The sequence below is a fragment of the Thiorhodococcus mannitoliphagus genome, assembly GCF_010915725.1.
Classification (GTDB): Bacteria; Pseudomonadota; Gammaproteobacteria; order Chromatiales; family Chromatiaceae; genus Thiorhodococcus; species Thiorhodococcus mannitoliphagus.
In genome coordinates, this window is sequence record NZ_JAAIJR010000023.1 from 1 (window position 1) to 57,671 (window position 57,671).

The window sequence follows — 57,671 nt, forward strand, 5'->3', positions numbered from 1 at the left end:
TTCCACCGTCAGTCGAGCCGTGCGCCGGTTTGAAAACGAGCTTGAAAACGGGATTGAATCGCCAGTGGACCTACCCACCAAGCCAAAGGGTGCTTGATTGCAAGACCTGACCCCAATGCCCCGGTTCAACACCCCTTCTTGTAGATGAACGAAATCCAAGACGCCCCCCTGCCCTTGCGCCCCCGCTGGCAACCTCTGCGTCTGGGCCTCGTGGACCTCTTCCACTACGACGACGAGGAGATTTGGCTCAGGGACGGCAACCTGCTGCTGCGCGGCAACAACGGCACCGGCAAGTCCAAGGTGCTGGCCATGACCCTGCCCTTCCTGCTGGACGGGCAGCTCATCCCCTCGCGCGTCGAGCCGGATGGCGATCCCGGCAAGCGCATGGAATGGAATCTCCTGCTCGGCGGCCAGTATCAGGAGCGCCTGGGCTATGTCTGGATGGAATTCGGCCGGGACAATGAGGGCACACCGGAGTTCTGCACCCTGGGCTGCGGCATGCGCGCCGTGGCCGGACGCGGCGCGCCCGAGCGCTGGTTCTTCATCACCCCTCAGCGCGTGCGCCGCGACCTGATGCTGGTGGACGGCAACGGCCGCGCCCTGTCCAGGGATCGGCTCCTCGATGCACTGGGCGACCGGGGCGAACTGCACACCAGCTCCGCCCAGTACCGCGCCCGGGTCGACGCGCTGCTCTTCCGGCTCGGCCCCCATCGCTACGAGGCACTGCTCAATCTGCTGATCCAATTGCGCCAGCCGCAATTGTCCAAACGCCCGGACGAAAAGGCACTGTCCTCGGCCCTGACCGAGGCGTTGCCGCCCTTGGATCAGGCCGTGCTCAACGACGTGGCGGACGCCTTCCGCAACCTTGAGGAAGAGCGCAAGACCCTGGACGGGCTCAATGAGGCCCGCGCCTCCGTCGGCGACTTCCTTCAGCATTACCGTGGTTACTGCGCCGTGGCGGCCCGGCGCCGGGCGCAAGCCGTGCGTCAGGCACAGAGTGCCTGGGAACGGGTTGGGACGGAGCTGCGCGAGACCGCCCAGGCCCTGACCGAGGCCGAAGCGGCCCAGGCCCATGAGGAACGGCGCCAGGGATTCCTCGACCTCAAGCTCCGGCAGAGCCGCACCCAGTTGCAGACCTTGCGTGACAGCCCCGAGATGCGCGACGCCAACCGGCTCAAGGAGGCCGAGACCCGCGCGGCGGAACGGCGCGGGCACTGCCAGACCCTCCAGGTCAAGCTCGAACGCCTGGTCGGTGACACCAATCGCCAGGAAGCCCGCTTGGCTGCGGAACAGCAGGCGTGCGCCCAAGAGAGCGAGGCTCGGGGTCGAGAACTGAGCGCCTGGATCGAGCCAGCACGCATAGCCGGCATCGCCAATGCCCATGAAGGCGCGCTCGCCCCCTTGGAGCTGCCCGATGGCGGTCCGGGTCCGCGATCCGGCTCGGACCCGGCCATCGGCAAGGCCGCCGAGACCGTCCGGTCTCAGGTCGAGCGTCGCACTGGGGCCATTGCGCAAGTCCGTGGTCTCATCCAGACATTGGAAAAGGCCAGACAAGAGGAGCGACGGGACCGGGAGCAACGTGAGCGGGCCATCGAACAGATGGAGCGCTTGGACCAAGACCGCGTCCAAGCCGCCGAGGCCGTCGACCAGCAAGGCACGGCGCTGGTCTCGGCCCTGCGTCATGCACTGGAGGCCAATCGTGAATTGCGCCTGGAAGACCCGGAGGCCGTGCTCGCCGAGCTTGAGGACTGGTGCCAAACGCTGTCCGGCGACAACCCCGCGCAGCATGCCCTGCGGCAGAGCTACAACGGCGCGAGGGACCGTCTGCGCAGCATGAAGGAGGCGGCTGCCCGTGCCCGCGCGGAGGCCCAAGCCGCCGTCACCGCGCTCGCAGCGGAACAAGGCCGCATTGAGCAGGGCGAGCTTGCCGAGCCGCCGATCCCATACAGCCGCGATCCGGAGGCGCGCAAAGACCTGGAAGGCGCGCCCTTCTGGCAACTCGTAGACTTCGCAGACAGCCTGGCCGCTGACGAGCGGGCAGGGCTTGAGGCGGCCCTGGAGTCCAGCGGCCTCTTGGACGCCTGGGTCATGCCCGACGGGACGCTGCACGATGGCAAGACCTGGGACCGGATGCTCGGGCCGATCGCACCCGCGGACCGCAACCTACGGCAGGCCCTCAAAATCGCCATCGACCCCAAGGACGCCGCCGCGGCCAGGATCGAACCCGAGACGCTGGCCGGCATCCTCGCCGGCATCGGCTGGGGCGAGCAGGCGCACCCCGCCTGGGTCAACGGCGAGGGCCGCTGGTGTCTCGGTCCCGCATCCGGTGCCTGGGGCAAGGCCGAGCCCGCCTACATTGGTCATGCGGCGCGGGAAGCAGCCCGGCGGCGACGCTTGCGGGAGATCGCCGAGGCCCTGGAAGCGCTGCAAGCGCAGATCCTGGCCCTGAGCGTGGACATCGAGCGGCTGGAAAACCAGCTGGCAACCCTGGACCGAGAATGGCACGCCCTGCCGGATGACCAGGCCCTGCGCGCGGCCCACCAGCGCCATGACGACCTGCGCCAGCGCCTGGCAGAGAGCAGGGACGCGGTCGAGCACCTGACCGCCATCCTGGAGCAGAGCAAGGCCGCCACCGAACGCTGCCGGGATGCGCGCGACAAGGCCGCCCTGGATCTTGACCTGCCCGCAGACACCCAAGGTCTCGACCGGGTCGCCGAGGCCCTGACCCAGTACAACACGCTGGCGGCGGGCTTCTGGCCCAGTCTGCGCCATCATTGGGACCGACTACAGCGGACCAGCGAATTGGCCGAGCAGGCCGCCGAGCTGGCGGAACGCCGCGCCGAGCAGGCCGACGAGTTGGATCGCGCCAAGACCGGCCAGCGCGAGGCCGAGGAGATCTGGCACACCCTGCGCGAGACCCTCGGCGAAGGCGTCGAGAAGTTGCAGCGGCGTATCCGCGAAACCGAGGCGCACATTCAGGGACTCGAAGACGATCACAAAGACAATCGCATCAAGCACGCCGCAGCCATCTCCGAGGCCACCCGCTACTCCGAGCGCCATGCCAGCCTCGCCGCCAGTCTCCAAGAGAAGGACCAGGAGCGCCGCAGCGCCATCGAGATCCTGACCTGCTTCACCCGAGTCGGCCTCTTGCGCATCGCCGCCCCAGAGCTTGAAGCCCCGGAGCGCGACACCCCCTGGCCGGTGGACCCGGCGGTGCGCCTGGCCCGGCAGATGGAACAGGCCCTGGAGGCGGTGGACCACGACGACAACGCCTGGCGCCGTCAGCAGCAGGGACTCTACGACCGCTTCCAGCCCTTGCAGCAGACCCTGTCCCGCTACAACCATTCCGCCCATATCGAGCAGGACGGTGAGCTGTTGCTGGTGCGCGTCATCTTCCAATCCCGTCCCTGCGGTCCGGACGAGCTGGCCGAAAACCTGGACGCCGAGGTCGCCGAGCGTAAGGCCCTGCTCGACGCCAAGGAACGCGAGCTGCTTGAGGCCCACCTGATGAGCGATGTGGCTACCCACCTGCAACAGCTCATCGGCGACGGCGAGCGCATGGTGGAGCGCATCAACCAGGAATTGGAGCACCGCCCCACCAGCACCGGCATGAAGCTGCGTCTGGCCTGGGTGCCACTGGACGAGGAGTCCGGCGCGGCACCGGCCGGTCTCGCCGAGGCCCGCAAGCGGCTGTTGCGCCAGACCGTCGCCGCCTGGTCCAACGAGGATCGCAGCGCGGTGGGCGAGTTCCTGCAACGGCGCATCGACGAGGTCCGCCAGTCCGACGACGGCGGCACCCTGATCCAACATCTCGCCCATGCCCTGGACTACCGCCGCTGGCACCGATTCACCGTCGAGCGCTGGCAAGGCGGTCGCTGGCGGCCCGCTTACGGACCCGCCTCCGGCGGCGAGCGGGCATTGGTGGTCACCCTGCCGCTGTTCGCCGCCGCCTCCAGCCACTACGGCAGCGCCACACCCGAGGCGCCGCGTCTGGTCATGCTCGACGAGGCCTTCGCCGGCATCGACGACGACTCCCGCGCCAAATGCCTGGGGCTCATGGCCCAATTCGACCTCGACTTCATGCTCACCAGCGAGCGCGAATGGGGCTGTTATGCCGAGGTGCCAGGGCTTGCCATCGCCCAGCTGGTGCGCCACGAAGGCATCGACGCCGTCTATCTCTCGCGCTGGACCTGGGACGGCAGCCAGCGCCGTATCGACGAGCCGCCGCCGATGAGCCCCCCGGTCGCCGAAGAACCGGCACTCGCGAATCAAGACGCCAATGACTCACAGCCACCTCTGTTCTGACCCTCCCGGGGTCGACCTGCCACGGCTCAAAGCCTTGTTGGATCGCCCGGAGCTCGCGCGCATCATGCAGGCAGTTCGGGTCGGACTGGAGCGTGGTGGCGCGGAGCGGGTTTCCATCGCCAATCCGACGGAGCAAGAGCGCCGAGCGTTGGACGAGCTGCTGGGTCGCCGGCCCAGCAGCGGCAACCGACTCGGCCTGCCTTTGCAGCACTTGGAAGACATCCTGCAACGCGCCGATCTGGCCCCGACTCTGCGCACGGCCATCGAAGCCCTTGGTGGACCGCTCCGCAATCTCGGTGCGGAGCGTGAGGACCGACAGCGGGCCTGGCGGCAGGTCTTCGACCGCCAGGGCGCGGAGGCGAAACGCCTCGATGCGACCACCTGGCTCGCGGCATTGGAGCGCGAGGGCCTCTTGAAGCGGCTCGCGGATCAGGATCCCGCACGGGCCGAAAGGCTCCTGCGCCAAGCCCTGAGCGTCCTTCAGTGTCTCCCGCAACGCGGCAAGACCCTGAGCACGCTGGCGGCCGACTGTCTCGGCGACGCCCACGGTCTGGACGAGGGTCGGCCCGTGGCCACCCTGGTCAAACGTGCCCTGTGCGTCGATGATCAGACGCGCTCCACCGATGAACTCTGGGCGGCTGCCGGCGTCCTGGTCGGCGGCGGCATCAGCAGCACCGTCCTGGCCCTGAATCTGCCCGCCGCTGGAGACGGCGCCAGCGCAGCCATCATCCGTACCGCCGCCGGCAGCGGCGAACCGCTCTACCTCACCTTGAGGCAGCTGCTGCGAGACCCGCCAATCTGGACCCCAGGCGCGACCCCGATCTCGATCTGTGAAAACCCCGCCGTCGTCGCCGAGGCGGCGAATGCCCTGGGTCTAAATTGCACCCCATTGATCTGCACCCGAGGCCAACCCAGCGCGGCGGTCATCACGCTGCTGAACCAGCTCGTCGAGGCCGGCGCCCGGCTCAGATACCACGGTGACTTCGACTGGCCCGGCATCCGCATCGCCAACGGCATCATCGATCGTCACGGCGCCGTCCCTTGGCGCATGGATGCAGCGGATTACCTGGAGGCGGCGGATTCGGGCAAGGCATTGACCGATGAACTGGTCATCGCAGCCTGGGATCCGGAGCTGAGTCGAGCCATGCGGGCGCGCGGACAGGTCATTGAAGAAGAGCGGGTGATCCAAGCCATCCTGAGCGACTTGGATTCCCCGGTGAAGGTCGATAGTGCCCCTGAATGGAAGAGGCAATGCTGATGATTAGGAGGATGCGCGGAGCGCGACGAGCTGGGCTGGACCGATGCGCATCGGTCTGACGGGGAAACTCTTGCTGGTGCTCGGACTGACGAGCACCCTCTCTGTTGTCGGTATGGGACTGGCCGCGCGTTGGAGTTTCCAGCACGGCTTTCTCGACTATTTGGGCCAGCAGGAGCTGAAACGGATCACACCCGTGGCGGATGCCTTACTAGAGGCCTATCGCGAGCAGGGCTCCTGGAACTTCGTCGCCGACAACCCCGGCGCCTGGCCCCGGCTCGTCGATGACGCCATGGCGCCCAAGATCGGCCCGGGCGTGGCCAAATCGCAAGCAGTGTCGGACCGGCCCAGCGAGGACGCAGTGCGATCACAGGTCCCACCGATGCGGCGGGATTGGGGTCCGCCCGGCCCCTTTGGCGAGCCAGGGCTCGGTCCACCGAACGCCCCGCCATTCGACGACGACTTTGCGTTTCCGCCTCCAGATCGGCCAGGGCAACCCGGCCGCACGGATGCGGCGCGGCTCGCCCCGGCAGGCATGCACCCATCGGACAACCCGCGACCGCCCCCCGGCTTTAGGCCGCCTCCCAGGAGAAACAAGCAACTACTCGATCGGCTGCGTCTGCTGGACGCAGCGCGCAACCAGATCGCAGGACACATCGTCGGTGAAATCGAGGGCGAGGTGCTCAGTCCGCTCATTGTCGATGATGCGGTCGTGGGATGGCTGGGTCTGTCGTCTCCGATCTGGCTTGAGGATGAGTTGGCACAGCGCTTCAACCGTCAGCACAATCGCTCGCTGCTCTGGATCAGCCTCACCGCATTGACCCTGGCCCTGATGCTGGGCGCAATCCTCGGCACCCGGCTGCTGCGACGGATCCGAGCCGTCGCCGCCGGAGCCCGTCAACTGACGAAGGGCGACTATGGGGCTCGCGTGTTACTCAAGGGCCGGGATGAATTGACCGAGCTGGCGCAGGACTTCAACCACCTGGCATTGGCGCTGGAGCGCAGCGAGACCTTGCGCCGCGGCGCCATGGCCGATGTCTCCCACGAGCTGCGCACGCCGCTTGCCGTCGCCCGAGCGGAGCTGGACGCCTTGATCGATGGGATCAGACCCTGCACCAAGGCGCGTCTGGAGCAGTTGCACGGACGGCTAATGACCCTAGGGTGTTTGCTGGACGATCTCTATGATCTGGCCCTATCGGATAGCGGCGCACTCAACTACCGCTTCGAGCCCCTCGACCTGAGCGCGATCCTGCGTGCTGCGGTCGCGGACAGGGAGGCATCTTGCGCGGACAAAGAGATCGCGCTGCAGCTGCAGATCGAAGATGGACTGCGGATGGATGGCGACGCGGGGCGACTGCGGCAGGTGCTGGACAATCTGCTCGCCAACAGCCTGCGCTATAGCGATGCCGGCGGGTTCATCCGGATGATCGCCGCGCGCACCAACGACCAGATCCTGATCTCGATCGCGGACACACCGCCAGGCGTCGAGCATGCGGCGCTGGAGCGCCTGTTCGATCGTTTCTATCGCGTGGAAGCGTCGCGCTCGCGCGCGAAAGGGGGCGCTGGATTGGGTCTGGCGATCTGCCGCTCCATCGTTGAGGCCCACAGAGGCAGCATCCTGGCAAGACCCGCGGATTGCGGCGGGCTCGAGATCCAGATCCGTTTCAGTCCGATTCCGAACTCAACGCTGGCGAGGCTTCGCCTCAGACCGACGCGTCATGCCAACGGGATCGCTATTGGAATCGGGATCGCTATCGTCGGTTCGATCCCGATCCCGACGGCCTGGGATGGTCGGACGCTTCATCGAAATTTGACTCATCCGCAAGCATTTTGCGCCCCCAAGGATTCTAGCTCGAAGCGGTACCCGACCCCGTAAACGGACTGAATGAAGTGTTGACCCTCGAACGCGGAGGCGAGCTTCTTGCGCAGATTCTTCACATGCGTATCCACGGTCCGCTCGGTCACGATCCGATTGTCGTCATACAGACGTTCGATCAAACGCGTGCGGGAGTAGATCTGTCCGGGATGGCGATGCAGGGCATCGAGTAAACGGAACTCCACCAGCGTCAGTCGCAAGGCGCGCTCGCCGACACGGGCTTCCATGCGGTCTGCATCCAGGTAGAGACCAGAGGTCTGGGTCTCGACCTGCGCTTGCGCGGACGCCCGCGTCAGCATGTCCACCCGGCGTAACTGCGCCTTGACCCGCGCGACCACTTCTCGCGGTGCGAACGGCTTGCAGACATAGTCATCAGCGCCGAGTTCGAGACCCAGCAGACGGTCGATCTCTTCCACCTTAGCGGTGACCATGATGATCGGCACCATCGTGAAACCGCGCAGATCGCGACAAATCTCCAAGCCGTCGCGCCCCGGCAGCATCACGTCCAGCAGGATCAGATCCGGCGCATGCTCGCGAACATGCGCAACCACCGACGCGCCATCGCTAAGGTGCTCAACCGCGAAGGATGCCGCCCGCAGATACTCGGCCAGCACATCTGCCAACGCAATCTCGTCTTCGACGATCAGCACGGTCTTGGGGACGACATCCTTCATGCCACACAATCTCTACAAAGTCTGCTCACAGCCACTCCTGATTCGCTGAATAGACTATCAGCACTTCAACAAAACCCGGAGCATCTTAATGACGTTCACCCAAACCGCTCAACGGACCACCTTGGCCTTGGCTTTTACGCTGTGCCTGACCGCGCCATTCGCACAGGCCGAGTCCGATTCTCAGGTCGGCCGACGTCACGGCCCCCCGCCCGAGGCCTTCGATGCCTGCGCCGACCAAGCAGAAAACGCCGCCTGCCAATTCACCGGACGCCGGGGAGACACCGTAGAAGGCACCTGTATCACACCGCGCCGCAGTGACGATGGATTGGTGTGCGCCCCCGAAGGTGGTCCTCCGCATCAGCACGCGCAAGGCCGCGACCGCAGCGCCGGCTAAGACGACGCGAAAACCTCAGGGAATGGATAACAGCCTCCCTTCAGGGCAAGGACGCCCTCCATGCTTAGAAAGCGTCCATCAACAACTTCCCCCCTTTCGCAAAGGGGGGCTAGGGGGGATTTCGAACGGCATGGCTCACATCGGGAAAAATTGATGGACACTTTCTTAGTCCGCGCCCCTCCAGCGAACGGCTGCTCGCCACCGCGCATGAGCCAGCGTGCCAGAGGGGTCACTGCGGCACCGCATCCTCCGCCGGCCCCGCGACCGTGGCGATCCGAGATCGCACGGGGATGTTCTCCGAATGCAGGCCCGGGGTCTGGCCGTGCAGGTCGAACTCGAGATTGACGCCAGGCCGAAAGATCAGCGTATGAGTGGAGCCGCCGAAATGGAACATACCAAGCTGGTCGCCCTTGGCGACGTGCTGCCCCTCGTAGACCGTGATCTCATTGGAGGAGACCTCGGCCATGCCGACGAACATGGCCGCCATCAGGCCGATGTCGGGATTGTCGGCTTCGATGAAGACCAGGGCGCGGGTGGCCACTTGCGTAATATATGCCTGTGATTCGTTGGGGCCTGCCGGGTCGAAGCCCTCGGACAGCGCCTCGGCATAGTAGGAACCGTCCAGCAGTCGGGTCTTGAGGATCCGGCCGCTTACCGGGCTGTGCCAGCGGTGGTAGCTCAGGGCACTCAAGAAGGCCTGATAGACGGTCCCGCCGACGAACTGCTCGACCAAGGGGTCGCCGGCCATCATGTGGGCGAGCGAATAGGGCTGAGCCTTGATCCAGAAGGGATGGTGCAACTGGACATTGGTCGCGATGCGGTAGGGCGCCGACTCACAGGCGTTGGCGATAACGGCGTCGTCGTCCGGAGCGGCCACGGGACGGCGGCCAGGACGAAAACGGCGGGTGAAGAAATCGTCCCAGGAGGCGAATCCGTAGTAGGGCACGGCGGGATCACAGATGAAGTCTTCGACGAAGGTCGGCATGGCCGCCATAGCGTCCCGGCCAAACCATCCGCGCTCGGGATCGTCGCTCAGCACGTAGCGAGAATCCGGCGAGCCCAAGAAGACCGCCCATTGGGTCAGAATCTTCTTCAACTGCCGGTTGACCTTCTCGTTGAGAAAAGCGGTCGTTCCGGCCGGCGTACCCATGGACCAGTCGAGGATGGCGTTGATCGGAAAACCCACCAACCCGGTTTGGTTGAACTCCGGCGCCCGATTCATGACGCGGTTCATGAGCGCGAGCATCTGATGGTAGTCCCTCGCCTGCGGGCCGCCGGCTGGATCCTTCTCAAACGCCGGCTCATCCGGGATCTGCTCGAACATCTGGGTGAACAGCATGAAGAGTTCCGGATCCGTTTCGATCAGCGCCTTGAACTCCTGAATCACGGGCGCCAGCGGCGGCTCGTCACCGGACGCATCCCCGTCCTGAGTGAGATCGGCTCGCCACGCAGTCAGGGTCCGCTGATCCGACGGCAGCCATCTGCCCACATTGTAAGGAGCCGGCTCGATGGCCGTTTCCGCCTGAACCGGCGACGCCGCCAAGCAGGACAGCGCTGCAAGCAGGACCGCGGTCAGCCCCCATGGGGTGCGTTTCGACGTTCTCATAAGCTCCTCACCTGTGATGGATTCGAATGCAACGAGCAGGCGTTGCCGGGATAGCGCCCAACTTAATCCAAAGCTTGTCCTCTGGATCGAGTCCTAATTCAGCGGTTGCAATACGCGATGGTCTCGGCAGGCAGGCAAGTCGAGGCAGCCCGCGCAAGGCAAGCGTTCAGAAGGGTATAGTCGGCTCCCATCGGTGTGCAGGCCGTACCAGGATGGCGCACAACCGGGTAACTTAGAAAGCGCTCATCAATTGTTTCCCGATGCGAGCGATCCCGCCCGAAATCCCCCCTGGCCCCCCTTTCCGAAAGGGGGGAAGTTGTTGATGGTCACTTTCTTAGGCAGACTACCGCCACAGTTTCAGGGTATGGGTCATCGGTGTTTGCGACAGAATCCTCCGCGGCATTGCATCGCTTCGGTTTCAAATTTGGCAAAGGCGGTGTGCACTCAGCGCGAACGATGATGTTGGCAGAGCTGCAGCGCTTGCTCGACGCGGCCCCCGCCGGTGCCCAGCGTGCTGATTACCGGGAGGCCGTGATCGATGACAACCTGCTCGACAAGCCGACGGTCAATGCTCGCAAGCTTACCTTCCGGCACCTCAGTGATTTGTACGCCTTGGACCCCGGTACCTGTCTCTTTCGGGTCTTTCGTGGACTCTGGTCCCAGGAGCCGGATGCAAAGCCGTTGCTAGCATTGCAGATGGCCCTCACACGCGATGGCCTGCTGCGCAGCAGTGTACCCCAGGTGCTTGCGACCCCGCAGGGGCAGCGTTTCGAACGGGAGGCGATCGAACGGCTTCTGACACAATCGGACGAGGGCCGTTTCAGTCTCGCCTCGATAGAGGCCATCGCCCAGCGTATCAACGGCACCTGGACCCAAGCCGGCTATCTGACCGGGCACGTCAAGAAGCTTCGCTCGCAGCCGATAGTGACGCCCGTGAATGTCGCCTTTGGCCTGTTCTTGGGATACCTGGAGGGCCGCCTCGCCCAGCGCCTCTTCAGCAGCGATTGGGCGCGCGTGCTCGATCTCCCCGAGGAGCGGCTCATCGAGCTGACCCAGGCCGCAGCGCAGCGTGGGCTGCTGGTATTCCGCCGCACCGGCGCTGTGATGGAGGTCCGCTTCCCGGACTATCTGACCGAGCAGGAACAGGATTGGCTCAATGAGCAGGCTTGATCGACTCATCGAAGGCTACGCAGAGCACATCTCCACGCCTTGGCCCGAGGGGCTGTCCGGCATCGAACGTGTGATCTTCGTCGTCTACCCGCCTGCGGATGAACTGAAATTTCGCGTCTACATCGACGAGAAGGAATATGACTTCCAGATCCGCTACGTCTGGCACAACCCCGACAAAGCCAGCATTCCCGACTGGCCCTGGCGCCACGCCGCAACTGTCACTGGAGCCAGGGCTTCTAGCCCTGGAACCATACTCAACGCTCCTAACCCAGACTCACCAGGCCAAGATGGCCTGGCTACAGATCCAGGCCAGGATGGCCTGGCTACAGTTCTGGCTATAGAGAAAGACTGGATCCCCGCCGCGGGCACCTTCGACGCCTGGCCCGAGCACCTCGGCGAGCTGAAGGTCATGGACCCCTGCTGCGGCTCCGGACACTTCCTGGTCGCGGCCTTCCAGATGCTGGTGCCGATGCGCATGGCGCTGGAGGGACTGAGCGCGCAGGAGGCCGTCGACGCCGTGCTGCGCGACAACCTGCACGGCCTGGAGCTGGACCAGCGCTGCGTCGAGATCGCCGCCTTCGCGCTGGCCCTGACCGCCTGGCGCTGGCCCGATGCCGGCGGCTACCGCCCATTGCCGACGCTGAATCTCGCCTGCTCCGGCCTCGGCATCAATGCCCCGAAGGCCGACTGGCTGCGCCTCGCCGAGGGCGACCCGGACCTGGAGCACGCGCTGGAACGCCTCTACGACCTGTTTGCGGACGCCCCGACCCTGGGCAGCCTGATCGACCCGCACCGCGTCTTCAGCGGTGACCTATTGGATCAGGGCTGGGATCGCGTCGCGCCGCTGCTGGAGCGCGCGCTCGCCTCGGAAGACGATCAACAGCGCGAGCTTGGCGTCGTCGCCGCCGGCCTGGTCCGCGCCGCGCAACTGCTCGCCGAACGCTATCACTGGGTCATCACCAACGTGCCCTACCTGTCCCGCGGCAAGCAGGCACCGCGGCTCAAGACTTTCTGTGAGAACCACTACCCCGATGCCAAGAACGACCTGGCCAATGTCTTCCTGGAGCGTTGTCTGGAACTGGCGCGGGAGCGGGGTGCCGGCGTCGTGCAGATTGTCATGCCGCAGAATTGGCTGTTCCTGACCAGCTATCGGAAGCAGCGGGAGCGGTTGTTGCGGGATCTTTCGTGGAATCTTGTAGCACTGCTTGGGCCGAAGGGCTTTCAAACGCCGATGTGGGATTTCAATGTCCAGTTACTGACTCAGACTCGCGGGCGAGCCAGGGGGGACTCGATGCTGCGGGGGGTGGATGCGAGTAAGCCGAGATCAGCGGGGGAGAAGGCGGACGTGTTGCGGGGTGGGGAGACAGCTTCAGTAAGTCAGGCGGGGCAGCTGGAAAATCCGGATGCGCGCATAGCATTAGAAGATTCTGCGGGCATAGAGTTACTGCAAACGCTCTCTCATGGAGTTCATGGTTTTGGCAGCAAAGATTCTCCACGTTATTTTCGAGAATTCTATGAGCTTATTGCGCCAAATGCCGACTGGCAAGTGATGTCAACAACCGTTGACCAAATCCTCCAATTCGGCGGAAAAGAGCAATTGGTCTACTGGCAACACGGAAACGGCTTGCTTGCTGAATTGGGAAAAAAGGGGCTGGCAATACCTGCTGGGGAACTGGCGTGGGGCAAGTGGGGCGTGGCAGTCAGTCAAATGCGAGACTTGCCGGTTACCCTACACTCCGGTGAGATTTTCGACAAGAATGTTGCCGTCATTTTGCCCCGTAGTCCGTCCGATCTCCCGGCAATTTGGTGCTTCTGCTCCTCCCCACAATTCAACGAAGCAGTTCGCCAAATCGACCAATCCCTGAAGGTCACCAACGCCACCCTCGTCAAAGTCCCCTTCGACCTCCCCCACTGGCAACAAGTCGCCTTGGAGCGCTACCCCAACGGCCTCCCCGAACCCTACTCCGACGACCCCACCCAATGGATCTTCCACGGCCACCCCTGCGGCTCGGTGATCTGGGACGAGACGGCCAAATGGACCGCCATCGGCCCCAAGCGCACCGACGCGACGGTGCTGCAGACCGCCGTCGCCCGCCTGCTCGGCTACCGCTGGCCGGCCGAGACCGACACTGTATCTGTAGCCACCGCTTTCACTGTAGCCAGGGCTTCCAGCCCTGGGGCTCCTGCTGTAGCCAGGGCTTCCAGCCCTGGGTCTCCAGGCCAAGATGGCCTGGCTACAGTCCCAGGCCAGGATGGCCTGGCTACAGTTCCGGCTACGGAGACGGGCACACAGCTGGAGTTGTCGGACGAATCCCGCATCCTGGTCGCCGAGGCCCGCAAGCTCGACGCTTTCAGCGACGACGACGGCATCTGCTGCCTGCCCGCCATCCGCGGCGAGCCGGCCGCCCACGAGCGCCTGCTGCGACTACTGGCAGCGGCCTATGGTGACGACTGGACCGCCGGCACCCTGACCAAGCTGCTGGCCGAGTCCGGCACCAAGGGCAAGGGACTGGATGTCTGGCTGCGGGACGCCTTCTTTGAGCAGCACTGCAAGCTGTTCCATCACCGCCCCTTCATCTGGCACATCTGGGACGGCCTCAAGGACGGCTTCGCGGCCCTGGTCAACTACCATAAGCTCGACCGCGCCAACCTCGAGCGACTGATCTACACCAACCTCGGCGACTGGATTCGGATGCAGGAACGCGCCGCCGCCGATGGCCAACAGGGCGCCGACGAGCGCCTGGCCGCCGCCAAGGCCCTCAAGACCCGGCTTGAGGCCATCCTGGAGGGCGAGGCCCCGCTCGACATCTTCGTGCGCTGGAAGCCCATCGAGCAGCAGCCCACAGGCTGGGAGCCGGACCTCAACGACGGCGTGCGTCTGAACATCCGCCCCTTCCTGCTCGCCGGCGACGTCGGCAAAAAGGGCGCCGGCATCCTGCGCGCCAAGCCGAACATCCACTGGAAGAAGGACCGCGGCAAAGACGTCGAAAGCGCCCCCTGGTTCCACCGGTTCCAGGGCGACCGCATCAACGATTACCACCTGACCCTGGCAGAAAAGCGCGCCGCGCGGGGAGCAGCCGAGGCAGTAGAGACGACATGAAGCCAGTGACAGCCCCGACGCAGCTTACCCGGCTCGTGCTTAAAGGCTACAAATCCATCCAGGCATGTGACCTGGAGCTTGGCGCGCTCAACGTGCTGGTTGGTGCCAATGGGGCGGGAAAGTCGAACCTGATCGGCTTCTTCAAGCTGATCCGCGAGATGACGGATGGGAACCTGCAGCGGCATGTTGCCAAGGCGGGCGGACCGGATGCGCTGCTGCACTTCGGGCGTAAGGTCAGCGAGTCGCTGCGCTGTGAGCTGTACTTCGGTCACAATGGCTACCAGGCAACGCTGGAGCCCACGCTCGACAACCGATTGATGTTCTCCTATGAAGCCTTCTGGTGGGACGTGTCTGGTCCCCGTCAGATCGGCGCGGGCCATTTCGAGAGCAAGTGCAAGGAAGGCACCCGCACCGGAATCGATGAATACGTGCTGCCGGCCATGCGGAGCTGGTCGGTCTATCACTTCCACGACACCAGCGACGAGGCGCGAGTCAAGCAGCCCCACGCGATCAACGACAACGACTACCTGCGCCCGGATGCGCGGAATCTGGCGGCCTACCTCTACCGCCTGTATCAGACCGAGAGAGCCCATTACGACCGCATCGTTCGGACCATTCAACTGGCGGCGCCTTTCTTTGGCGATTTTTACTTACGGCCAAGCCCCGCGAACAAGGAGTTCATCGAGTTGGAATGGGTTGAGCGTGGTCAGGACTTCCCGTTCAAGGCCCATGTCTTATCCGACGGTACCCTACGCTTCATCTGTCTCGCGACCCTGCTCTTGCAACCGGAGCAGAACCGACCTGACAGCATCCTTGTTGATGAGCCCGAGCTTGGGCTGCACCCATACGCGATTACTGTCCTGGCATCGCTGTTCAAGTCGGCAGCTAAGAAGAACCAGATTATCGTCTCTACCCAGTCTGTCGAATTGGTAAACGAGCTCGATGCCGAGGACTTGATCGTCGTAGATCGAGATCGAGGCCGTTCGACATTCCAACGCTTGGATGCATCGGGCTTACAGGATTGGCTGGAGGAGTACAGCCTTGGCGAGCTTTGGAAGAAGAACGTCATCGGCGGGAGACCGACGCGATGACGCGAGTGGACGTGATGGTGGAGGGACAAACGGAGGAGACCTTCGTGCGCGAGCTGTTGTACGACCCGTTGGTGAATCGCGGAGTCTTCCTGTATCCGATCCTGCTGCGCACGAGCGCCCAGGGCAAGGGCGGGGTTGTTTCCTATGGCAAGGTCCGTTCTCAGGTCTTGCGCCAGTGTCTGAGCGATGCGAGCGCCAAGGTCACAACCATGATCGACCTTTTTCGGCTCCCGAAGGACTTTCCCGAGAAACAGGCTTGCGCGGCCGCACAGCTCTATTCGCGGGTCGATTGTCTGGAGCAGGCGTTCGCGAGTGACATCGGTTGCGGAAACTTCGTTCCTTACCTGTCGGTGCATGAATTCGAGGGCCTGCTGTTCTCGGACGCGACACGGTTCGCAAACTGGTTCGACGAACCGGAGCCTCTGCAGCAGCTCAACACAGTCGCGACGGGCTTTCAAAACCCGGAACACATCAACGACGGAGCGCAAACAGCGCCGTCCAAACGTATCGAGTCGAGCCTGGGCAGGCTGGGCTACCAGAAACCGGTTCACGGTCCGCTGATCGCCATGGACATCGGGTTGGACTGCATCCGTGCCCAATGTCCACATTTCGATGCTTGGGTAACGAAACTTGAGGGGCTTGGAGTATAGTAACGCATCGCGTTATGCTTCTACGATGATCAAGACGTTCCGCTGCCGGGACAGGGAGGCGTTGTTCTCGGGACGGCGCGTTGCGCGGTTCGCCAACATCGAACGCGCGGCGTTGCGCAAGCTCGTCCAGCTCAATCTGGCGCGTGTCGTCGACGACATGCGCGCGCCTCCCGGCAACCGGCTGGAGTCCCTGAAAGGCAATCGCGCCGGACAGTGGAGCGTTCGCATCAACGCGCAATGGCGTCTGTGTTTCCGCTTTTCGGACGGCGACGCCCTGGATGTCGAAATCGTCGACGACCACTGAGAGGTGAAACAGATGACCCGGGAGCTGGCGCCGGTTTCTCCCGGCGAGATGCTGATGGAGGAATTCCTCAAACCGCTGTCGCTGTCGCAGTATGCGCTGGCGCGGGCGGTGCATGTGCCGCCGCGGCGGATCAACGAGATTGTGCATGGCAAGCGCGCAGTGACGGCGGATACCGACCTGCGACTATGCCGTTTCTTCGGCTTGTCGGAAGGCTGGTGGCTGCGCCTACAGGTCGACTATGACATTGCCCTGGCCAAGGAAAGCATGGCCGAGGTGCTCAGCGAGATTGAGCCATTGCCGCGTGATCGCGAGGCCGCATGAGCACGGTGGCGGTCTGGCATTGATGTCGTTGGCCGTTTGGCGGACAGCAAGGCGGCAGCCAAGGCAGATGCTTTGGGGAGAGCCGCTCCGTGGTCGCGATTGACTGAGGCCAGATAGCGCAGCATACTTGTACGATATGTCGAACAAGTAGGAAGGCTGCCATGCAAACCATCACCTTCTCCGATGCCCGCAATCAACTGAAGCAAGTGCTTGATCGCGTTGTGGACGACGCGGACTACACGGTCATCACCCGTCGAGATGCTGAAGACGCGGTCGTTATGTCCCTCGACAGCTTCAACAGCCTGATGGAGACGGTCCACCTGCTCCGCTCACCAGCCAACGCCGAGCATCTCGCCCGCTCCATTGCTCAATACCGCCAGGGACAGACAGCCGAGCATCCGTTGCAGCATGACTAGAAGGCTCGCCTGGACCCAAGAGGCTTGGGCAGATTACGTCTACTGGCAAAGCCAAGACCGCAAGACCCTAAAGCGCATCAATGCGCTCATCGCCGACGTGCTGCGGACGCCGTTCGAAGGTATCGGCAAACCCGAGGCCTTGCGGGAAAACCTGAGCGGCTTCTGGTCGCGTCGCATCGACCAAGCGAATCGTCTGGTCTACGCTGTCGATAGCGAGCAGATCACCATTATTTCCTGCCGTTATCACGATTGATTTGAGCTCGGAATGAGCAAACGCAGGTGAGTATCCAGTTGAACGCGGACACAGTTGCCAACGTTAAAGGGCGTGGCGGTACGGCATCAATGACCGAGACAGTCCTAGACCGCCTGCTCCTCTCGCTGCGCAGTGCCGCGAATGTTAGCCGTGCGGATCAGGTACGCCCCGCCGCCGTGCTCTAGACAGATCATAGAGAACCAGTGGCAACCGGTCGCCGATCGGCTGCGGGAGATGATCCCGGAGCTGCTGGTGCTCGGTGACCACGCGCCGGCCGAGCGCCGCGGGCCGGCGATCTGGATCAAGTGCATGCTGGCGCGCACCCTGGAGGAGGCGGACTGGCCCACAACCGCGGTGCCCATCATCTATCTGCCGGGCGTGTCGCGGGCCGATCTGCGCCATCGAGACCTGTCCACGTGAGTTGCAACCGCTGGCCGAGCTGCAATACCGGGGCCTGTTCTGGAGTCAGCTCAATGGCCGCGATTGGACGCTGAATGCCTTTCTGTCCAGCAGTCGCGGCGGACTGAACCTAGACCTGTCGGCGGATCAGGCCACTCAGCAGGCCATGCACCGGGCGCTCGATGTCCTGATCGACACTCCGGTGGACGCTCTCAAGGGCTGGCGACTGGAGGCAGCGGATTTCGATGCCCTGTTGAGCAGCGACCCCATCCGCGACCTGCTGACCTGGATGAACGACCCCGAGGGCAGCGCCCAGGAATGGCAGGGCGCCCGCTGGGATGCCTTTAGCAGCCGCTGCAAGGCGGACTGGAAGCTCGACCCGAAGGCCGACGGTGTGCTGGTGGCGGCGGAGCACATCAGCGAGGGACGCCGGGAGTGGAATGCGGTCTGGGAGCGCTATCAGAGTGGCTGGCGATCCTTCCCGAAGGTGATCGAGCGGCTCCGGTTGGCCTCACTGCCGGTGGTTCAGGACCTGTTCGCCGATCTCAGCCGTTACCCAAGGCGTAATGATGAGGCGGAGGACAGCCTCCGCTCGTCCCTAGCTGGACTGGCTGGCGCCAGCCAAACCGAGGCCGTCACAAAGCTGCAAGGACTGGAGCAGGAGCACGGGCCGCGCAGGCGATGGCTTTGGGCGCAGATGGGGCAGGCGCCCCTGGCTCAGGCGCTGGAGCCCCTGACCCGGTTGGCCGTTCTGACCGGCAAACCCTTCGGTGGACAACACCTGGAGGACATGATCGACGCCTACCGAGCCGAGTTCTGGCGGGCGGACGCAGCGGCCCGACAGGCCCTCGCCGGACTGCGCACCAAGGCCGATACCGACGCGGTGAGTGCCGCGCTGCGGGCCCTCTACGTGCCCTGGCTGGAGGAGGCAAACCAGCGCTTCCAGGAGCTGGTCCGCAAGGAGGGCTACCCCGGCTCCAGGGTGGTCAAGGAGCCGGCCACCAGACCGGCGGGCAATGCTTGCTGTTCGTGGACGGGCTGCGCTACGACGTCGCTCAGGATCTTGCCGGGCTTCTGAAGGCCGAGGGGTTGGAGATCAGCATGGACGCTGAGTATGCAGCGGTGCCGTCGGTGACCGCCTCTGGCAAGGTCGCCTGCTCGCCGGTCGCCCATTTCGCTCAAGGCCGGAGCACCGACCAGGACTTCGTACCCAGCCACGGCACGCTGGACAAGCCGCTCAATACCGCCCTACTGCGCAAGACACTCAAGGATGAGGGCTGGCAGCTGCTCGGCGGCAGCGAGACCGGCGATCCAACAGGGCGCGCCTGGACGGAATTCGGCGATCTGGATCACTACGGCCATGAGCACGGCCTGCGGCTGGCCAGGGAGGTGCCGATCATCTTGGATGCCATTGTCGAGCAGATCCGTTTCTTGATGGATGCGGGTTGGAAGCAGATCCGCATCGTCACCGACCACGGCTGGCTACTGGTGCCAGGCGGTATGCCGAAGACGGAGCTGGCGAAGTTTCTCACCGCCACCCGCTGGGGCCGCTGCGCGGCCCTGACGGATACGGCCAAGCCCAGGGAGCTGACCCTGACCTGGAGCTGGTGCCCGGACCTGCGCATCGCCATGGCACCGAGCATTTCCAGCTTCATCGCCGGCCAGGCGTATGGGCACGGCGGGCTGAGCCTGCAGGAGAGCATGATCCCGGTGCTGACGGTGGTGCGGCGGAAGGGTGTTGCCGATGAGCCGATGGTCGAGATTGTCGAGGTCAAGTGGCGGGGCCTGCGCTGCCTTATTGTAGCCAGGGCTTCTAGCCCTGGTGTTCCAGGCCAAGATGGCCTGGCTACAGAGGGGGGCGCCCGGGATGGCATGAGAATTTACCGGGTGGACCTGCGGCGCAAGCTGAATGACCCGGCGAGCAGCATCGCCAATGGCGGCAAGCCGCTGAAGGACGGCAAGGCATCACTGGTGGTCGAGGACGAGGAGCTGGAAGGCGAAGCCATCTCACTGGTTGTGCTCGATGATCAGGGGCGTGCCGTCGCCAAGGCCGCAACCGTGATCGGCGGAGACTAACCCGATGCAGCTAGACCAACTGGACCGCAAGGCCGCCGAGCACTTCGAGGGCTATGTCGTGCGCAAGGATCTGGTGCGCCAATTCAGCCGCCAGTTCCCGGTGCCCACTTACGTGGTGGAGTTCCTGCTCGGGCGCTATTGCGCGACGACCGACGAAGACGAGATCAACGAGGGGTTGGATATCGTCCAGCGCCAGCTCGCCTCGCGCACGGTGAAGGCCGGCGAGGAGGAGTTGATCAAGGCCCGCGCCCGCGAAGATGGCACCGTCAAGCTGATCGATCTGATCAGCGCCCGACTGGACGCCAAGACCGACGCCTATCTCGCCAAGCTGCCGAGCCTGCAGCTCAAGGACGTGCGCATTGCCCCGGAGATGCTGCGCGAGCACGAGCGGCTGTTGACCGGCGGCTTCTATGCCGAGGTGACCCTGAGCTATGACTCTTCCATCGCCCAGGAGGCCCATGGCCGCCCCTTCGGCGTCGAGGCCCTGCGGGCCATCCAGCTCTCCAAGCGCGATGTGCTGGACGTGCTGGCCAAGGCACGGGAGGGGTTGACCACCGCAGAATGGAAAGACTTTCTGCTGCGCAGCGTCGGGCTGGAGCCTGACCAGTTCAGCGCGCGGGCCAAGGATGCCCTGCTGCTGCGCATGGTCCCCTTCGTCGAGCGCAACTACAACCTGGTGGAGTTGGGGCCGCGGGGCACCAGCAAGAGCCATCTGTTCCAACAAGTCTCGCCCTATGCGCACCTGATCTCGGGCGGCAAGGCGACGGTGGCGAAGATGTTCGTCAACAATGCCAACGGCCAGCGCGGGCTGGTCTGTCAGTACGACGTGGTCTGCTTCGACGAGGTCTCGGGCGTCTCCTTCGATCAGAAGGACGGCGTCAACATCATGAAGGGCTACATGGAGTCGGGCGAGTTCAGCCGCGGCAAGGAGAGCATCCGCGCCGACGGCTCCATCGTCCTGGTCGGCAACTTCGAGGTGGACGTGGAGCACCAGCAGCGCATCGGTCATCTGTTCGGCCCACTGCCGCCGGAGATGCGCGACGACACCGCCTTTATGGACCCTATCCACGCCTACCTGCCGGGCTGGGACGTGCCCAAGATGCAGCCGACCCTCTTCACCGACCACTCAGGTCGGTGTCGCCTCCTTGATCGCACTTTGCAGTAGCCTGCTCAAGAAGCCCGTGCGCGGCGGCCTGGTGATTATTGGCGAGATCAACCTGGGCGGGTCCATCGAGCCCATCTACAACGCCGTTACACTGGTCGAGATTGCGATTGAGAAAGGCGCCCAAGCGGTCCTGATGCCGGTCACCAGTCGGCGCCAGTTGTTCGAGCTGTCCGACGACATGGCGACGAAGGTCGACACTCAGTTCTACCAAGATGCCCGGGATGCACTGCTAAAGGCGCTGGTTGAGTAAAGCGACCCTCCGCACTTCCCCGACTTCTGGCGAATCCACAGATCGCGAGTGGAGCATAGAAGTCGCAGGCCGTCGCGGCGGGGCGCCGCTCCCACAGCTGCTCATATCACGCTACTCCAGGGGCGCGTCAATGACGCGCGGGCAGCTTCTTTAGCAGGACGTGCTTTCGGCCCTCGCTCGCGACATAGCCGCCGTCCTTGAGGTCGCCCAGTATCCGACTGATCATCTCCCTGCTTGCGCCCACCCGCGCCGCGATCTCTTGGTGGGTATAGGGCGGGGTCACCCGCCGTCCGTCTTCGTCCGCGGCCACCTCATTGAGAAACTTGGCCAGACGCCGATAGACGTCGGAGAGGGCGAAATCACTCACGGACTCGGTGAGCGCGTGCAGGCGTCTGGAGAGATGCTGAATCAGGTTGAAGGCGATCTTGGGATGGTCACCCAAGCACTGGACGAAGGAGCGTTTGGTCAGCACCAGGCAGCGTGAGTCCTCGGCAGTGATGACCGAGGCGGTGCGCGGCTGGTCGCCGAGGAGCGCAAGCTCGCCGAAATGGGAGCCGGGACCAAGCTCGCGCAGCACCACCTCCTTGCCGTCGCTGTCCGCGACATAGACCTTCACCCTCCCCGCAAGCAGGACGTAGAGCGTATTGGCCTCGTCACCCCGCTCGATGATGAGGGTGCTCTTGCGGTACTGCCGCTCGCTCGCATGCTCTTCGAGTTCGCGCAGATCCTCTGGGGCCAGGCCCTCGAACAAGTCCACTTGATCTAACACGGCTGAGTCTCCGGAAGGTTCCGTCTTGGTCAGATGCTCACGCACTCGGGCGGCTGTCGGAAACGAAGAGCCCCAGAACGGACAAGGTCCTCGCCGCCAGCGCGAGCAAAGCCTCGACATCGAAGCACAGGCTTTGGGCATCCTACGGAATCCCAGCGGTCGGCCGCAACAGATGCCTGCGCGAACCGCTCAGGTGAATATGTCACAGCCTCGCCCCGCAGCATTCCCGGCTACCGCACGCCGCGCCTCCCTAATCTAGAAGCGTCCCGCAAGGCGTTGGATGCGACGCCCGAGACCAAGCACAGACTCAGCCAATCAAATCGATGAGGGAGGACCTCCATGATGCGTAACACCACCAAGCTCTCAATTCTAGGACTGGTCGGCGTGACCGGCCTCCTGCCGCTTCAAGCCACACTGGCCGACTGCAGCGGACGCTGCGCCGCCTGGGAGGCCGTCGGCGAGTACAACGGCACTAACCCGGACCTGCCCAAGACTGTCCCCGAGGGCGAGAAGTTCGAGAGCGCCCTCTACAAGCACAGCTCGACCTGGATCAACGACTTCGCCTGGCGCGACAACTCGGCTTGGGAGCGTGATTTCCGCGACCAGACCCTCGGCGGCAGCGACGACGCCTATGGCGATGACGTCGACCTACTGCTCTTTGCGGGCCATGGCAACAGCAGCGGCTTCTACTTCGGCGTCAATCAAGATGACCTGCAGGTCCACTACAACGACGCCATCCTCGGCGACAAGGATCTCGAATGGCTCATCGTCGATGCCTGCCAGGTCCTTAAGAATGATTCCGGCAAATGGAATCGCTGGGGCTGGCCGGTGTTCGAGGGTCTGCACTACATCCTCAGCTACAGCACCAATACCTTCGACAAGGACAGCCGTGGCGAGGACTTCCTCAAGTACGCCATGAAGTACGGCTGGCGGGTCAAGAGCGCCTGGGTCAAGGCCACCATCCTGTCCGAGAACGGTACCACCGCCGCCTACATGCGCGCCGACAACGGGACCACGGATACCTACAACGACCACCTCTGGGGCTTTGGCTTCACCAGTGCCGACCCGGATAACCCGACCACCCTCTACTACTCGAGCTGGAGCACCAACTAGGCCGTGCCGAGACGCTCACTTCAGTCAACGCTTTGGAATATCGAGGTCATCGTTATGAACACCACATCCGCACGTCTCTCGCTCATCCTCTCCGGTCTGCTGCTCGCGACCGCCGCGCAGGCGGAGGATCCGGATCCGGTCTCCGGCCACGGGGATTGGGTCAAGAAGGACCCAAGCACCATCCCCGGCTCCATCCCAAAGGTGGACATCCAGGCCGAGTACCAGGTCCTGGCCAAGTTGCCCAAGGTGCCCGCCTCGCTGCTGCAGTTCGAGATCCAGCGGGTGGACCCGACCCGCATCGACCCGAGCCGCGAGCCCATCGCCAGAGCCATTGGCTTCGAGGGGAAGCGCTCCGGCGTCGACAAGGCCGAGGACGGCGCCCTAAGCATGCTGCTCACCGACCCCGAGGGGCGCAGCATCGAATACTTCAGCTCGGGCGCGGTCTTCTTCATGGCGGAGGAGTTGTTCTCCGAGCAGGGTGAGGACCTCTTCAGCCGGCGCAAGTGGGACCGCGATCAAGCGGCCAAATGGTATTCCGATCAGGCAAGCGCCTTCCTGGAGTCCGCTGGACTGGCGCGCCAGGGCATGAGGCTGAAAGACGTCTCCTTCACCGAGGTCGAGTGGAAGGACATCAAAGCAGCGACCGAGCAGGTCGCGACCGTGGGCGCCGCGGCACACTTTGGCTACAGCATCGACGGCATTCCTGCCTGGGGACCTGGGGCCAAGACCAGCGTCTATTTCGACGCCGAGGGCATCAGCGGGGTCTATGACGCCTTGCCGGATCTCAAGCCGGCCAAGGAGGTCGCCATCCTCCCACCCGAGGCCGCCGTTGAGGCCTATATGAAGTCCGCAACGCCGCGCTCACTCTACCGGCTCAACACGGGCGCGGTGGAGCAGGTCCTAATCGAGTCGGTCGAGCTGGTCTACTACGTCGACGCGGGCAATCGCAATCAGCGTGTCGTCAGCCCGCATTACCTCATCCGCGGCTCCTTCCTGGGCAAGGACCTCTCCACACCGGAGCACGCCAAGGACCAAGCCACCGAGCTGAGGTCGGACTTCGTCTGGATGGAGCCGGCGGCGATCTGAGCAGCGGCGATTGGGAGGGGGGCCAAGGACGGCCCACTGACAGGCACCTCGCCTGCCTGACGGACACGCCTTCGGTCAGCCGAAGGCGTCGTCGTTTCTGCCATACACCAGGTCTGTCGTTCCCGGTCCTGGACGGGAAATACCCCGCGCCATCACAACTCGACCACAAGCCTCTATAACGAACGCGGCTCAAAGCGGCGGCAGATCGAGCCAGCCCTGCACGGCGGTTAGCACCATCTTGACCGCGATCGCGCTCAGCAGCATGCCCATGACGCGACGGAGCACGCTCGCACCGCCGCTGCCGATGACGCGCATGATGGGGCTGGCGGCGAACAGGATCAGCAGGAAGACCGCTAGCACGACGACAAGCACGGCCGTCGTGATGAGTTGGTCGGTGATGCTGAATAGCCGGTTGTCGGTCAGCAACACCACCGTCAGCATCGCCCCTGGCCCCGCGATTGCCGGGATGGCGAGTGGATAAACGGCAAGGGCGTGGAGACCGCTGCCCGCTCCGTCGTCTAAGCCGGTACCCGGCGTATGCGCCCCGAGGCTCATCTCGATCCCGTAGAGCAGCAGCAGGATGCCGCCCGCGATCTGAAATGCCCGCAGCGGAATCCCCATCTGGATGAGCAGCAGCTCACCGGCCGCGATGAAGAACGCCAGCACCGCAAAGGCGTAGAGCACGGCGAGTATCGCCGCCTTGCGCCGCTCAAGCGGCTCGAGCCTGGTCGTCACGGCGATGAACACGGCCAGCATTCCGACCGGGTCCAGGACGACGAACAGGGTGATGAAATCATAGGTGATCTGTTGCAACATCGAGCCTTGCCTCTCGCGAGCCCTGGACCCTATTCTGCCACGTCGAAGGAGAGTCGGGCTCGGCGCATGGCAGCACGTTCATCACAATGCCCAACGAGCTAGGCGCCGAGGCCATCAACGCATCCTGGTACATGGACATCAATGTCCAGCATGCCTGGACCGACCGCATCACCCTCTCCGCCGTCATCCCCTGGGTCGACTCAACCCGCTCGACACTCGATGAACACGACAACATCAACCGGCATACCACCGCAGCCGGGGGCCTGGGCGATATCCGGATCGCGGCGCATGACTGGGTTGTGGATCCGGCCCAGCAGCCCCACTGACGCCTGACCCTTAGAAAGTGTACATCAACAACTTCCCCCCTTTCGCAAAGGGGGGCGAGGGGGGATTTCGGGCGGCATCGCTCGCATCGGGAAACAATTGATGGGCACTTTCTTAGCATGTCGGAGGTCGTCGGCAGAGACATCATGATCGCCTTGTACGCCCTGAGCATCCTCGGCATTGGGATCTCGATCCTACTGAGTCTGAGAAGCTGTCTGGAAACTCCTAGGGAGGCTTCGCCTCAGACCGACGCGTCATGCCATCGGGATCGCTCTCGGGATCGGAATCGCTATCGTCGGTTCGATCCCGATCCCGATCCCGACGGCCTTGGATGGTCGGACGCTTCATCGAAATTTGACTCATCTGCGAGCATTTTGCGCCCTCAAGGATCCTAGGGGCCTCTCCGATGATTTCCAGACAGCCTCTGAGGTTGCAGCACTATGCCATCCTTCCAGAGCAGGGAGGCTCGGGCAAGGGCAAGCAGGACGGCTCAGACTGAGATCGGGCAAGCGTGACGGAACCTTCAGGCAACCCCTGGGAAATAACGTACCAGCGCTTTCCAGAAACGCGTTTCCCTGTCGGATGAACCCTTGTCGTTGTCGTAATCGTTCGATGCAACCAACGGCGAGTCAGCTCGATGACGACAACGACAACGACAACGATGATCTCGCGGATGCCCGGTTCCGAACTCGGAAGGCATTGACCAGTTATTTGCGGGGAGCTGCCTTACTCGCCCAACCTTGCATCACCCAATCAAATCGCCGCGGCCGATCGCGAGTGCACATCTTTTTGGCAGTTCAGGCCAAGAACCCCAGTAGCGGCAGCCCACCCCCTCCGTCTATCCAGCGGCACGACGTCACGAGTTGACGCTCGGTGCATTGCATCCCCCCTTGGGACGGATCACACTCAAGGGCTCCGTTGCGGGATCCTTGGCGAGCGGCGCCTGATTGCATTCGAGTTCGATCGGATGCAGGACAGGCGGCGGGCCGAGCCATCACTGTCAGCCGACCAATCGACGCCAATGGTCGCCGAGGCAACCCGAAACGGTCTCTCTGTCCGTCCGCGACATCAGACAATGGAGGCTAAGGCAATGCGCCAGATGCAGGTTCACAAAGGCTCCCGGCTCTTGGCGGCGAGCCTGTCGTTTGCGTTCGTCGTCGCGGGCACGCCGGCCAATGCGCAGCCCGACATCCAGACGCGAGGCCAACCGGGCATGCCCAATCTGGGTCAGCAGGATCTGCCCAATCTTGGCCAACAGATTACGCCGCTCGCCCCACCCGGCGCCCGGTTCCTGCCGCTGAATCCCGATTTGCCAGACAACCCCGGTTGGCTGGCCGGGCAGGCGGTCACCACGGTGGTGAGTCCGGACCAGAAGACCCTGCTGGTCCTGACGAGCGGATACAACCGCGTCTATGACGCGGACAGCCCAATCCCCAACGCCGCGGACTCGAATGAGTACGTCTTCATCTACGACATTTCGACACCAGTGCCGATCAAGCAGCAGGTCGTGCAGATCGCCAATACCTACAACGGGATTGTCTTCGATCCATCCGGCTGGGCCTTTTACGTGGCAGGCGGGGTGGACGATAAGGTCCACATCATCACGCGCAGCGCCAGCGGCACCTGGGGCGAGCAGGACGGCAACTTCCTGGCCTTGGGCCATACCTTAGGGCTTGGGCTGAACATCGACCCGAACGGCGCGACCCAGGTCAACCAGATGGTTGGCGTCAAACCCTGCGCCGCCGGTGTGGCGATTTCGAGCGATGGGCAGACGCTGGTAGTAGCGAACTACTACAACGACTCGATCACGGTGTTCACCGGCGGCTACGGCAACTGGTCGAGCGGGACCGAACTCGATCTGCGCCCCGGCAAGAGCGACCCGGCGCAGACGGGCGTCCCGGGCGGCGAGTATCCCTTCTGGGTCGCGGTGAAGGGGACTGGGGCGAGCACCACCGCCTATGTCTCGAGCCTGCGCGACCGTGAGATCGTCGTGGTGGATCTGGGCGGGGAGCCGCTGGTCAGCGCCCGGATTCCGGTGAAGGGTCAGCCGAACAAGATGACGCTGAACAAGGCCCAATCGCGCCTCTATGTGGTCGAAGATCAGTCCGACACCATCGACGTCATCGACACCGCCAGCAACCAGATCATCGAAACCATCCCGCTGATCCCGGAGTCACTTCGACCGCCAGCGCCAGCGGACGAAACGCAGACGGATCCCAACAGCCTGACGCTCTTTACCGGAGCGAACCCCAACAGCGCCGCACTCTCGCCGGACGAGACTCAGCTCTACGTGACCAATGGCAATCTGAACTTCGTCGCGGTAGTGGAGCTGGAAGAAGCTGATGGCGCGAGCGAGGTCGTGGGGCTGATTCCGACCGGCTGGTATCCAAACTCCGTGAGCTTCGCCGCCAATGGCACCGCACCGGATGGTCAGTCGCCAATGGTCTACGTGGTCAATGGCAAGTCGCCAACGGGGCCGAATCCGGGTTGGTGCTATGGCTCCGGCTCGCCGACTTATGCCGGTTGCTGGGAGTCGAATGAGTACAATCCACAGTTGATCAAGGCCGGTCTCCAGAGCTTCCCGCTTCCCGACCTGGAACAGCTCGGGACGCTGACGGCGCAGGTCGCGACCAACAACCGCTTCTCCAGCACCCTGAGCGAAGAGGACGCCGCGGTCATGGCCGCCGTGCGCCAGGGCGTCAAGCATGTGATCTACGTCGTCAAGGAAAACCGCACCTACGACCAGGTTCTAGGCGACCTGGAAGTCGGCAATGGCGATCCTTACCTGACCGAGTTCGGCGAGGCGCTCACGCCCAATCAGCATGAACTGGCGCGCACCTTCGTCACCCTCGATAACTTCTACGCCAGCTCCGAAACCAGTTACGACGGCTGGCCCTGGACGACCTCGGCGCGCGCCCCGGATGTGGTCGAGCGCCAATTCCCGGTGGTCTACGCGGGGCGCGGCCTCAGCTTGGAGAGCGAGGGTTTGAATCGCAATGTGAACGTCGCGCTTCCGACTGTCGCCCCAGGCCAACCCGCCCAGTTCCTCACACGTCAGAAGGCCAATCCACTGACGCCCGATGACCCGGATCTGCTCGCGGGCCAGACCAATGTTTCAGCGCCTGACGGACCGGACAATGAAGTCAATACCGGCTATCTGTGGGACGCCGCCTTGCGGGCGGGGCTCAGCGTTCGCAACTACGGCTTCTTCGTGGACGTGACCCGCTATGCCTTCCCCCAAGACTCCCCCAACAGCATCCCGCTGCTGAGAAACCCGGCCGCGACCCGCACCACCGTGGCTTACCCCACGAATGTCTCGCTCATCCCGCACACGGACCCCTATTTCCGCGGTTTCGACAACGCCTACCCCGACTTTTACCGCTTCAAGGACTGGGAACGCGAGTTCGATCTGATGGCGGCCAGGGGCGAGCTGCCGGCCTTGAGCCTGGTTCGCTTCATGCACGACCACACCGGAAATTTCGACACCGCGATCGACGGCGTCAATACACCGGAGCTGCAACAAGCCGATAACGACTACGCCGTCGGCCTGCTGGTGGAAAAGATCGCCAACAGCCGCTACGCAAACGACACGCTCATCTTCATCATCGAAGACGACGCACAGGATGGCGGCGATCACGTCGACTCCCACCGCACCACGGCCTTCGTCGCGGGCGCCTACGTCAAGCAGGGCGCGGTGATCTCCTCGCAATACAACACCGTCGATTTTCTGCGCACCATCGAAGCCGTACTCGGCCTCCAGCCGATGAACCTGAACGATGCGCTCGCCATCCCCATGGCCGACGTCTTCAATCCTTGGCCGAGCCCCTGGAGCTTCAAGGCAACGCCCTCGGCCTACCTCTACGACACGGGCCTACCGCTGCCGCGCCGGCACGCCGGGCTGCGCGTCCCCAAGTCGACGCACGACGCCGCCTACTGGGCGAGGGTCACGCAGGGAATGGATTTCTCGGTCGAGGATCGCTTCGATTTCGCCGCCTACAACCGGCTCCTCTGGAAAGGACTCATGGGCGATCGGCCTTATCCCGCCGCGCCGACCGGCGTGGATCTGCGGGAGAACCGCGAGGAACTCCTCGGGCGTTACCGCCAATCGCTGAATCAAGCAGCGATGCCGGCACCAGGAGCAGGCACGAACTGAGTTGCGGCGCCGACGCGGCGGTCGCGCGGCTCAGTCCGCGGATGACTCCGAGACCTTGATGATGGCCCTGACCCGGTTACCGGAACCCTGATATTCGAGTGAGCTGAAGGCGAGGTGACGGGCCATGGCAATACCTCGGCCATGGCTGTCGAAGGCACGCGCCGGATCCAAGTCGAGATACTTCTGCCACTCAAAGCCCGTGCCTTGGTCGGAGATGGTAAAGCTGAGCTGCTGGGCTCCACGCTCCAGTTCGACCGTGGCGTAGCGATCCGCCTGGCCGGGGTCGGCGAGTCGGCGCTCGACCTCCTCCTGCCACACGCCGTCCTCGATCAGACGGCCTTTATCGGCGTAGCTGATGCCGAGATTGCCATGCTCGATCGCGTTCAACATCAGCTCAGAGAGCCCCATGGACACCGACTCCGGATTCGGACAGAGCTGCGCAAGCACAGAGACAAGCGCCGAGACCTCATCCAGCAGGCGAAACCTGAAGGTCGCCTGGCAGGTCATGCTGATGATGGCTTTGAGCTCGGTTCCGACCCGAGCGAGATCGATGCGCGTGCGCCGACCGTCTAGCGCGGCGGCAACAATGCTGCGCAGTGCCTTCGGCGAGTAAGGCTTGGCGAGATAGTACCAGGCACCGGCCGCCAACCCCTCAGCGACCTGCGCGGAGCTGTCCGCCGCGCTCTGCATGATCACGGGAACGTCGGCAAAGCGACTGTCCGCCTTGAGGCGGCGCAGCACATCCATGCCGTCCATGCGCGGCATCATGCGGTCCAAGATGACGCCGTCATAGCTGGCGGGGGCATCCTTGAGCATCTGCCACGCCTCGAGACCGTCCTGGGCGAAACTCATCTGGTGCTCGTCACCGAGACAGTGCGCGATGATGTCCAGGTTGATCGGCTCGTCGTCCACTACGAGCAGCTTAGCCACGGCACGCCCTCCTCTGAGGCCTGACCCGAGGCCGGTATCGAGTGTAAAGCATTATCACCGATGTCATGTTGCCCCCTTTCCGCGTCATCCCTAGCCTCTGTCAATGTCGCACACATCCACTTTTTGAGTGCGAAGTACACCAAGCCGGAATGCTAGATGGCCGAGCGGCGCGGCGCCTTGAACTGCGTTACAGTTTTGCCACTTGCAGTAAGGTAATCGCCGCAGGGATCACGCCCAAACCAAGATTTCACGCAAGACGGCGGTTGCATAGGCGCCTGCGGGCAAGGTCAGCTCCAATCGAAGACCAGCATCCGATTGAGCACCGACTAGATCACGCGCTTGTAAGCGCAGGGAACGACGCTCTTGGCGCATACCGAGACGCGAGAGTCCGGTAGGCCAGGGAGAGAATCGCGCCGCAAGTGCCGATTCGAGATGCCGGATCTCGCCGCGGGTCGCCAGTTCACCCTCGCCCCAGAGTGGACCGCTCGGATGGAGATCCATGGCTGCGGCGCGTGCGGTCAGGGCGTCATCGATATCCTCGGCGAGGAAATAGGAATGGCTGCCGTCGAGCTGAAGGCAGTCGCCCGGGATCGGCTGATCCCAGTTCCCCAACCGCACCCGCTCGGCCAAGAGTTCGTTGAAAATCTGGGAGCGCGCGGCCGACAGCCAGAGGCCGCGCTCATGACGCGAGACACGCCCTGCCTGACCGGTCAGCAAGTCATGGGCGCGGCGCAGATTGCCATCGTCATGCCCAAAACGTTGCTCACCGAAATAGTCCGGAACACCGCAGTCGCGAATCAGCCCTAGCCGGCGCTCGAGCAGTGGGGCGGACGGCGAGAAGTCGCGAATCAGCAGGCGAAAGCGATTTCCCGCGAGCGCGCCCCGCTTGAGCTTACGACGGTGCGGATGCTCGGCCAGGACCTGGATGCCGAGGGACTCGAGACGCGTCCAATCACTTTCGCCCTGCCTTGGTCGCGGTACGGAAAACCATTGCAAGGTGATGGCGTGGCGGTCCTTGAGGCCGGCATAGCCGATGGTCGAACTCGGAACCTGGAGCAAGCCGGCGAGCTTGCGGGCCACCCACTCTGTGTTGGCGCTCGTCTTGCGGACCCAGAGCAGCAGATGGTCGCCTTCGCCGTCTGGCTCGAAGCCCAGAATCTCCTCGACCTGGAAGTCCTCCGGCGCAACGCGGATGCGTCCTTGACCGAGCGGTTCACCATGAGCACGCGGCAGGTCGCGGACGCTGGTCCAGGCGGGGATCTGGCAATCCAGCATCCGCGCTGGCGCGTCGCCCCTCAAGTTTCCTGCTCGTCCAAGAGGACGGAGGCAGAGGCTGCGATGCCCTCACCGCGCCCGGTGAAGCCCATCTGCTCCGTGGTCGTCGCCTTGACGTTGACGCGGGCGGGGTCACAGCCCATGTCGCCGCTGAGGACCTCCCGCATCCCTGGAATATGAGCGGCGAGTTTTGGACGCTGGGCGATGATGGTCATGTCGGCATTGTGCACCGCCAGGCCGCGCTCGCGCAGGCTCTCCATGACGCGCCGCAGCAGGATGCGACTGTCGATTCCCGCATAGGCATCGTCCGTGTCGGGAAAGTGCCGACCGATATCGCCAAGGCCGGCCGCGCCGAGCAAGGCATCGCAAAGGGCATGGATGAGGACGTCGCCGTCCGAGTGGGCGAGCAGGCCCTGGTCGTGCGGAATCTCGACACCGCCGATCACCAAGGGGCGATCTGGTGCGAAACGATGGGCGTCGAAGCCCTGACCGATCAACATAGTTTGAGTCTCCGGTCGCAAGCCCGAGACCGACCGCTGCGCGGGGACCTGCGCCGCGGCCGGCATCGAGCCGTGACCCAGTCAGTCGATACGACCCTGCTGGTGCAGGTAGAAACGGGCGAGCGGAAGATCTTCCGCCCGCGTGATCTTGATGTTGTCCGCGTGGCCCTCGATCAGGCGCGGTGCCTGACCAAGGCGCTCGATGGCCGAAGCATCGTCGGTCACCAGGTCGTTGGCAGACAAGGCGTCCTGCAGCGCCGTGCGGAGCAGGCCGAGCCGAAACATCTGCGGCGTGAAGGCATGCCAGAGGGCAGAGCGATCCAGGGTCGCGTCGATGCGTTGGTCCTCTTTGGCGCGCTTCATGGTGTCCCGCACCGGAATGCCGAGCAGCCCGCCCACGCTGTCCTCGAGCAGACGCTCGATCAAGCGCTCCAAGTCCTCGATCCGCAAGCAAGGCCGTGCGGCATCGTGCACCAAGACCCAGTCCCTGTCGTCGGCGCACCCTTCGAGTGCCAGCAGCGCATTGAGCACCGAGTGGCAGCGCTCCGCGCCACCGGCAGCTCGCCGCACCTTAGGGTGGACGGCGTAGGCGGTGGAATCCCAGTAGCCGTCCTCGGATCCGAGGGCGACGACGACGCCGCTGATGCGATCGTGGTCGACGAAGAGCTTGAGGCTGTGCTCGATCACGGTCCGCCCAGCAAGCTCGAGATACTGCTTGGGGATGGTGCTTCCCATGCGTTTGCCGACCCCAGCCGCCGGCAGCACTGCCCAGAGTCTCGCCTCGAGCGTCATTGCGCCGCCTCAGGCTTGGGAGGCTCGATCACCTGTATGAAAATCTCACCCGGCTTGATCATTCCAAGCTCACTCCGCGCACGCTCCTCCACCGCTTCAAGACCGCTATCGAGATCCTCGACCTCGGCTTGAAGCTTCAGATTTCTGGCCTTGAGCTGCTCGATCTCCACCGCTTGGAGGGCAATCTCCTGCTTGAGGCTGTGAAGATCGGCAAGACTTCCCTCCCCAACCCAGAGACGGTATTGCAGTGCGGCCAAGAGCAGGATCAGTGCGGCGAACAGCCAGCGCATCTTGGGGGCCTATTGGCTCAACGCCCTGGACCACGCGGGTCCAGGGCCTGCTGCGACAAGATCAAAGCCACTTGAAGGCGTCGCGACCGGCATAGACGGCCTCGTCCGCCAACTGGTCTTCGATGCGCATCAGTTGGTTGTATTTAGCAACACGGTCAGAGCGGGAAAGAGATCCCGTCTTGATCTGCCCAGTGCTCGCACCGACCACCAGGTCCGCAATGGTCGTGTCCTCGGTCTCACCAGAGCGATGCGAGACGACGGCCGTGTAGCCGGCGCCGTGCGCCATCTCGATGGCATTCATGGTCTCGGTCAGTGTGCCGATCTGGTTGACCTTTATGAGGATGGAGTTCGCGACGCCCTTGTCGATGCCTTCCTGGAGAATCCGGGTGTTGGTCACGAAGAGGTCGTCGCCGACGATCTGGACCTTGCCGCCAAGACGGTCCGTGAGGCGCTTCCAGCCGTCCCAGTCGCCCTCGGCGAGCCCGTCCTCGACGGAGAGAATCGGATACTTGGACACCCATTGATCGAGCAGGTCGATCAGGCCGTCGGAGTCGAGGGTGCGGCCTTCACCCTTGAGGACGTACTTGCCGTCTTCGTAGAACTCTGAGGCGGCCACGTCCATACCCAGATAGATGTCCGCGCCCGCCTTGAAACCCGCCTTATCGATGGCTTCAAGGATGACCTCGATCGCCGCCTCGTTGGAAGGCAGATCGGGCGCGAAGCCGCCTTCATCGCCAACCGCCGTGCCGAGACCACGCCCCTTGAGCACGGCCTTGAGTGCATGGAAGACCTCGGCACCGTAGCGCACCGCCTCGCGGATGCTCGGGGCGCCGACGGGCATGATCATGAACTCCTGAAAGTCCACGCTGTTGTCGGCATGCTCGCCGCCATTGATGATGTTCATCATGGGGACGGGCAGCTTGTAGGGGCCACCCGACAGCGACATGAAGAGCGGCAGCGCCTTCTCCTGCGCGGCGGCGTGGGCGGCGGCCAATGACACGCCGAGCAAGGCATTTGCACCCAGGCGAGCCTTGTTATCGGTGCCATCCAGCTCGATCATGCGCTGGTCGAGCGCCTTCTGATCCGCGACATCCATCCCGAGCACGGATGCGCGCAGCTCCCCCTGGATGTTGTTGACGGCGGTCAGGACCCCCTTGCCGCCGTAGCGGGACTTGTCGCCATCACGCAGTTCGAGCGCCTCGCGCGAGCCCGTGGAGGCGCCCGAAGGGACGATGGCGCGGCCGATGGCGCCGTCTGCGGTAATGACATCGGCCTCGACTGTGGGATTGCCGCGAGAGTCCAGCACCTCACGTGCGCGAACGTCGACGATCTCGGACATGTTCTGATTCTCCTGGAAGGGAAAGACGATAACTCAATATTAGGCGGTTCGAGCGGGATCCACCTCAAGCTCTGCAAGACCGGCCATTTTGACCAAACGATCCAACTCGACCAGGGTCGCGAGCAACTCGCGCATCCGACCAAGCGGCCAAGCGTTGGGGCCATCGCTGAGCGCCTCATGCGGACGCGGATGCGTCTCCATGAAGATGCCCGAGACCCCGGCCGCGACCGCAGCCCGCGCCAGCACGGGAACGAACTCGCGCTGGCCGCCGGATTTGTCCCCTTGTCCGCCTGGCAGTTGCACCGAATGGGTCGCGTCGAAGACCACCGGACAGCCGGTCTCACGCATCACCGCCAGGGCGCGCATGTCCGAGACCAGATTGTTATAACCGAAGGAAACCCCGCGCTCGCACACCATGATCTGATCATTGCCGGTCGCGCGCGCCTTCTCGACGACGTGGCGCATGTCCCAAGGCGCGAGAAACTGACCCTTCTTGAGGTTCACCGGCTTGCCCTGACTGGCCACGGCTTGGATGAAATTGGTCTGACGGCAGAGAAAGGCCGGCGTCTGGAGCACGTCCACGACGTCCGCCACCTCGCCGAGCGGCGTGTCCTCGTGCACGTCCGTCAGGACGGGAACGCCGACCCGCTGCCTGACCGACTCCAGGATCTTGAGCCCGGCCTCCAGGCCTGGGCCGCGGAAACTGCCGCCTGAAGACCGGTTGGCCTTGTCGAAGGAGGACTTGTAGATGAAGGGGATGCCGAGCGCGTCCGTCATCTCCTTGAGCGCCCCGGCCGTCTCATGCGCCAGCCCCTCGCTCTCGATGACGCAGGGCCCGGCGATGAGGAACAGCGGATGTTGGAGCCCAACCTCGAATGAGCCGAGCCGCATCATGCGGCCTTGTCCCCCACCCGTGCATGCTGCTCGATGGCCGCACGGATAAAGCCGGTGAAGAGCGGATGCCCATCACGCGGCGTCGAGGTGAACTCCGGATGGAACTGGCAGGCGATGAACCAGGGGTGATCCGGGATCTCGATGATCTCCACCAGGCGGCTATCGAGCGACCAACCCGCGAAGCGCATCCCGGCATCCTTGAGCTGATTGAGGTAGCGGTTGTTGAACTCGTAGCGATGACGGTGGCGCTCGCGCACCTGCGCCTTGCCATAGACGGCTCGGGCGAGGCTGCCCGGCTCGAGCCGGCAGTTCTGACCGCCGAGGCGCATGGAGCCGCCCAGATCGTCGTCTTCGCCGCGGGTCTCGACCTTGCCGTGCTCATCGCGCCACTCGGTAATGAGCGCAATGACCGGATGGGGCGACTGGCGGTCGAGTTCAGTGCTGTGCGCGCCCTCGAGGCCGGCGACGTGACGCGCGTACTCGATCACCGCGACCTGCATGCCAAGGCAGATACCGAGATAAGGAATGCGCTGCTCGCGCGCATAGCGCACGGCGGCGATCTTACCCTCAATGCCACGCTCGCCGAAGCCGCCCGGGACCAGAATGGCATCGAGGCCATCGAGGCAATCCGGACCCTTCTTCTCGATCTCTTCCGCATCGAGATAGAGGACTTCGACCTTGGTGCCCGTATGGACGCCCGCGTGCGCAAGCGCCTCTGAGAGCGACTTGTAGGCCTCGGTCAGGTCCATGTACTTGCCGACCATGCCCACGCGGACGGTCTGAGATGGCTGATCCCATGCCTCGAGTACCCGATCCCACTCGCTGAGGTCGGCCTCGGGCACGTCCAGACCGAACTGGCGGACGACCAGTGCGTCGAGCTCCTGGGCATGCAGCAAGCGCGGGATGCGGTAGATGTTGTCGGCATCGACCGCCGAGATCACAGCGTCCTCGGAGACATTGGTAAAGAGCGCGATCTTGCGCCGCTCGTCGTCAGGGAGATGGTGCTCCGCCCGGCACAGCAGGATATCGGGCTGGATACCGATGGAGCGCAGCTCCTTGACCGAATGCTGGGTCGGCTTGGTCTTGATCTCGCCCGCGGTGCGAATGTAGGGCACCAAGGTCAGGTGCATGAAGAGGGCGTTCTCGCGACCCTCCTCGACACGCATCTGACGGATCGCCTCGAGGAAGGGCAGCGATTCGATGTCACCCACGGTACCGCCGATCTCGACCATGGCGATGTCCGCGCCTTCCGCACCCAAACGGATGCTTTTCTTGATCTCGTCAGTGATGTGGGGGATGACCTGCACGGTGCGGCCCAGGTAGTCGCCGCGACGCTCCTTGCGGATGACGCTCTCGTAGATCTGTCCCGTCGTGAAGTTGTTGTTGCGTCCCATCCGGGTCCGCAGAAAGCGCTCGTAGTGGCCGAGGTCCAGATCGGTCTCCGCGCCATCGTCGGTGACATAGACCTCGCCATGCTGGAAGGGGCTCATGGTGCCCGGGTCCACGTTGATGTAGGGGTCGAGCTTGATCATGGTCACTCGCAGCCCACGGGCTTCGAGCAGTGCTCCGAGCGAGGCCGAGGCAATACCTTTTCCCAGCGATGAGACGACACCGCCGGTGATAAAAATGAACTTTGTCATAGGAAACAGGGGGAGGGTCGAGGGTAGTGGCCCGAATGCACGCACAAAGTTATCAAAACCGCCTCTTCGGCTCAATCAGAGCCGATCGATGCGCAGTCGCGGAGGGGGCTCGACAAAGGATCACGGACACTTCTATCCGCGGGCTAGGGTATGCACAACAGCTTAAGTCCCGCACACTTGTATTCTGACATGGATCAGGTTACAAAATAAGAAATCTTGACCCAGATCAAGCGGTGAACCCTTCGTGCAAACCGTCATAACGCTAAAGAGGACGGTGTCTTGAGTCAGCGGACAGTGATCTCCCTAGAAAGCATCCGGGTTGCATGCAAGAACTGCACCCTTTCGTCGCTTTGTCTCCCCATGGGCCTCGCCCAAGAGGACGTCGAGCGACTGGACGACATTGTAAAGCGAGCCCGCCCCTTGCACCGAGGGGATTTCCTCTTCCGCGAGGGCGACAAATTCCGATCTCTCTACGTCGTCAAGACCGGGTCTGTGAAGACCTTCGCACCCAGCCAAGAAGGCGGCGAGCAGGTCCTCGGCTTCCATCTCCCAGGGGAAATCATCGGACTCGATGCTATTGATAAGGACGTACATGCGTGCTCGGCACGGATACTCGAAACCTCGGCGATCTGCGAAATTCCCTTCGCGCGACTCGAAGATCTGACGGCGAACATCCCCAGCCTTCAGCACCAAATGTACCGCTTGCTCAGCAAAGAGATCAGCCAAGATACCGACATGCTCCTGCTGCTCGGCAAGAAAAACGCCGAGGAACGGCTCGCGGCCTTTCTCTTGAGCCTATCTCAGCGCCTGCACAAGCGCGGACTCTCACCCTTGGACTTCTATCTCAGCATGTCGCGACACGAGATCGGTAACTACCTCGGCCTCGCCGTCGAGACTGTCAGCCGGCTCTTTACCCGCTTCCAAGAGGACGGCTTAATGCAGGTCGATCGCAAGCACATACAGCTGCTCGACCTTCCCGCTCTGGAGGCGCTCGTAAAGGGCGTCGGACAAGGACGCGACAAGCAACAACAACCGGGCTAAAAGAGCGCTGCCACGGGCGACTCCGGTTTGGACGCGCTGCCCCGTCCCGACCGACGCACAAGCCCTGCTTCCTTAACGCCCCTCCTCCCGCAACCAGAGGCAGCCGCCGGCGCTCGCAGCGTCGATGGCATCAAGGCGCGCCGCATGCGCCTCACAGTCCGCGTCACTCGCCTTCACGACTCGCAGCCGAGGCCGGTTAGGATCGATGCGTCCGCGCCGAGCAGGTTTGGAGCCGGCGCCCGCCTCTTCCAGCGGATCACCACCAAGGTGCAGCGCGATCTGCCCGCCGGTCATCGCCAGATAGACATCCGCGAGAATCTCGGCGTCGAGCAGGGCGCCGTGCAGTTCACGATGCGAATTGTCGACCGCATAGCGCTTGCAGAGCGCATCCAGCCCATTGCGCTGACCAGGATGCATCCGACGCGCCATCTCGAGCGTATCCGTCACCTCGCAGAGGTCGGCGATGCTTGGCGCATCCGCGCGCCACAGGCGCAGCTCGTGATCCAGAAAGCCGACGTCGAAGGGCGCGTTGTGAATAATGAGTTCGGCGCCATCAATGAACCGGATGAAGCGCTCGGCGACGTCGGCGAAGCGCGGCTTGTCGGCGAGGAAGGCACTACTGATGCCATGGACCTCCTCGGCGCCGGCGTCGATCTCGCGGTCAGGCTGGATGTACTGGTGAAAGTTGCTCTTCGTCAGACGACGGTCGACCATCTCCACGCAGCCGATCTCGATGATACGATGACCTTCTTTGGGCTCGAGACCTGTTGTCTCGGTGTCAAGAACGATCTGACGCATTTAGCCTCGCCCCCCTCTTGGGAATACCTTGATTCGCCAGCGCGTCGGCCCGCTCGTTCTCGGGATGCCCGGCATGCCCCTTCACCCAGTGCCAGCGAACCTCATGGCCGCCTAGCGCCGCATCGAGCCGCTCCCAGAGATCCCGGTTCTTCACCGGCTTACGATCTGCGGTGCGCCAACCGTTGCGCTTCCAGCGAGGCATCCACTCACCGACACCGCGCTTGACGTATTGCGAGTCCGTGGTGATCTCGACGCTGCACGACCGCTTCAGCGACTCGAGCGCGGCGATCACCGCCATCAACTCCATACGATTGTTGGTGGTCTCAGACTCGCCGCCGCAGAGTTCCTTTTCAGTCTCACCCCAACGCAGGAGCACCCCCCATCCGCCCGGACCCGGATTGCCCTTGCAGGCCCCATCAGTGTAAGCATGAACAGCGTCAGGCATGTCCGGTCCCTCGTGTCGTCGGCCGCACGGCCCGGCCGGCGAGCAGCCTGCTCGGCGTCGCCCGCACCGGCTTTATCGGGGTCAGGGTTGCAACCCGCTTCACCGCGCGAATGACATAGACCGCGCCAAGCATGGGCCAAAAGCGCTTGCCGAGCCGCTCCATGCGCGCGCAGCGTCGTCCGCGCAGCGAACCAATGGGCGGGCAAAAGACGAGCGCCTCGCGAACCTCGATGTCGAAACCGAGTTCGACCAGCCAACCCTCGACGCGCGGGGCAAGAAAAAAGCGGCCGCACCAGGGCATCCGCCCCGGCGAGCGCCAGAGCACCCGGCGCAGACCCCAGGCACTCAAGGCATTGAAGCCAACCACGACGACACGCCCCTCCGGGATAAGGACACGCTCGACCTCGCCCAGGACGGCCTTAGGGTTCGCCGAGAAATCCAAGGTGTGAGGCAGCAGGACCGCGTCGATACTATCGGAGGACAGGGGGAGCTGATCCGGGAGCCCGACGATGCTCGCGGGCTCAAGCGCATCACTGGGCTCGATCGGCACTTGGATGCGATGACGGATACGGCTCGATGCCAGTGCCTCACCGAAGGAGTTGGTCGCGCCGACCTGAATCAGGTAGTAGCCAAAGGTATTCGCGAGCAGTCGCCTCACGGACTCGGTTTCCAGGCGCACAACCTCCTCGCCCAAGGGGGAGCGAAACCATGCGTCAAGCCGGGTGAAGGGAGGGGCCTGGACAGGCTCAAAATTCATGCGGATGCCTCTTCTGGGCGCACATGGTAACCGTGATCGCGAGCGATGTCCTGACGCGCGCAAGGGCATGTCCCCAACCGCAGCCTGGAATTGGCCTCAACCTTTGCGTATGATGGCGTGAGAAAATTTACAATGTTTCGCTCATACAGAGACTTAAGGAACATTTGATCGGGGTTCTCCATGTCAGAAGTCAGCCTTCTGCGGCATTTAGCCTTTGTGCTGGGCGCGCTCGCATTACCCTTCATCGCCGGTTGCGCCGGCCAGTCACAGGTCACAGCGACTGATGAGGGTGGATATTACGGCGACTACGCGGGCGTAATCTCGGCGCGCGAGTACGGTTATGTTCGCCCCGCTGGAGACGTCGTCTTCGGCAGCAGCTCACGTGCCGCGGGGCGCGCGCAGGGCAGCAACCTTTGGAGCCGGGTGCAGGCCGGCATGCAGCTCAACCTGCAAGCCAACCCGCGCATCGACAGCACCGTCGAACGCTTCCGCCGCGACCCCCGCTTTCTCGAGAAGGTCTCCCAGCGCGCATCACCCTACCTGCCGATCATCGTCGCAGAGATCGAGCGCCGCGGCTTCCCCATGGAGATCGCTTTGCTCCCGCATGTCGAGAGCCGCTATAACCCTGCCGCCACCTCGCCCAAGTCCGCTGGCGGCATGTGGCAGTTCATGCCCTACACGGCTCGCGAAATGGGGCTGAGGCTCGATAGCGGCTACGATGAGCGCCGCGATGTCGTCGCCTCCACGCGCGCGGCACTCAATTACTTGGAAATGCTCAACCGGCGTTTCAACGGCGATTGGGAGCTTGCCATGGCCGCCTATAACTGCGGCCCCGGCCGAGTCGAGGCAGCCCAGGAGGCCAACCGGCGCCGCGGCAAGCCGACCGACTTCTGGTCGCTCGATCTCCCGACGGAGACGGAGAACTACGTTCCCAAGATCTTGGCGACGGCAAAGCTCGTGGCCGACTCTCGCAGGTACGGTCAGCGCCTGCCGGCGATCCCGGATCGCCCACAGATGGAGATGATACGCAGCAGCCAGCCGATGGACCTCGTCCGCGTCGCGACCGCAACTGGCGTCAGCGTTTCAGAGCTGCGCAGGCTCAACCCCAACATCAGCATGAGCGCCAAGGGTGGACCCAACATCTCGAAGCTGATGGTTCCCGCAGGCCGCGGCAGCAAAATCAGCGCCACCTCTCGGAAAATCAGCGTCGCGCCGATCGGTGCCTCCACGGCATCAGGCGTTGCGGTCCGCGTCAATCAACGCCAGAAGCCACTGGCCGACAGTCGGCTGACCGAGGGCCGAACACAGGTCGTCAAGAACGGCGAGACCCTCGCCTCTATTGCACTCAGGCACGGCCTCGATCTAAAGACCCTCGCGGAGTGGAACGGCATTTCCTCACGCGAGCCCCTCCTACCGGGACAGTCGCTCAGCATCCCAACCCGGCGCGGCGGACCGGACCTCGTCACTCATCGCGTGCGCAAGGGCGATTCGCTCTCAAAGGTCGCCCGGCGCTACGGCGTCTCCATGGCCGATATCCGCCGCTGGAACCAGCTCACGGACAAACAGCTGAGGACCGGCGAGACGCTGCGTATTTACCGGCGCGGCTCCTCCTCCTGAGGCGCATGCCGAGACGCCACTCCGGCGAATGAAAGGGGTGCCATTCAGCTCTGGACGCAGAGCCACCACGCCCAACGCAAGGGAGTGGCCGCGGGAATACCTTGTCGCGACCGGACGCTTCGTGGTCTGAGAAGCAGCCCCCAGGGGCAGAGTCCCGCACCAGAGGGCTCACCGCCACGCGAACCGGCTCGCCCAGTCGGATCCTGTTTTACGCGGCTTGGGGATACAGCAGTTGATGAGAGACCAGATTGCCCTCTGCGTGCTGCTGCTTTGCCAGCACCCAGGGCTGAGCGCGATGTCGTGGCTTCCAGTACCGCCCACTTCAGAGCATCAAGTCAGTTCGCGCGACCAAGCGACAGGTCGCGTCGACAGAGTTGTGGTGAAAAAGGCGGAGCGCAGACTCTACCTCATGCGAGGCGATCAGAGGCTTCGCTCATACCCGATCGCCCTAGGCTTCAGCCCCAAAGGCCACAAGCGTCGCGAAGGTGATGGACGCACCCCCGAGGGGCGCTATGTCATTGATTGGAAGAACTCGGCGAGCCGCTTCCGTAAGTCCTTGCACCTGTCTTACCCCAACCCAGCCGATGCGCGACGGGCAGCCTTTCGGCACCAAGCCCCAGGCGGAATGATCATGATCCACGGTCAGCCCAGCGGGCACCGCGATGCCCAGCCGATTGAGGGCGACTGGACGCTCGGCTGCATCGCCGTCTCGAATCCTGCGATCGAAGAGATTTGGAGCCTGACGAGCACAGGAGTGCCGATCGAAATCTTGCCCTGAAAGGCGAATGGCATCCCGGAAGGACTCGCGGATAAGACAGACCTGAAGCCCTTTCCGGAAATTCCCATACCCCTGTACATCAGAGGATCCTTGTTGCTCTAGGGGCGAACTCATTCGCCCCTAGAATCCTTGAGGGCGCAAAATGCTCGCAGATGAGTCACATTTCGATGAAGCGTCCGACCACCCAAAGCCGCCGGTACCGGTATCGGTATCGGTATCGGTATCGGTATCGAGATCGAGATCGAACCGACGATAGCGATCCCGATGGCATGACTCGTCGGTCTGAGGCAAAGCCTCGCTAGAGACCCTCTGAGTATTTCCCTTCCCGGAAATCGCCTGAGAGCCCAAGCGCGCCAAAGGGGCCTTCCCTGTCCTCCCAGTGGCTGGAGACCGGAAGCCTATCACCTCTGCGCTCAGTGAGCGCAGCAGCGGTGCGATACCGCATCCGGTTGGCCGTCATATCACCAGGGAAGCATCCGCCGCAAACCATTGTCCTTGAGCACGTATTGATGCCAGAGCGCAGCGAGAACGTGCACACCGATCAGCACATAAAGGAAGATCTCCATCGGTTCGCCGTGGAAGAACTCCTCCATGATCTCGTGCAGACTCTGCATCTCGCCGGTGATGGAGGGAATCTGGATCCCGAAGAAGTCAGCTGCGTAGTTCTTGGACGCCACCCGCAGATAACCGAAGATCGGTACGAGCAGGGTGGAGAGATTCAGAACGACGTGAGCGCCATTCGCCGCGAGCTGGCTCCACTTGGGCGCATCAACCAGCGCTGGCGGCGGCACCAGCTTGCGCCAGCCCAGGCGTGCGAGGGTCAGCAGGAAGACGAGGATACCCAGCGACATATGGAGCCTCAGCCAATAAAGCTCAGATTCCTCCGGGACCATTTCACGAATGGTGTTGGTCAGGAAGAGGCCGAGCAATAGCAGCGCGACCAGCCAGTGAAAACCCTGCGCGACGAGCCCGTACCGCTCGACCTTGATAGATTGACTCATTGACGATGACCTCATTGTCGATAATCAGAAAACCAGGATTTTTACATGGTATCGTGCAAGGAAACCAGTCCGCTCAACGCTCATCGGAAGCGCCAGCGAGGCAGGGCACAGACCAGAAGAAGCGCAGCATCTCTCGCGATGCGTCCGGGCCGCGCGGTTCGGCAAAGGGACTGGATACACGGCCGCCAAGCCAGCCATGCCCAGCGCCCTGAGCCAGCCACAGCTCGGCAAGGGGATCTCCGCCTGAGATCTTATACTGGATCTGCAGGTAGTTGAGTCCGTTGTCAGTCTGACCCTTGCGGCGCACGGCATCGAGCCGCCCCACGGCAACACCCTCCTTCGCAGCCAATCCCGGCAGAAACTGCTGAATCAGGGCCTCCGCATTGGCTGGACTCACCGTGGGATCCCCATCACCGTGAAAGACGATGATCGGGGGCGGCCGCAGGTCCGGCAGTTCCACGCCGCCGCCAGTCGGCCCCTGAGCCATCAGTGAAAGCGCCGTGATCAGATCTCCCGCGACGCCGTAGGGAAGCCCAGAGTGAGCACAGACAGCGGCGAACAGGTCCGGGTAGGTGACCGCCAGGGTCACGGCCATGGCGGCCCCCGCCGAGAAGCCGGCAACATAGACGTGACGCGGATCCAAACGATGGGCATCCCGAAGATGGCGCGTCATAGCCGCCAAGATGCCCGGCTCACCAGCCCCCCTATCTTGATTCTCCGCGCTGTACCAAGACCAGCAGCCGGAGGCATTGGCAGCCGCGGACTGGGCCGGGTAAAGCACGACGAAACCCAGGTCTTCGGCAAGGTCGTCCATCCGCGTTAATTGCGCGAAGGCCTCCGGATCCTGGCCGCAGCCATGCAGCATGACCAAGAGCGCGGGCCGCTCAGCGAGGCGGCGCGGCCTGTAGAGACGATAGTCCCGTCTGCCCAGGGCATCCGTGAAGGTGCCCCGCGAAACACCTGGACGCACCCCGGGCTCAGATGGAATTGCGTCGAAGCTCTGTGGCACTGCGCCGTCCGTACCCCTGGCGCTGGAGTCGTCAACCAGCTCGAAGTCGCCTTCGATAGCGTCCTGCGCACTAGCAGACGCCGTCGCCCCCCAGTGCTCAGCCGCCCCGGCACCCAGCACCCCTTGGATCAGCGCGGTGGCCTCGGCAAAGCGTCCAGCCTGGGTCAAGCGCGTGGCCTCGGCCATCGCTGCCTTGATCTTGTCATCTATCATTACGAAGCTCTCGCGCTCTTTGCGGTTCAACTGATCTCTTGTCTGAGTTGACGCCAGCGGCCCGTCGCACCGCCAAGCGCCGGATCATAACAACAATGGCCGGACGCCCTCTCCGCCAACATTGAGGATGTCCGCACCATGTCCCATTAAGAAGCGCCGAGACGGCCCGCTCCAGTCTCCTGGACCCTTTCGACCGGGATGTCGCACCTGGTCCTCAGCCCATCGTCGCGCGACACATGAATCTGACGGGCGGCTGATCAGCCCCAGCGATCTTGGCGAAGACGCGCACCGATGCGCCCCCCTAGCTTGTGCGATTCGCGCCAGCCGATCGCGTCAGCCCCAAGCTCAGACAAAGGTGAGCCCCGCGCACAGCGCCGCTTCCTTTTGCGTCGGATCAGCCCCACTCTGCTCCCCGAGCGAGAACAAATTATGAGCACCGACGGATCCGAGATCGATCCCGAAGGATCCAAGGGAAGAGGCGAACCCAATGTCAGAGAAATCGAAGCTATTCCAGCTGCTCGCGCATGGTCACTATGCGTCGAGCTTCGAGCCGGAGCCTGATGAAGAGGTCTACGACGCGAAGAAGGAGGCCTTGGTGCGGAGCATGCTCGGCGAGATTGGCGAGGACCCGGATCGTGAGGGGCTGAGACGCACGCCCTTACGTGTCGCCAAGGCAATGGACTTCCTTACGAGCGGCTACACATTGTCGGCCGAGGACATCATTAAGGGCGCGGTCTTCGAGGAAGACGTCAAGGAAATGGTGATCGTTCGCGACATCGAGTTCTACTCCATGTGCGAGCATCACATGCTGCCCTTCTTCGGGCATGCGCACGTCGGCTATCTGCCAAATGGCCGGGTCGTCGGTCTTAGCAAGATTGCACGTGTCGTCGACGTCTTCGCGCGGCGACTGCAGGTGCAAGAGCGCCTGACCACCCAAGTCGCAGACGCACTCATGGATCACCTCAATGCCCACGGCGTAGCCGTCGTCATGGAGGCAAGTCACACCTGCATGATGATGCGCGGCGTCCAGAAACAGAACAGCACCACGGTCTCCAGCGCCATGCGCGGCGCCTTTCACGAGGATCCGCGAACGCGCTCCGAGTTCATGGCCTTTCTCAAGAACTGACCTTGGCAGTTGGCAGTTGGAGGATAACCGGCTGATGCCTATCTGGGCGGTCGATTTTGCGGCCTGCGCAGACCAACGCGAAAGGAGCCGCGCCCGCTGGGCGCGGCTCCTCTTCAAATCACTGGCAAACCACGCCGCCCGGTGACGGCTGGGTTGGCTCCGCGATCAGTTCTTGCTCTTGTCGACCAGCTTCTTCTCGCGGATCCAGGGCATCATCTCACGCAGGCGCTCACCAACCTCTTCGATCTGATGCTCGGCACCCAGACGGCGCATCGCCTTCATGGAGGAGGCCCCAGCCTGGTTCTCCAGGATGAACTCCTTGGCGAACTGACCGTTCTGGATCTCACCCAGGATACGCTTCATCTCGGCCTTGGTCTGATCGGTGATGACGCGCGGACCACGCGTCAGATCACCGTACTCGGCGGTGTTGGAGATGGAGTAGCGCATGTTGGCGATGCCGCCCTCGTAGATGAGGTCGACGATCAACTTGACCTCATGCAGACACTCGAAGTAGGCCATCTCGGGCGCGTAACCCGCCTCGACCAGCGTCTCGAAGCCGGCCTGGATCAATGAAGTCAGACCGCCGCAGAGCACGACCTGCTCACCGAAGAGGTCGGTTTCGCACTCCTCACGGAAGCTCGTCTCGATGATGCCAGCACGACCGCCGCCGTTGGCCGAGGCGTAGGCCATGGCGATATCGCGCGCCTGGCCAGTAGCATCCTGATAGACAGCGATCAGGCTAGGAACGCCGCCGCCCTGAGTGTAGGTCGAGCGGACCAAGTGGCCCGGACCCTTGGGCGCAATCATGATGACGTCGAGGTCCTCGCGCGGCGCGATCTGACCGAAGTGAATATTGAAGCCGTGCGCGAACGCCAGGGCGGCACCCTGCTTGATGTTCGGCGCGACTTGCTCACGATAGAGCGCCGCCTGATGCTCGTCGGGAGCCAGGATCATGACCACGTCCGCACCCGCAACGGCGTCTTCGATCGACTTGACTTCGAGACCCGCGTTGGAGGCCTTGACCGCGGAGGCTGAGCCCGGGCGCAGACCGACGGTGACAGAGACCCCCGACTCCTTGAGGTTGTTGGCATGGGCATGCCCCTGAGAGCCATAGCCGATGATGGCAACCTGCTTTCCTTGGATCAGGGAAAGGTCGGCGTCTTTGTCGTAATAAACGTTGATGGTCATTGCGTGGATCCTATTGGATTAAACGATCGGCTCGGGACGGCACGGAGGCCACCGCCAAGGCTGCGGCCTGCCCGATGACCATCCCGAGCGACTGATTCAGGGCTAGAGTGAAAGTCCCTTCTCGCCGCGCGCGATACCGGTCGGACCGGAGCGCACGACTTCGATGATGAGTCCTTCGGGCACAGCGTCGATGAAGGCATCGAGCTTCTTCGAGGCGCCCGTCAGCTCGACAACATAGCTGGTATCTGTGACGTCGATGATCTTGGCGCGAAAAATCTCGGTCAGCCGCTTGAGTTCCTCGCGGTCTTGGCGCTCGGCGCGCACCTTGACCAGCATCATCTCGCGCTCGATGTGCGGCCCCTCGGAGAGATCGAGTAGCTTCACCGTGTCGATCAGCTTATTGAGCTGCTTCTTGATCTGCTCGACGATCTCGTCGTTGCCGGTGGTAACCAGGGTCATGCGCGACAAGGTAGGGTCGTCGGTCGGAGCGACTGTGAGCGACTCGATATTGTAGCCACGGGCCGAGAAGAGGCCTGCAACGCGCGACAAGGCGCCGGCTTCATTCTCAAGCAGCACGGCAATGATATGTCTCATGGGTGGATCTCGTGTCGAATCAGGTCAAGTCTGCGACGGGATCAGGCCAGTTCCCGATCGGACAGGCTGGGCGAGAGATGCATCTCATGATGCCCTTTTCCCGCCGCGATCATGGGGTAGACGTTCTCCGTGGGATCCACGATGACATCCATGAAGACAAAGCGATCTTTCATCGCGAAGGCTTCACGCATGGCGTCTTCGAGATCCTCTGGCCGCTCGATGCGCATGCCAACATGGCCGAAGCTCTCGGACAGCTTTACGAAGTCTGGCAGGGCGTCCACATAGGAGTGCGAATAGCGGCTCTCGTAGAAGAGTTCCTGCCACTGGCGCACCATGCCCATGTAGCCGTTGTTCAGCAGCAGAACCTTGATCGGCAGCTGATACTGCTGACAGGTGGCCAGCTCTTGGATACACATGAGGATGCTGGCATCGCCAGTGATGCAGGCCACCTGTGCGTCCGGATACGCCAGCTGCGCGCCGATGGCGGCCGGAAGGCCGTAGCCCATGGTGCCAAGTCCGCCCGAGTTGATCCAGCGCCGCGGCTGGTCGAACGGATAGAACTGAGCGGCAAACATCTGGTGCTGGCCAACGTCAGACGCGAGATACAGCTCACCCTTGGTGACCTTGTAGAGCGTCTCGACCGCGAATTGAGGCTTGATGGCGGGACCTGAGCCGTCGTACTTGAGACACTCCACGCCGCGCCATTGAGCAATCTTCGTCCACCAGTCTGCGACTGGGCTCTCGCTCGATTTGGGCTTGCGCTCCTGATAGAGGCGCAGCATGTCGGCCAATACGCTCGCCACCTGACCAACGATGGGAATGTCGACCTTGACGTTCTTGGCGATGGAGGATGGATCCACGTCGATGTGGACGATTTGCGCGTGCGGGCAAAAGTGCTCGATCTTCCCTGTGACACGATCGTCGAAGCGCGCACCGACGGCGATGAGGACGTCGGTCTCATGCATGGCCATGTTGGCCTCGTAGGTACCATGCATCCCGAGCATGCCGAGGAACTGCGGATCCGTCATGGGGTAGGCACCCAGCCCCATGAGCGTGCTCGTGATCGGGAAGCCGGTCGTCCGCACCAGCTCGGTCAGCTGGGCCGAGCCTTCACCGAGAACAACGCCGCCGCCGGTGTAGAAGACCGGGCGCTTGGCTTGCAGCATCAGATCCACGGCCCGCTTGATTTGCCCGTGATGGCCCTTCTCCACCGGGCTGTAGGAGCGCATCTTGATCTCCCGCGGGTAGACGTAGGGAATCTTGATGCCCGGGTCGGTCACATCCTTGGGGATGTCGACGACGACCGGACCGGGGCGACCCGTGGTCGCGATATAGAAGGCCTTGCGGATGGTGATCGCCAGATCCTTGACATCCTTGACCAAGAAATTGTGCTTCACGCAGGGCCGCGTGATACCGACGGTGTCGACCTCCTGAAAGGCGTCGCTGCCGATCACAGGAGTCGGCACTTGCCCGGTCAGGATCACCATTGGGATGGAGTCCATGTAGGCCGTCGCGATGCCGGTCACCGCATTGGTCGCCCCTGGACCGGAGGTGACCAGGCAAACGCCGCAGTGTCCCGTGGCGCGCGCGTAGCCGTCCGCGGCGTGCGCGGCGGCCTGCTCGTGGCGAACCAGGATATGTTTCAGCGAGCCCCGCTTGAAGAGGGCGTCATAGATGTGCAGAACCGCCCCGCCAGGGTACCCGAAGACGTATTCGACCCCTTCGTCGATCAGGGCCTCAATGACGATCTCAGCCCCACTCAACTCTTTGGCCGCCACATTCGTGTCTTCCGGCTGCGCTTCAGTTAATGCCACCTTAAGCGACCTCCGATGGATCCACCCGCGAAGCCAAGCAGAGCGGCCGAGATGCATTCGCACGTCGGCCCGCATGACGCTGATTCACAGGTGCGCCGCGCACACCCTGAACACGCCATGCGTTGCAGCCCAGCAAGCGGATCCGATTAAAGCGTTGAAAAAGAGATTGAAGTTACAGCGATCTCTGACAGCGGTCAAGCCGTTGTGCGAGGCGGTTGGCGCAGAGACCTAGGCGGAAGCCGAGTCTCCTAGCCGCATGCCTCGAGATACAGCGGCACCCGCCAATTCGGGGGGAGATCAAGGGGCAACGAACGCGCACCGCCACGCGGTCCAGGAGTCAATGGCCAAAGGTCGAGCGGCCAAGGTCAGATCGTTCGACCGCCCTTGAGTATGATGTTTCGATTCGCGGACATGCCGTAGGCATCGTCGTGGATATTCTGCAGCAACTCCAGCTCAACCCAGGCATCGGTCGGCCAACCGCCGGGCTGCCCCTGATCGCCAAGCACCAAATCACGGAACATGATCTCGAATGCCTCGGGATCGCCCCAGCCAGCGATGAGGCGCGTCAGTGCATCGGGAAAATCACGCTCGAGGGCGCAAGGCTCGCCCCCATTCCCCGCCCCGCGCGCCATGTCGGCCTTGGTCGGCTTGGCCAAGGGCAGCGAGCGAATCCAGTCCGGCAGCTCGGCCTGACCCTCAGTGTGCGAGTTCGCCTCGGGGAGTTGATCTATCAGCATCTTGACGAAGGCCCTGATGGCCTTTCTCGGATGCTCGAACTCGAGGACTAGGGTGTAAAGGTCGGTCCAGTCGAAGACCCTCGTACGCGATTCCCTGACCTCCACGACACGAGCGCGCAACCGAATACCGGGCAGATCGCGTGTACCTGTGATGGACAAGCTGATGCTCTGACCGGGCTCATAGGCATCGAAGACGGTGACGGTATGTCGCCCATTAGCGATCTGACGCAGCATGTGGCGAAGCTCGTCGGCGTCGCTCACGGTGACCTCAAGCTCCCTCACCAAACCGCTGCTGCCGTCGAGTTCAATCGTCTCGTCGCTGGCGCTCAACATCTTGAGCAAGCGCTCCAACCTGGACTGACTGCGCGGCGAGAGGCTGATGAAGCGCACGGCAATGAGGTAGTCGCCGCCCTGCAAAGGGCGAGCCCTAAGGAGCTGGGCATGGGCCGTGATGCGCTCGTCACGCTTCCACGGGAAGATCACTTTCAAGGGCCCCGCCTGCTTGGGAAGCGGCTCTGAGATCAGCAGCAGCGCCCCACCCCAGGAGATATCTTGGCTGATCGCGGAAACAGGTTCGTCGCACCCAGGGAACTTAACCTGAACCGGGATCTGTATGCCAATGCGAACCTGGGTTCGGCGATCTGAGACGCTGGACTCCATTGCTACCTGCTGCTGCACGTGGCTCATAACGAAATTCCCCTAATGCCTACGCGACGAGACTTCCCTGACTGACAGCGCCAAGCCCAGCGAAGCAAGGGTCGGCAACTCTCTGGAAAGCCCCTTATTTTCGAACATTAGGCGATGAAAAGAATCCCAACTTTGGTACGAAGGGCAGAGGGCTTGCGGCGATCTGGCTCGCTCACCTCGTTGAGCCCGAGACGATGTCGGTAAGTCTACCCCACCGGCAGGCCCAATTCTGAGACTTAGAAGTTGTTTCTGCACGCTAGGATCAATAGACTTCCGCGCTTTATTCAGCCAAAGGCGATCTGATGCGCACTTCCCAGTTCCCCCTCCAGACCGTCAAAGAGACGCCCGCCGACGCAGAGATTGTCAGTCATCGGCTAATGCTGCGTGCCGGCATGATCCGCAAGCTGGCGGCGGGGCTCTACACCTGGCTGCCGCTGGGGCTCAGGGTGCTGCGGAAGGTCGAGCGGATCGTGCGCGAAGAGATGGATCGGGCCGGCGCGCTTGAGGTCTCAATGCCGGCCGTGCAGCCAGCGGAGCTGTGGCAGGAGTCCGGACGCTGGGACCAATACGGCCCCGAACTGCTGCGCCTGCGCGACCGCCATCAGCGGGACTTCTGCTTCGGCCCGACGCATGAGGAGATCATCACCGACCTGGCGCGCAACGAGCTGAAGAGCTACAAACAGCTGCCGATCAACTTCTACCAGATCCAAACCAAGTTCCGCGACGAGATCCGACCGCGTTTCGGCGTGATGCGCGCGCGCGAGTTCTTGATGAAAGATGCCTATTCCTTTCATCTCGATGAGGCATCGCTGACCGACACTTATCGACAGATGCACGACACCTACTGTCGCATCTTCACGCGCTGCGGGCTCGACTTCCGCCCGGTGCAGGCCGACACCGGCAGCATCGGGGGCAACGCCTCGCATGAGTTCCATGTGCTTGCGACCTCCGGTGAAGACGCCATCGCCTTCTCGACCGACAGCGATTACGCGGCGAACGTCGAACTCGCCGAGGCCCTTGCCCTGGCCGATGCACCACCCGCGCCTCAGCAGGACGCGCGCCTTGTCGACACACCAAACGCCAAGACCATCGCCGATCTCGTCGCGCAGTTCGAGCAGCCGATCGATCACACGATCAAGACGCTGGTCGTTGCGGCTTCCGACGAGGCGGAGGCGACGCTGGTTGCCCTGCTGGTGCGTGGCGATCATGAGCTGAATGCCGTGAAAGCAGAGAAGCTCCCACAAGTTGCGGCGCCGCTGCGCATGGCAACCGAAGAGGAGATTCGCGCTGCCGTCGGCGCTGGTCCTGGCTCGCTCGGCCCCAAGGACCTCCCGATCCCCTGCATCGCGGATCGGACAGTGGCGGTCGCCGCAGACTTCAGCGCCGGTGCTAACCAGGACGGCAAGCATTGGTTCGGCCTCAACTGGGGGCGTGATCTCCCGTTGCCCGAGGTCGCCGACCTGCGCAATGTCGTCGAGGGTGATCCCAGCCCAGACGGCAAGGGCACCCTGACCATTGCGCGCGGCATCGAGGTGGGGCATATCTTCCAGCTCGGACGCAAATACAGCACCGCGATGAAAACGACGGTACTGGGCGAGGACGGCAAGGCCACGACGCTCACCATGGGCTGCTACGGCATCGGCGTGTCGCGCGTGGTCGCCGCCGCCATCGAGCAGCACCACGACGATCGCGGCATCTGCTGGCCGGCACCCATTGCGCCCTTCGAGGTTGCCCTGCTGCCGATGAAGCTCAACAAGTCCTATCGTGTCCGCGAGGCCACCGAGCAGCTCTATGCAGACCTCCAAGCCGCTGGCGTCGAAGTCCTTCTCGACGACCGCGACGCCCGCCCCGGCTTCATGTTCGCGGACATGGAACTGATCGGCATCCCCCACCGCATCGTCGTGGGCGACAAAGGGTTGGACGAAGGGCAGGTCGAGTACAAGGGCCGTCAGGACGCGGAGATGCAGCTCGTCCCTATCTCGGAGATCCTGACCTTCGTTCGGGATCGACTCCGGGCCTGAGCGTGATCCGCAAAGGCATCTCCAGAAGAGATCGGATTAGACCGCGCCTGAGCATCGGCGCATCGCGCTGAGCGAGCGAAAGGATCACAAGGCAGCGCCCAGAGCAACCAAAGGATCTAAACGCCGCGCCTTCCGATCATCCATCGGCCGTCATGACCGCTGCGGCCCCGCTCAGGCCACGCGGCAAGACCGCGCTCCATCAACTTCCTTGCGAAGATCCAGGATCAACAGTGGAAAATAAAGAAGCCTCTTTCAATCGCGACGAACTCTTGGCCTGCGGCGCCGGCGAGATGTTCGGCCCTGGGAATGCCCAGTTGCCCGTACCCAACATGCTGATGATGGACCGCGTCATCCGCATCGCGAATCATGGCGGCGCTAATGGTAAGGGCGAGATCCTCGCCGAACTCGACATCAATCCTGATCTCTGGTTCTTCCAATGCCACTTCCCCGGCGACCCGGTCATGCCTGGCTGCCTTGGTCTGGACGCCCTCTGGCAGCTGGTTGGCTTCTACCTCGCCTGGATCGGGAATCCCGGGCACGGACGCGCCCTTGGCGTTGGCGAGGTCAAGTTCACCGGGCAGGTCCTGCCCAATGCAACCAAGGTGACCTACCACATCGACATGAAACGCGTCATCACGCGCAAGCTCGTGCTCGGTATCGGCGATGGCGTGGTCCAAGTCGACGGCAGGACCATCTACACGACCAAGGACCTGAGGGTCGGGCTCTTTACCTCGACCGACGGCTTCTGACCTCGCAGGGCACCACGGGGGCCGGGGCACTTGGCCCGAGCGACCATGCTGCGACTTGGGATGAGATCGGGTGATGAGCAGGATCGACTTCTACAGCCTCGAACCAGGAAGCCGCGGAGATCGCTTCTTGCTTGCGTGCAAGCTCGTCGAACGCATCCGCGCTAAGGGGCTGCGCGCCTTGATCTTTTGCCCGGATCTCGAGCAGGCGCGCCACCTCGACCGGCTGCTCTGGACCTATCGAGACGACAGCTTCCTCCCCCACGGACTGGTCGGAAAGGTCGATACCGACCTCACGCCCATCCTCATCAGCACGGATGGGCGCCCGGAAACCGAGCACCAAGTCCTGATCAATCTCGCGCTCCAGCCGCCCGACTTTCTAAATCGCTTCGAGCGCGTCTGCGATCTCGTTGACCAGAATCCTGAAATCCTGGCTGCCGGCCGCGTGCGTTACAGAGGCTATCGCGGCGCCGGCCTCGAGCCCAATCACCACAAGCTCAAACTGTAGCGCCGTCAGTCGTCAGTCCGCAGAACAGAGGAAGGTACTGCGCCATTCGCGCGGCCATGACAGCCGATCGGATCAGCCTTCGCTCTCACTGAAGCGTTCAGCAACCTCGCAAAAGCGTTCGAAGGTCGCCAGGAAGGCATCGGCGACATCCGGATCGAAGTGACTGCCGCGGCCGTCGCGAATGATGTCACGTGCGGCCTCATAGCTCATGGCAGGCTTGTAGACCCGCACCGAGATCAGGGCATCGAAGACATCCGCGAGCGCCATGAGGCGCGCAGCAATGGGGATGCGGTCCCCAGCCAAAGCGTCCGGATAGCCTCGACCATCCCAGCGCTCATGGTGATTACGGGCGATGTCCTTGGCGAGGACAAGAAACTCGACGGGGCGCTCGACGTCGCGCTCGGCCAGCTCGATGGCATCGCTGCCGAGCTTGGCGTGCGTCTTCATGATCTCCCACTCTTCCGGCGTCAGCTTGCCTGGCTTGAGGAGGATGTAGTCTGGAATACCAACCTTGCCGATATCATGCAGCGGGGCAGATTTGGCGAGCAGATCGATGTTGCGCGGGGTCAGAAAATCAGCAAACCGCGGATGACTCTGCAGATGGTCCGAGAGTGCGCGCACATAGCCTTGCGTGCGGCGCAGATGGTTGCCGGTCTCTGGATCCCGAATCTCGGCGAGATGCGCCAAGGCGTGAATGCTGACGTCCTGAACGATGAGGTTCTCGTGCAGCCGACGCTGCAGCTCGGTCTCGAGATAGGTGTTCTGATGCTTGAGCCAGTCTCTGGCTTGCTTGAGTTCGAGCTGCGTGTTGACCCGCGCCCTGAGGATCGGCGGCACGATTGGCTTGGCGATATAGTCGACCACGCCGACGTCCAGGCCGTGAATCTCCGCTTCGGTGCTGTCCATGGCAGTCACGAAGATCACTGGAATGTCCGCGGTCTCAGGGTCCGCACGCAAGCGCTCGAAGACCTCGTAGCCATCCATCTCGGGCATCATGACATCAAGCAGGATAAGGTCCGGCGTAGGCGCCGTCTTGACCACACGCAGTGCCTTGATGCCAGAGGTCGCGGCCCGCACCCGATAATCGGGATGCAGCAGCTCGTTCAAGACCGCAAGGTTCTCCGGTGAGTCGTCGACGATGAGGATGGTGGCAAAGGTCTTGCGCACCGCACCGAACTCGCCCGCTGCCAGTGAGCCGTCGGGAAACAGGGGCGACGCGTCCGAACCCGATGCCGAGGCAGGCCGCTGGGCTTGCCCCACATCTGATCGCGATTCCTCTTGTATCCGCGTATCCAAGACTTTTGTGTCGGCTGGCACTCTGCTCCCCTTATTTCAGCGGCTGGACCCACCGCAGTGTAGCGACTTGTCGACAACAATTCGCAATCCCCATCAGTTTAGCCCAGACACAGCCGCAAGGTCGCAATATCGGCCCCAAGCCAGACGACCGGGGCCAGATCGGCGGCCGCAATCCGCCGGCTCCACTCAGCATCATTGATCCGCACTCAAGGCATCGACGCGCTGGAAACCACGCGGCAGAAGGCGACCGCGCCTCCCGCGCTCACCCTTGTAGACATCGAGATCGGCTGGCTTGAGGGTCAAGGTGCGCTTGCCGGAGAGCACCGTCAAACTCCCACCCTCGGGAAGCACCGCGACCGCAATCATGATCTCCTCGCGGGTCTGCACCTTCGACGTGGGGATGCCGATGATCTTGTTCCCCTTGCCACGCGACATCTCCGGCAGCTCCGACAGCGGGAACAACAAGAGATGGCCGGCACTGGTCGCCGCCGCGAGCAGCAGACCCGTCACCTCCCCAACCCTGAGCGGCCGCAAGACCCCGGCACCCGCGGGCAGCGTCAGCACCGCCTTGCCCGCCTTGGGCTTGGCGATCAAGTCCTCGAGCTTGGCGACGAAGCCATAGCCGGCGTCCGAGGCGAGCAGGTAGCGCGCCTGAGGAGCATCACCCAGCACGGTGACGAACCGGGCACCCGACGGCGGATCCAGACGCCCCGTCAGCGGCTCGCCCTGGCCACGCGCCGAAGGCAAGGTATGGGCTTGCAGCGCGTAGCTGCGGCCCGTGGAGTCGAGGAAGACGACCGTTTGATTGCTCCGCAGACGCGCAGCGCTCAAGAAAGTGTCGCCCGAGCGGTAGCTCAGACCGGCCGGGTCGACCTCGTGCCCCTTGGCGGCCCTGACCCAGCCCTTATCCGACAGTACAACGGTGACCGGCTCGCTCGGTGCCAGCTCCGTCTCGTCGATCGCGGCGGCCGCGCTCCGCAGCACCAGGGGCGATCTGCGCGCATCACCATACTTGTCGGCATCGGCGGCAATCTCATCGCGAATCAGTCTCTTCAGGGCCTGCTCGTCGCCCAGCACCCGCTGCAAAGCATCGCGCTCCTCGGCCAGCTCCGCTTGCTCGCCACGGATACTCATCTCCTCCAAACGCGCAAGCTGGCGCAGCCGCGTGTTGAGCACATACTCGGCTTGGGCATCCGTGAGCCCGAACCGAGCCATGAGCGCGGGCTTGGGCTCGTCCTCGGTGCGAATGATGCGGATCACTTCGTCGATGTTGAGGAAGGCGATCAGCAGGCCTTCCAAGAGATGCAGTCGCTCGAGCACCTTCTCCAAGCGATGCTGGAGGCGGCGGCGCACCGTCTCGGTCCGGTAGATCAGCCACTCGACCAACATCTCACGCAAGTCCATGACACGCGGACGGCCGTTCAGGCCGATCATGTTCATGTTGACGCGATAGCTCCGCTCCAGGTCCGTGGTCGCGAAGAGATGCGACATCAGCCGCTCGACGTCGACCCGATTGGAGCGCGGCACGATCACCAGGCGCGTCGGGAACTCGTGATCGGACTCGTCCCTGAAGTCCTCGATCATCGGCAGCTTCTTGGCATTGAACTGCGCCGCGATCTGCTCCAGCACCCGGCTGCCCGAGACCTGATACGGCAGGGCGGTAATGACGATGTCGCCGCGCTCCACCTCGTAGCAGGCCCGCTGCTTCACGCTCCCGTTGCCGGTCTGGTACATCTTCACGAGTTCATCCGCGGCCGTGACGATCTCGCCCGCCGTCGGGAAATCCGGACCCGGGATGAAGCGCATCAAGTCGCACAGGCTCGCCTCCGGATGCTCGAGCAGATGGATGCAGGCCTTCGCCACCTCGCGCAGATTGTGGGACGGAATGTCGGTCGCCATGCCGACCGCGATTCCGGTGGCGCCATTCAAGAGCAGGTTCGGCAGCCGCGCCGGCAGCAGGCGGGGCTCGTTCAGCGTGCCGTCGAAGTTGGGCTGCCAGTCGACGGTGCCCTGTCCAACCTCACCGAGCAGGACCTCGGCATAGGGCGTCAGCCGCGACTCCGTGTAGC

Annotated in this window: 51 protein-coding genes (1 of these 51 running past the window's edge); 28 read left to right on the top strand and 23 right to left on the bottom strand. The window is 63.2% G+C overall.

Features of this window, described 5'->3' with window-relative positions:
* Positions 1–144 precede the first annotated feature (144 nt).
* The 3 genes from G3480_RS07570 (at position 145) to G3480_RS07580 (ending at position 7,436) form a co-directional block, all read left to right on the top strand.
* Entirely contained in the window at positions 145–4,305 is a 4,161-nt protein-coding gene (locus tag G3480_RS07570) for a TIGR02680 family protein (protein ID WP_164653260.1), read from the top strand.
* A gap of 64 nt (positions 4,306–4,369) precedes the next feature.
* Positions 4,370–5,563 carry a TIGR02679 family protein gene (locus G3480_RS07575; RefSeq protein WP_240905655.1) on the top strand — a complete coding sequence of 398 codons (1,194 nt, stop codon included), beginning with the start codon at positions 4,370–4,372 and terminating at the stop codon, positions 5,561–5,563.
* 43 nt (positions 5,564–5,606) lie between these two features.
* Positions 5,607–7,436, top strand: a complete 1,830-nt coding sequence (locus tag G3480_RS07580) for an ATP-binding protein (protein ID WP_164653264.1) — start codon at positions 5,607–5,609, stop codon at positions 7,434–7,436.
* Here the strand turns inward: G3480_RS07580 and G3480_RS07585 are convergent.
* The gene (locus G3480_RS07585) at positions 7,376–8,110 is read right to left on the bottom strand and encodes a response regulator (RefSeq protein ID WP_164653266.1); all 735 of its coding nucleotides are present in this window, start codon (positions 8,108–8,110) and stop codon (positions 7,376–7,378) included. The genes G3480_RS07580 and G3480_RS07585 overlap by 61 nt on opposite strands.
* Positions 8,111–8,198: 88 nt before the next feature.
* On the opposite strand from G3480_RS07585, the gene G3480_RS07590 reads away from it, so the two are divergent.
* A complete protein-coding gene (locus G3480_RS07590) occupies positions 8,199–8,504 on the top strand; it encodes a hypothetical protein (RefSeq protein ID WP_164653258.1) in 306 nt (101 codons plus the stop codon).
* 229 nt (positions 8,505–8,733) lie between these two features.
* Here G3480_RS07590 and G3480_RS07595 read toward each other — a convergent pair whose 3' ends face one another.
* Positions 8,734–10,110, bottom strand: a complete 1,377-nt coding sequence (locus G3480_RS07595) for a phosphatidylserine decarboxylase family protein (RefSeq protein ID WP_164653268.1) — start codon at positions 10,108–10,110, stop codon at positions 8,734–8,736.
* A gap of 456 nt (positions 10,111–10,566) precedes the next feature.
* Here G3480_RS07595 and G3480_RS07600 point away from each other — a divergent pair, with 456 nt between their 5' ends.
* The 13 genes from G3480_RS07600 (at position 10,567) to G3480_RS28275 (ending at position 21,305) form a co-directional block, all read left to right on the top strand.
* Entirely contained in the window at positions 10,567–11,280 is a 714-nt protein-coding gene (locus G3480_RS07600) for a hypothetical protein (protein ID WP_206171556.1), read from the top strand.
* Positions 11,267–14,380: an Eco57I restriction-modification methylase domain-containing protein gene (locus G3480_RS27835; RefSeq protein ID WP_206171558.1), complete on the top strand. Its 3,114-nt coding sequence runs from the start codon at positions 11,267–11,269 to the stop codon at positions 14,378–14,380. The genes G3480_RS07600 and G3480_RS27835 overlap by 14 nt, the downstream gene beginning before the upstream one ends.
* Complete coding sequence (locus G3480_RS07615; protein WP_164653270.1) at positions 14,377–15,471, top strand: AAA family ATPase; 1,095 nt, start codon at positions 14,377–14,379, stop codon at positions 15,469–15,471. The genes G3480_RS27835 and G3480_RS07615 overlap by 4 nt, the downstream gene beginning before the upstream one ends.
* Positions 15,468–16,121 carry a DUF4276 family protein gene (locus G3480_RS07620; protein WP_164653272.1) on the top strand — a complete coding sequence of 218 codons (654 nt, stop codon included), beginning with the start codon at positions 15,468–15,470 and terminating at the stop codon, positions 16,119–16,121. The genes G3480_RS07615 and G3480_RS07620 overlap by 4 nt, the downstream gene beginning before the upstream one ends.
* A gap of 25 nt (positions 16,122–16,146) precedes the next feature.
* Positions 16,147–16,425 (top strand): type II toxin-antitoxin system RelE/ParE family toxin, encoded by a 279-nt coding sequence (locus G3480_RS07625; RefSeq protein ID WP_164653274.1) that lies wholly within the window; start codon positions 16,147–16,149, stop codon positions 16,423–16,425.
* Positions 16,426–16,437: 12 nt separating this feature from the next.
* On the top strand, positions 16,438–16,746 hold the full coding sequence (locus G3480_RS07630) for a HigA family addiction module antitoxin (protein WP_164653276.1): 309 nt from the start codon (positions 16,438–16,440) through the stop codon (positions 16,744–16,746).
* Positions 16,747–16,907: 161 nt separating this feature from the next.
* Positions 16,908–17,162 (top strand): type II toxin-antitoxin system Phd/YefM family antitoxin, encoded by a 255-nt coding sequence (locus G3480_RS07635; RefSeq protein ID WP_164653278.1) that lies wholly within the window; start codon positions 16,908–16,910, stop codon positions 17,160–17,162.
* Positions 17,155–17,415 carry a Txe/YoeB family addiction module toxin gene (locus tag G3480_RS07640; RefSeq protein WP_164653280.1) on the top strand — a complete coding sequence of 87 codons (261 nt, stop codon included), beginning with the start codon at positions 17,155–17,157 and terminating at the stop codon, positions 17,413–17,415. The genes G3480_RS07635 and G3480_RS07640 overlap by 8 nt, the downstream gene beginning before the upstream one ends.
* 234 nt (positions 17,416–17,649) lie before the next feature.
* Positions 17,650–17,835 (top strand): hypothetical protein, encoded by a 186-nt coding sequence (locus tag G3480_RS07645; protein WP_164653282.1) that lies wholly within the window; start codon positions 17,650–17,652, stop codon positions 17,833–17,835.
* Between the two features lies 1 nt (position 17,836).
* A complete protein-coding gene (locus G3480_RS07650) occupies positions 17,837–18,892 on the top strand; it encodes a hypothetical protein (RefSeq protein ID WP_164653284.1) in 1,056 nt (351 codons plus the stop codon).
* Positions 18,835–19,890, top strand: a complete 1,056-nt coding sequence (locus tag G3480_RS07655) for a hypothetical protein (RefSeq protein ID WP_164653286.1) — start codon at positions 18,835–18,837, stop codon at positions 19,888–19,890. The genes G3480_RS07650 and G3480_RS07655 overlap by 58 nt, the downstream gene beginning before the upstream one ends.
* Before the next feature lie 4 nt (positions 19,891–19,894).
* A complete protein-coding gene (gene brxL / locus G3480_RS07660; RefSeq protein ID WP_240905656.1) occupies positions 19,895–21,055 on the top strand; it encodes a BREX system Lon protease-like protein BrxL in 1,161 nt (386 codons plus the stop codon).
* Positions 21,036–21,305: a S16 family serine protease gene (locus G3480_RS28275; RefSeq protein ID WP_240905658.1), complete on the top strand. Its 270-nt coding sequence runs from the start codon at positions 21,036–21,038 to the stop codon at positions 21,303–21,305. The genes brxL and G3480_RS28275 overlap by 20 nt, the downstream gene beginning before the upstream one ends.
* 127 nt (positions 21,306–21,432) lie before the next feature.
* Here G3480_RS28275 and G3480_RS07665 read toward each other — a convergent pair whose 3' ends face one another.
* Positions 21,433–22,074: a cyclic nucleotide-binding domain-containing protein gene (locus G3480_RS07665; RefSeq protein ID WP_164653288.1), complete on the bottom strand. Its 642-nt coding sequence runs from the start codon at positions 22,072–22,074 to the stop codon at positions 21,433–21,435.
* Positions 22,075–22,413: 339 nt separating this feature from the next.
* Here G3480_RS07665 and G3480_RS07670 point away from each other — a divergent pair, with 339 nt between their 5' ends.
* A complete protein-coding gene (locus G3480_RS07670; protein WP_164653289.1) occupies positions 22,414–23,187 on the top strand; it encodes a DUF6345 domain-containing protein in 774 nt (257 codons plus the stop codon).
* Between the two features lie 54 nt (positions 23,188–23,241).
* Positions 23,242–24,273 carry a hypothetical protein gene (locus G3480_RS07675; protein ID WP_164653291.1) on the top strand — a complete coding sequence of 344 codons (1,032 nt, stop codon included), beginning with the start codon at positions 23,242–23,244 and terminating at the stop codon, positions 24,271–24,273.
* A 189-nt stretch (positions 24,274–24,462) separates the two neighbouring features.
* Here the strand turns inward: G3480_RS07675 and G3480_RS07680 are convergent, their stop codons facing one another.
* Positions 24,463–25,089: a MarC family protein gene (locus G3480_RS07680; RefSeq protein WP_164653293.1), complete on the bottom strand. Its 627-nt coding sequence runs from the start codon at positions 25,087–25,089 to the stop codon at positions 24,463–24,465.
* 86 nt (positions 25,090–25,175) lie between these two features.
* Between G3480_RS07680 and G3480_RS07685 the strand changes: the two genes are divergently transcribed.
* A complete protein-coding gene (locus G3480_RS07685) occupies positions 25,176–25,415 on the top strand; it encodes a hypothetical protein (RefSeq protein ID WP_164653295.1) in 240 nt (79 codons plus the stop codon).
* Between the two features lie 1,088 nt (positions 25,416–26,503).
* Entirely contained in the window at positions 26,504–29,566 is a 3,063-nt protein-coding gene (locus tag G3480_RS07690; RefSeq protein ID WP_206171560.1) for a hypothetical protein, read from the top strand.
* A gap of 30 nt (positions 29,567–29,596) precedes the next feature.
* On the opposite strand, the gene G3480_RS07695 is transcribed toward G3480_RS07690, so the two are convergent.
* The 8 genes from G3480_RS07695 to G3480_RS07730 form a co-directional block, all read right to left on the bottom strand.
* Positions 29,597–30,496 carry a response regulator gene (locus G3480_RS07695; protein WP_164653297.1) on the bottom strand — a complete coding sequence of 300 codons (900 nt, stop codon included), beginning with the start codon at positions 30,494–30,496 and terminating at the stop codon, positions 29,597–29,599.
* A 228-nt stretch (positions 30,497–30,724) separates the two neighbouring features.
* Positions 30,725–31,795: a tRNA pseudouridine(13) synthase TruD gene (truD, locus tag G3480_RS07700; RefSeq protein ID WP_338114090.1), complete on the bottom strand. Its 1,071-nt coding sequence runs from the start codon at positions 31,793–31,795 to the stop codon at positions 30,725–30,727.
* Positions 31,792–32,271: a 2-C-methyl-D-erythritol 2,4-cyclodiphosphate synthase gene (gene ispF, locus G3480_RS07705; protein ID WP_164653299.1), complete on the bottom strand. Its 480-nt coding sequence runs from the start codon at positions 32,269–32,271 to the stop codon at positions 31,792–31,794. The genes truD and ispF overlap by 4 nt, the downstream gene beginning before the upstream one ends.
* Before the next feature lie 81 nt (positions 32,272–32,352).
* Positions 32,353–33,063 carry a 2-C-methyl-D-erythritol 4-phosphate cytidylyltransferase gene (ispD, locus tag G3480_RS07710; protein WP_164653300.1) on the bottom strand — a complete coding sequence of 237 codons (711 nt, stop codon included), beginning with the start codon at positions 33,061–33,063 and terminating at the stop codon, positions 32,353–32,355.
* Complete coding sequence (ftsB, locus tag G3480_RS07715; protein ID WP_164653301.1) at positions 33,060–33,353, bottom strand: cell division protein FtsB; 294 nt, start codon at positions 33,351–33,353, stop codon at positions 33,060–33,062. Before ftsB ends, ispD begins: the two co-directional genes overlap by 4 nt.
* A 61-nt stretch (positions 33,354–33,414) precedes the next feature.
* A complete protein-coding gene (gene eno, locus G3480_RS07720; RefSeq protein WP_164653302.1) occupies positions 33,415–34,692 on the bottom strand; it encodes a phosphopyruvate hydratase in 1,278 nt (425 codons plus the stop codon).
* A 39-nt stretch (positions 34,693–34,731) separates the two neighbouring features.
* Positions 34,732–35,586 carry a 3-deoxy-8-phosphooctulonate synthase gene (gene kdsA, locus G3480_RS07725; protein ID WP_240905660.1) on the bottom strand — a complete coding sequence of 285 codons (855 nt, stop codon included), beginning with the start codon at positions 35,584–35,586 and terminating at the stop codon, positions 34,732–34,734.
* Positions 35,583–37,226 (bottom strand): CTP synthase, encoded by a 1,644-nt coding sequence (locus G3480_RS07730; protein ID WP_206171562.1) that lies wholly within the window; start codon positions 37,224–37,226, stop codon positions 35,583–35,585. Before G3480_RS07730 ends, kdsA begins: the two co-directional genes overlap by 4 nt.
* Before the next feature lie 279 nt (positions 37,227–37,505).
* On the opposite strand from G3480_RS07730, the gene fnr reads away from it, so the two are divergent.
* The gene (gene fnr, locus G3480_RS07735; RefSeq protein ID WP_164653303.1) at positions 37,506–38,267 is read left to right on the top strand and encodes a fumarate/nitrate reduction transcriptional regulator Fnr; all 762 of its coding nucleotides are present in this window, start codon (positions 37,506–37,508) and stop codon (positions 38,265–38,267) included.
* Between the two features lie 72 nt (positions 38,268–38,339).
* Here the strand turns inward: fnr and dnaQ are convergent, their stop codons facing one another.
* Genes dnaQ through G3480_RS07750 form a run of 3 tightly spaced genes read right to left on the bottom strand, consistent with a single transcriptional unit; the run spans position 38,340 to position 40,267 of the window.
* A complete protein-coding gene (dnaQ, locus tag G3480_RS07740; RefSeq protein WP_164653304.1) occupies positions 38,340–39,065 on the bottom strand; it encodes a DNA polymerase III subunit epsilon in 726 nt (241 codons plus the stop codon).
* Entirely contained in the window at positions 39,046–39,510 is a 465-nt protein-coding gene (rnhA, locus tag G3480_RS07745) for a ribonuclease HI (protein ID WP_164653305.1), read from the bottom strand. The genes dnaQ and rnhA overlap by 20 nt, the downstream gene beginning before the upstream one ends.
* Positions 39,503–40,267: a class I SAM-dependent methyltransferase gene (locus G3480_RS07750; RefSeq protein ID WP_164653306.1), complete on the bottom strand. Its 765-nt coding sequence runs from the start codon at positions 40,265–40,267 to the stop codon at positions 39,503–39,505. The genes rnhA and G3480_RS07750 overlap by 8 nt, the downstream gene beginning before the upstream one ends.
* Positions 40,268–40,447: 180 nt before the next feature.
* Between G3480_RS07750 and G3480_RS07755 the strand changes: the two genes are divergently transcribed.
* Both G3480_RS07755 and G3480_RS07760 read left to right on the top strand, forming a co-directional pair.
* Entirely contained in the window at positions 40,448–41,884 is a 1,437-nt protein-coding gene (locus G3480_RS07755; protein ID WP_164653307.1) for a LysM peptidoglycan-binding domain-containing protein, read from the top strand.
* Between the two features lie 379 nt (positions 41,885–42,263).
* Positions 42,264–42,662, top strand: a complete 399-nt coding sequence (locus G3480_RS07760) for a L,D-transpeptidase family protein (RefSeq protein WP_338114091.1) — start codon at positions 42,264–42,266, stop codon at positions 42,660–42,662.
* Between the two features lie 461 nt (positions 42,663–43,123).
* Here the strand turns inward: G3480_RS07760 and G3480_RS07765 are convergent, their stop codons facing one another.
* The gene (locus G3480_RS07765; RefSeq protein WP_164653308.1) at positions 43,124–43,663 is read right to left on the bottom strand and encodes a cytochrome b; all 540 of its coding nucleotides are present in this window, start codon (positions 43,661–43,663) and stop codon (positions 43,124–43,126) included.
* 73 nt (positions 43,664–43,736) lie between these two features.
* Entirely contained in the window at positions 43,737–44,885 is a 1,149-nt protein-coding gene (locus G3480_RS07770; RefSeq protein WP_206171563.1) for an extracellular catalytic domain type 1 short-chain-length polyhydroxyalkanoate depolymerase, read from the bottom strand.
* A gap of 487 nt (positions 44,886–45,372) precedes the next feature.
* Between G3480_RS07770 and folE the strand changes: the two genes are divergently transcribed.
* On the top strand, positions 45,373–46,011 hold the full coding sequence (folE, locus tag G3480_RS07775) for a GTP cyclohydrolase I FolE (RefSeq protein WP_164653309.1): 639 nt from the start codon (positions 45,373–45,375) through the stop codon (positions 46,009–46,011).
* 165 nt (positions 46,012–46,176) lie between these two features.
* Here folE and ilvC read toward each other — a convergent pair whose 3' ends face one another.
* From ilvC to G3480_RS07795, 4 genes are all read right to left on the bottom strand, one after another.
* A complete protein-coding gene (gene ilvC, locus G3480_RS07780) occupies positions 46,177–47,193 on the bottom strand; it encodes a ketol-acid reductoisomerase (protein ID WP_338114093.1) in 1,017 nt (338 codons plus the stop codon).
* A 108-nt stretch (positions 47,194–47,301) separates the two neighbouring features.
* The gene (gene ilvN, locus G3480_RS07785; RefSeq protein WP_164653311.1) at positions 47,302–47,793 is read right to left on the bottom strand and encodes an acetolactate synthase small subunit; all 492 of its coding nucleotides are present in this window, start codon (positions 47,791–47,793) and stop codon (positions 47,302–47,304) included.
* A 41-nt stretch (positions 47,794–47,834) separates the two neighbouring features.
* Positions 47,835–49,607, bottom strand: coding sequence for an acetolactate synthase 3 large subunit (locus tag G3480_RS07790; protein ID WP_338114092.1), 1,773 nt, complete (start codon positions 49,605–49,607; stop codon positions 47,835–47,837).
* A 365-nt stretch (positions 49,608–49,972) separates the two neighbouring features.
* Positions 49,973–51,031, bottom strand: coding sequence for a PilZ domain-containing protein (locus G3480_RS07795; RefSeq protein WP_240905661.1), 1,059 nt, complete (start codon positions 51,029–51,031; stop codon positions 49,973–49,975).
* Positions 51,032–51,333: 302 nt separating this feature from the next.
* Between G3480_RS07795 and G3480_RS07800 the strand changes: the two genes are divergently transcribed.
* The 3 genes from G3480_RS07800 (at position 51,334) to G3480_RS07810 (ending at position 54,306) form a co-directional block, all read left to right on the top strand.
* A complete protein-coding gene (locus G3480_RS07800) occupies positions 51,334–53,052 on the top strand; it encodes a proline--tRNA ligase (protein WP_164653313.1) in 1,719 nt (572 codons plus the stop codon).
* A gap of 230 nt (positions 53,053–53,282) precedes the next feature.
* A complete protein-coding gene (gene fabA, locus G3480_RS07805; RefSeq protein ID WP_164653314.1) occupies positions 53,283–53,801 on the top strand; it encodes a 3-hydroxyacyl-[acyl-carrier-protein] dehydratase FabA in 519 nt (172 codons plus the stop codon).
* 73 nt (positions 53,802–53,874) lie between these two features.
* Positions 53,875–54,306 (top strand): DNA polymerase III subunit chi, encoded by a 432-nt coding sequence (locus G3480_RS07810; protein WP_164653315.1) that lies wholly within the window; start codon positions 53,875–53,877, stop codon positions 54,304–54,306.
* A gap of 72 nt (positions 54,307–54,378) precedes the next feature.
* Here G3480_RS07810 and G3480_RS07815 read toward each other — a convergent pair whose 3' ends face one another.
* Together G3480_RS07815 and parC are read right to left on the bottom strand one after the other, a co-directional pair.
* Entirely contained in the window at positions 54,379–55,473 is a 1,095-nt protein-coding gene (locus G3480_RS07815) for an HD domain-containing phosphohydrolase (RefSeq protein WP_164653330.1), read from the bottom strand.
* A 321-nt stretch (positions 55,474–55,794) separates the two neighbouring features.
* Positions 55,795–57,671: the 3' portion of a DNA topoisomerase IV subunit A gene (parC, locus tag G3480_RS07820; protein ID WP_164653316.1), read on the bottom strand. Its footprint extends 376 nt past the window's final position; 1,877 of the gene's 2,253 nt are visible here — the last part of the coding sequence; the start codon falls outside the window, past its right edge; the stop codon is at positions 55,795–55,797.

Bases quoted from the DNA above. Each gene is read 5' to 3' on its own strand.
- ispD (WP_164653300.1), bottom strand. From the start codon at position 33,063: ATGACGCTCGAGGCGAGACTCTGGGCAGTGCTGCCGGCGGCTGGGGTC.
- G3480_RS07630 (WP_164653276.1), top strand. From the start codon at position 16,438: ATGACCCGGGAGCTGGCGCCGGTTTCTCCCGGCGAGATGCTGATGGAG.
- folE (WP_164653309.1), top strand. From the start codon at position 45,373: ATGTCAGAGAAATCGAAGCTATTCCAGCTGCTCGCGCATGGTCACTAT.
- ilvN (WP_164653311.1), bottom strand. From the start codon at position 47,793: ATGAGACATATCATTGCCGTGCTGCTTGAGAATGAAGCCGGCGCCTTG.
- G3480_RS07810 (WP_164653315.1), top strand. From the start codon at position 53,875: ATGAGCAGGATCGACTTCTACAGCCTCGAACCAGGAAGCCGCGGAGAT.
- G3480_RS07685 (WP_164653295.1), top strand. From the start codon at position 25,176: ATGCCCAACGAGCTAGGCGCCGAGGCCATCAACGCATCCTGGTACATG.
- G3480_RS07670 (WP_164653289.1), top strand. From the start codon at position 22,414: ATGATGCGTAACACCACCAAGCTCTCAATTCTAGGACTGGTCGGCGTG.
- G3480_RS07750 (WP_164653306.1), bottom strand. From the start codon at position 40,267: ATGAATTTTGAGCCTGTCCAGGCCCCTCCCTTCACCCGGCTTGACGCA.
- G3480_RS07755 (WP_164653307.1), top strand. From the start codon at position 40,448: ATGTCAGAAGTCAGCCTTCTGCGGCATTTAGCCTTTGTGCTGGGCGCG.
- dnaQ (WP_164653304.1), bottom strand. From the start codon at position 39,065: ATGCGTCAGATCGTTCTTGACACCGAGACAACAGGTCTCGAGCCCAAA.
- G3480_RS07600 (WP_206171556.1), top strand. From the start codon at position 10,567: ATGATGTTGGCAGAGCTGCAGCGCTTGCTCGACGCGGCCCCCGCCGGT.
- G3480_RS07730 (WP_206171562.1), bottom strand. From the start codon at position 37,226: ATGACAAAGTTCATTTTTATCACCGGCGGTGTCGTCTCATCGCTGGGA.
- G3480_RS07765 (WP_164653308.1), bottom strand. From the start codon at position 43,663: ATGAGTCAATCTATCAAGGTCGAGCGGTACGGGCTCGTCGCGCAGGGT.
- eno (WP_164653302.1), bottom strand. From the start codon at position 34,692: ATGTCCGAGATCGTCGACGTTCGCGCACGTGAGGTGCTGGACTCTCGC.
- G3480_RS07595 (WP_164653268.1), bottom strand. From the start codon at position 10,110: ATGAGAACGTCGAAACGCACCCCATGGGGGCTGACCGCGGTCCTGCTT.
- G3480_RS07640 (WP_164653280.1), top strand. From the start codon at position 17,155: ATGACTAGAAGGCTCGCCTGGACCCAAGAGGCTTGGGCAGATTACGTC.
- G3480_RS07590 (WP_164653258.1), top strand. From the start codon at position 8,199: ATGACGTTCACCCAAACCGCTCAACGGACCACCTTGGCCTTGGCTTTT.
- G3480_RS07680 (WP_164653293.1), bottom strand. From the start codon at position 25,089: ATGTTGCAACAGATCACCTATGATTTCATCACCCTGTTCGTCGTCCTG.
- G3480_RS07770 (WP_206171563.1), bottom strand. From the start codon at position 44,885: ATGATAGATGACAAGATCAAGGCAGCGATGGCCGAGGCCACGCGCTTG.
- rnhA (WP_164653305.1), bottom strand. From the start codon at position 39,510: ATGCCTGACGCTGTTCATGCTTACACTGATGGGGCCTGCAAGGGCAAT.
- G3480_RS07615 (WP_164653270.1), top strand. From the start codon at position 14,377: ATGAAGCCAGTGACAGCCCCGACGCAGCTTACCCGGCTCGTGCTTAAA.
- G3480_RS07645 (WP_164653282.1), top strand. From the start codon at position 17,650: ATGATCCCGGAGCTGCTGGTGCTCGGTGACCACGCGCCGGCCGAGCGC.
- G3480_RS07625 (WP_164653274.1), top strand. From the start codon at position 16,147: ATGATCAAGACGTTCCGCTGCCGGGACAGGGAGGCGTTGTTCTCGGGA.
- G3480_RS27835 (WP_206171558.1), top strand. From the start codon at position 11,267: ATGAGCAGGCTTGATCGACTCATCGAAGGCTACGCAGAGCACATCTCC.
- ftsB (WP_164653301.1), bottom strand. From the start codon at position 33,353: ATGCGCTGGCTGTTCGCCGCACTGATCCTGCTCTTGGCCGCACTGCAA.
- ispF (WP_164653299.1), bottom strand. From the start codon at position 32,271: ATGTTGATCGGTCAGGGCTTCGACGCCCATCGTTTCGCACCAGATCGC.
- G3480_RS07800 (WP_164653313.1), top strand. From the start codon at position 51,334: ATGCGCACTTCCCAGTTCCCCCTCCAGACCGTCAAAGAGACGCCCGCC.
- G3480_RS07675 (WP_164653291.1), top strand. From the start codon at position 23,242: ATGAACACCACATCCGCACGTCTCTCGCTCATCCTCTCCGGTCTGCTG.
- G3480_RS07620 (WP_164653272.1), top strand. From the start codon at position 15,468: ATGACGCGAGTGGACGTGATGGTGGAGGGACAAACGGAGGAGACCTTC.
- G3480_RS07635 (WP_164653278.1), top strand. From the start codon at position 16,908: ATGCAAACCATCACCTTCTCCGATGCCCGCAATCAACTGAAGCAAGTG.
- G3480_RS07585 (WP_164653266.1), bottom strand. From the start codon at position 8,110: ATGAAGGATGTCGTCCCCAAGACCGTGCTGATCGTCGAAGACGAGATT.
- G3480_RS07690 (WP_206171560.1), top strand. From the start codon at position 26,504: ATGCGCCAGATGCAGGTTCACAAAGGCTCCCGGCTCTTGGCGGCGAGC.
- G3480_RS07570 (WP_164653260.1), top strand. From the start codon at position 145: ATGAACGAAATCCAAGACGCCCCCCTGCCCTTGCGCCCCCGCTGGCAA.
- G3480_RS07795 (WP_240905661.1), bottom strand. From the start codon at position 51,031: ATGAGCCACGTGCAGCAGCAGGTAGCAATGGAGTCCAGCGTCTCAGAT.
- G3480_RS07580 (WP_164653264.1), top strand. From the start codon at position 5,607: ATGCGCATCGGTCTGACGGGGAAACTCTTGCTGGTGCTCGGACTGACG.
- brxL (WP_240905656.1), top strand. From the start codon at position 19,895: ATGCAGCTAGACCAACTGGACCGCAAGGCCGCCGAGCACTTCGAGGGC.
- G3480_RS07575 (WP_240905655.1), top strand. From the start codon at position 4,370: ATGCAGGCAGTTCGGGTCGGACTGGAGCGTGGTGGCGCGGAGCGGGTT.
- kdsA (WP_240905660.1), bottom strand. From the start codon at position 35,586: ATGATGCGGCTCGGCTCATTCGAGGTTGGGCTCCAACATCCGCTGTTC.